52 protein-coding genes (1 of these 52 only partly in view) are annotated in these 56550 nt (G+C 64.6%); 28 read left to right on the top strand and 24 right to left on the bottom strand.

Features of this window, described 5'->3' with window-relative positions; genetic code table 11:
* The 3 genes from F7R19_RS23555 to F7R19_RS23545 form a co-directional block, all read right to left on the bottom strand.
* On the bottom strand, nucleotides 1-358 hold the 5' portion of the coding sequence (locus F7R19_RS23555; protein ID WP_150982196.1) for a methylated-DNA--[protein]-cysteine S-methyltransferase. 128 nt of this gene lie to the left of the window's left edge; only the first 358 of its 486 coding nucleotides appear in the window; it begins with the start codon at nucleotides 356-358; its stop codon lies off the left edge, out of view.
* A gap of 141 nt (nucleotides 359-499) precedes the next feature.
* On the bottom strand, nucleotides 500-1480 hold the full coding sequence (locus tag F7R19_RS23550) for a tripartite tricarboxylate transporter substrate binding protein BugE (RefSeq protein ID WP_061958295.1): 981 nt from the start codon (nucleotides 1478-1480) through the stop codon (nucleotides 500-502).
* A 103-nt stretch (nucleotides 1481-1583) separates the two neighbouring features.
* Nucleotides 1584-2201 carry a chalcone isomerase family protein gene (locus tag F7R19_RS23545; RefSeq protein ID WP_150982191.1) on the bottom strand — a complete coding sequence of 206 codons (618 nt, stop codon included), beginning with the start codon at nucleotides 2199-2201 and terminating at the stop codon, nucleotides 1584-1586.
* Nucleotides 2202-2356: 155 nt separating this feature from the next.
* On the opposite strand from F7R19_RS23545, the gene F7R19_RS23540 reads away from it, so the two are divergent.
* Nucleotides 2357-3250, top strand: a complete 894-nt coding sequence (locus F7R19_RS23540; RefSeq protein ID WP_061958293.1) for an AEC family transporter — start codon at nucleotides 2357-2359, stop codon at nucleotides 3248-3250.
* On the opposite strand, the gene queG is transcribed toward F7R19_RS23540, so the two are convergent.
* A complete protein-coding gene (queG, locus tag F7R19_RS23535; protein WP_223505658.1) occupies nucleotides 3243-4334 on the bottom strand; it encodes a tRNA epoxyqueuosine(34) reductase QueG in 1092 nt (363 codons plus the stop codon). The two genes, F7R19_RS23540 and queG, sit on opposite strands and share 8 nt — an antisense overlap.
* 127 nt (nucleotides 4335-4461) lie before the next feature.
* On the opposite strand from queG, the gene tsaE reads away from it, so the two are divergent.
* Nucleotides 4462-4995 (top strand): tRNA (adenosine(37)-N6)-threonylcarbamoyltransferase complex ATPase subunit type 1 TsaE, encoded by a 534-nt coding sequence (tsaE, locus tag F7R19_RS23530; RefSeq protein ID WP_150982189.1) that lies wholly within the window; start codon nucleotides 4462-4464, stop codon nucleotides 4993-4995.
* Nucleotides 4989-6503, top strand: coding sequence for an N-acetylmuramoyl-L-alanine amidase (locus tag F7R19_RS23525; RefSeq protein WP_061958290.1), 1515 nt, complete (start codon nucleotides 4989-4991; stop codon nucleotides 6501-6503). The genes tsaE and F7R19_RS23525 overlap by 7 nt, the downstream gene beginning before the upstream one ends.
* 84 nt (nucleotides 6504-6587) lie before the next feature.
* On the opposite strand, the gene F7R19_RS23520 is transcribed toward F7R19_RS23525, so the two are convergent.
* Nucleotides 6588-7613 (bottom strand): bile acid:sodium symporter family protein, encoded by a 1026-nt coding sequence (locus tag F7R19_RS23520; RefSeq protein WP_150982188.1) that lies wholly within the window; start codon nucleotides 7611-7613, stop codon nucleotides 6588-6590.
* Between the two features lie 93 nt (nucleotides 7614-7706).
* Here F7R19_RS23520 and F7R19_RS23515 point away from each other — a divergent pair, with 93 nt between their 5' ends.
* Complete coding sequence (locus F7R19_RS23515; RefSeq protein WP_061958288.1) at nucleotides 7707-8612, top strand: LysR family transcriptional regulator; 906 nt, start codon at nucleotides 7707-7709, stop codon at nucleotides 8610-8612.
* Here the strand turns inward: F7R19_RS23515 and F7R19_RS23510 are convergent, their stop codons facing one another.
* Nucleotides 8613-9386, bottom strand: coding sequence for a class I SAM-dependent methyltransferase (locus F7R19_RS23510; protein ID WP_150982187.1), 774 nt, complete (start codon nucleotides 9384-9386; stop codon nucleotides 8613-8615). It abuts the gene before it with no gap.
* A 123-nt stretch (nucleotides 9387-9509) separates the two neighbouring features.
* On the opposite strand from F7R19_RS23510, the gene F7R19_RS23505 reads away from it, so the two are divergent.
* Nucleotides 9510-10319, top strand: a complete 810-nt coding sequence (locus F7R19_RS23505; protein ID WP_150982186.1) for a helix-turn-helix transcriptional regulator — start codon at nucleotides 9510-9512, stop codon at nucleotides 10317-10319.
* 3 nt (nucleotides 10320-10322) lie between these two features.
* On the opposite strand, the gene F7R19_RS23500 is transcribed toward F7R19_RS23505, so the two are convergent.
* Both F7R19_RS23500 and adk read right to left on the bottom strand, forming a co-directional pair.
* Nucleotides 10323-11081, bottom strand: coding sequence for a 3-hydroxyacyl-CoA dehydrogenase (locus F7R19_RS23500; protein ID WP_150982185.1), 759 nt, complete (start codon nucleotides 11079-11081; stop codon nucleotides 10323-10325).
* A gap of 187 nt (nucleotides 11082-11268) precedes the next feature.
* On the bottom strand, nucleotides 11269-11934 hold the full coding sequence (gene adk / locus F7R19_RS23495; RefSeq protein WP_061958284.1) for an adenylate kinase: 666 nt from the start codon (nucleotides 11932-11934) through the stop codon (nucleotides 11269-11271).
* 90 nt (nucleotides 11935-12024) lie between these two features.
* On the opposite strand from adk, the gene F7R19_RS23490 reads away from it, so the two are divergent.
* Entirely contained in the window at nucleotides 12025-12228 is a 204-nt protein-coding gene (locus F7R19_RS23490; RefSeq protein WP_061958283.1) for a hypothetical protein, read from the top strand.
* An 86-nt stretch (nucleotides 12229-12314) separates the two neighbouring features.
* Here F7R19_RS23490 and kdsB read toward each other — a convergent pair whose 3' ends face one another.
* The 5 genes from kdsB to F7R19_RS23465 all read right to left on the bottom strand — a co-directional run bounded on the left by kdsB (nucleotide 12315) and on the right by F7R19_RS23465 (nucleotide 15669).
* Nucleotides 12315-13124, bottom strand: coding sequence for a 3-deoxy-manno-octulosonate cytidylyltransferase (gene kdsB, locus F7R19_RS23485; protein WP_150982184.1), 810 nt, complete (start codon nucleotides 13122-13124; stop codon nucleotides 12315-12317).
* Nucleotides 13125-13150: 26 nt separating this feature from the next.
* Complete coding sequence (locus tag F7R19_RS23480; protein ID WP_061958281.1) at nucleotides 13151-13360, bottom strand: Trm112 family protein; 210 nt, start codon at nucleotides 13358-13360, stop codon at nucleotides 13151-13153.
* A complete protein-coding gene (gene lpxK / locus F7R19_RS23475; RefSeq protein WP_061958280.1) occupies nucleotides 13341-14462 on the bottom strand; it encodes a tetraacyldisaccharide 4'-kinase in 1122 nt (373 codons plus the stop codon). Before lpxK ends, F7R19_RS23480 begins: the two co-directional genes overlap by 20 nt.
* 133 nt (nucleotides 14463-14595) lie before the next feature.
* Nucleotides 14596-15027, bottom strand: coding sequence for an ExbD/TolR family protein (locus F7R19_RS23470; protein ID WP_061958279.1), 432 nt, complete (start codon nucleotides 15025-15027; stop codon nucleotides 14596-14598).
* A gap of 21 nt (nucleotides 15028-15048) precedes the next feature.
* A complete protein-coding gene (locus tag F7R19_RS23465) occupies nucleotides 15049-15669 on the bottom strand; it encodes a MotA/TolQ/ExbB proton channel family protein (RefSeq protein ID WP_150982183.1) in 621 nt (206 codons plus the stop codon).
* A gap of 1031 nt (nucleotides 15670-16700) precedes the next feature.
* Between F7R19_RS23465 and xseA the strand changes: the two genes are divergently transcribed.
* Nucleotides 16701-18086: an exodeoxyribonuclease VII large subunit gene (gene xseA / locus F7R19_RS23460; protein ID WP_150982182.1), complete on the top strand. Its 1386-nt coding sequence runs from the start codon at nucleotides 16701-16703 to the stop codon at nucleotides 18084-18086.
* A 159-nt stretch (nucleotides 18087-18245) separates the two neighbouring features.
* On the top strand, nucleotides 18246-18824 hold the full coding sequence (gene sodB / locus F7R19_RS23455) for a superoxide dismutase [Fe] (protein ID WP_061958276.1): 579 nt from the start codon (nucleotides 18246-18248) through the stop codon (nucleotides 18822-18824).
* A 194-nt stretch (nucleotides 18825-19018) separates the two neighbouring features.
* On the opposite strand, the gene F7R19_RS23450 is transcribed toward sodB, so the two are convergent.
* The 3 genes from F7R19_RS23450 to F7R19_RS23440 form a co-directional block, all read right to left on the bottom strand.
* Nucleotides 19019-19972, bottom strand: coding sequence for a GlxA family transcriptional regulator (locus tag F7R19_RS23450; protein ID WP_150982181.1), 954 nt, complete (start codon nucleotides 19970-19972; stop codon nucleotides 19019-19021).
* A 121-nt stretch (nucleotides 19973-20093) separates the two neighbouring features.
* Entirely contained in the window at nucleotides 20094-21038 is a 945-nt protein-coding gene (locus tag F7R19_RS23445) for a LysR family transcriptional regulator (protein WP_409364605.1), read from the bottom strand.
* A gap of 156 nt (nucleotides 21039-21194) precedes the next feature.
* Complete coding sequence (locus F7R19_RS23440) at nucleotides 21195-21566, bottom strand: response regulator transcription factor (RefSeq protein ID WP_157779544.1); 372 nt, start codon at nucleotides 21564-21566, stop codon at nucleotides 21195-21197.
* Nucleotides 21567-21926: 360 nt separating this feature from the next.
* Here F7R19_RS23440 and F7R19_RS23435 point away from each other — a divergent pair, with 360 nt between their 5' ends.
* Nucleotides 21927-23135 carry a sensor histidine kinase gene (locus F7R19_RS23435; RefSeq protein ID WP_223505660.1) on the top strand — a complete coding sequence of 403 codons (1209 nt, stop codon included), beginning with the start codon at nucleotides 21927-21929 and terminating at the stop codon, nucleotides 23133-23135.
* Here F7R19_RS23435 and F7R19_RS23430 read toward each other — a convergent pair whose 3' ends face one another.
* Both F7R19_RS23430 and F7R19_RS23425 read right to left on the bottom strand, forming a co-directional pair.
* A complete protein-coding gene (locus F7R19_RS23430; RefSeq protein WP_170292644.1) occupies nucleotides 23136-24383 on the bottom strand; it encodes an MFS transporter in 1248 nt (415 codons plus the stop codon). It lies immediately after the preceding gene.
* A 15-nt stretch (nucleotides 24384-24398) separates the two neighbouring features.
* Nucleotides 24399-25040 carry a response regulator transcription factor gene (locus F7R19_RS23425; RefSeq protein WP_061958270.1) on the bottom strand — a complete coding sequence of 214 codons (642 nt, stop codon included), beginning with the start codon at nucleotides 25038-25040 and terminating at the stop codon, nucleotides 24399-24401.
* A 426-nt stretch (nucleotides 25041-25466) separates the two neighbouring features.
* Here F7R19_RS23425 and F7R19_RS23420 point away from each other — a divergent pair, with 426 nt between their 5' ends.
* The 6 genes from F7R19_RS23420 (at nucleotide 25467) to tehA (ending at nucleotide 31123) form a co-directional block, all read left to right on the top strand.
* Nucleotides 25467-26318 carry an alpha/beta fold hydrolase gene (locus F7R19_RS23420; RefSeq protein ID WP_150982195.1) on the top strand — a complete coding sequence of 284 codons (852 nt, stop codon included), beginning with the start codon at nucleotides 25467-25469 and terminating at the stop codon, nucleotides 26316-26318.
* Nucleotides 26319-26430: 112 nt separating this feature from the next.
* Complete coding sequence (locus F7R19_RS23415; protein ID WP_150982178.1) at nucleotides 26431-27150, top strand: hypothetical protein; 720 nt, start codon at nucleotides 26431-26433, stop codon at nucleotides 27148-27150.
* A 10-nt stretch (nucleotides 27151-27160) separates the two neighbouring features.
* Nucleotides 27161-28204, top strand: coding sequence for an alcohol dehydrogenase (locus tag F7R19_RS23410; protein WP_061958268.1), 1044 nt, complete (start codon nucleotides 27161-27163; stop codon nucleotides 28202-28204).
* A 20-nt stretch (nucleotides 28205-28224) separates the two neighbouring features.
* A complete protein-coding gene (locus F7R19_RS23405; RefSeq protein WP_223505661.1) occupies nucleotides 28225-29070 on the top strand; it encodes an alpha/beta fold hydrolase in 846 nt (281 codons plus the stop codon).
* A 35-nt stretch (nucleotides 29071-29105) separates the two neighbouring features.
* Nucleotides 29106-30113, top strand: a complete 1008-nt coding sequence (locus tag F7R19_RS23400) for a zinc-binding alcohol dehydrogenase family protein (RefSeq protein WP_150982176.1) — start codon at nucleotides 29106-29108, stop codon at nucleotides 30111-30113.
* Between the two features lie 20 nt (nucleotides 30114-30133).
* Nucleotides 30134-31123 (top strand): dicarboxylate transporter/tellurite-resistance protein TehA, encoded by a 990-nt coding sequence (gene tehA / locus F7R19_RS23395; RefSeq protein ID WP_150982175.1) that lies wholly within the window; start codon nucleotides 30134-30136, stop codon nucleotides 31121-31123.
* Between the two features lie 137 nt (nucleotides 31124-31260).
* Here tehA and F7R19_RS23390 read toward each other — a convergent pair whose 3' ends face one another.
* Nucleotides 31261-31959, bottom strand: a complete 699-nt coding sequence (locus tag F7R19_RS23390; RefSeq protein WP_061958265.1) for a hydrolase — start codon at nucleotides 31957-31959, stop codon at nucleotides 31261-31263.
* Between the two features lie 263 nt (nucleotides 31960-32222).
* On the opposite strand from F7R19_RS23390, the gene F7R19_RS23385 reads away from it, so the two are divergent.
* A complete protein-coding gene (locus tag F7R19_RS23385) occupies nucleotides 32223-37436 on the top strand; it encodes a trifunctional serine/threonine-protein kinase/ATP-binding protein/sensor histidine kinase (RefSeq protein WP_223505663.1) in 5214 nt (1737 codons plus the stop codon).
* A gap of 63 nt (nucleotides 37437-37499) precedes the next feature.
* Here F7R19_RS23385 and F7R19_RS23380 read toward each other — a convergent pair whose 3' ends face one another.
* Nucleotides 37500-38276 carry a 3-hydroxybutyrate dehydrogenase gene (locus tag F7R19_RS23380; protein ID WP_150982174.1) on the bottom strand — a complete coding sequence of 259 codons (777 nt, stop codon included), beginning with the start codon at nucleotides 38274-38276 and terminating at the stop codon, nucleotides 37500-37502.
* An 18-nt stretch (nucleotides 38277-38294) separates the two neighbouring features.
* Complete coding sequence (locus F7R19_RS23375) at nucleotides 38295-39686, bottom strand: GntP family permease (RefSeq protein WP_150982173.1); 1392 nt, start codon at nucleotides 39684-39686, stop codon at nucleotides 38295-38297.
* A 257-nt stretch (nucleotides 39687-39943) separates the two neighbouring features.
* Between F7R19_RS23375 and F7R19_RS23370 the strand changes: the two genes are divergently transcribed.
* From F7R19_RS23370 to F7R19_RS23355, 4 genes are all read left to right on the top strand, one after another.
* A complete protein-coding gene (locus F7R19_RS23370; protein ID WP_150982172.1) occupies nucleotides 39944-41488 on the top strand; it encodes a sigma-54 interaction domain-containing protein in 1545 nt (514 codons plus the stop codon).
* Nucleotides 41489-41627: 139 nt separating this feature from the next.
* Nucleotides 41628-42671 carry a transporter gene (locus F7R19_RS23365; protein ID WP_061960031.1) on the top strand — a complete coding sequence of 348 codons (1044 nt, stop codon included), beginning with the start codon at nucleotides 41628-41630 and terminating at the stop codon, nucleotides 42669-42671.
* A 111-nt stretch (nucleotides 42672-42782) separates the two neighbouring features.
* On the top strand, nucleotides 42783-43733 hold the full coding sequence (gene ppk2, locus F7R19_RS23360) for a polyphosphate kinase 2 (protein WP_150982171.1): 951 nt from the start codon (nucleotides 42783-42785) through the stop codon (nucleotides 43731-43733).
* Nucleotides 43734-44100: 367 nt separating this feature from the next.
* Complete coding sequence (locus F7R19_RS23355; RefSeq protein ID WP_150982170.1) at nucleotides 44101-45810, top strand: M30 family zinc metallopeptidase; 1710 nt, start codon at nucleotides 44101-44103, stop codon at nucleotides 45808-45810.
* 69 nt (nucleotides 45811-45879) lie between these two features.
* On the opposite strand, the gene F7R19_RS23350 is transcribed toward F7R19_RS23355, so the two are convergent.
* Nucleotides 45880-46971, bottom strand: coding sequence for a substrate-binding domain-containing protein (locus tag F7R19_RS23350; protein ID WP_150982169.1), 1092 nt, complete (start codon nucleotides 46969-46971; stop codon nucleotides 45880-45882).
* 145 nt (nucleotides 46972-47116) lie between these two features.
* Here F7R19_RS23350 and F7R19_RS23345 point away from each other — a divergent pair, with 145 nt between their 5' ends.
* From F7R19_RS23345 to F7R19_RS23325, 5 genes are all read left to right on the top strand, one after another.
* Nucleotides 47117-47629 (top strand): formate dehydrogenase subunit gamma, encoded by a 513-nt coding sequence (locus F7R19_RS23345; RefSeq protein ID WP_061960024.1) that lies wholly within the window; start codon nucleotides 47117-47119, stop codon nucleotides 47627-47629.
* Nucleotides 47626-49182, top strand: a complete 1557-nt coding sequence (locus F7R19_RS23340; RefSeq protein WP_150982168.1) for a formate dehydrogenase beta subunit — start codon at nucleotides 47626-47628, stop codon at nucleotides 49180-49182. The genes F7R19_RS23345 and F7R19_RS23340 overlap by 4 nt, the downstream gene beginning before the upstream one ends.
* Nucleotides 49183-49277: 95 nt before the next feature.
* Nucleotides 49278-52151 (top strand): formate dehydrogenase subunit alpha, encoded by a 2874-nt coding sequence (fdhF, locus tag F7R19_RS23335; protein WP_150982167.1) that lies wholly within the window; start codon nucleotides 49278-49280, stop codon nucleotides 52149-52151.
* 23 nt (nucleotides 52152-52174) lie between these two features.
* Nucleotides 52175-53023 carry a formate dehydrogenase accessory sulfurtransferase FdhD gene (gene fdhD, locus F7R19_RS23330; protein WP_061960027.1) on the top strand — a complete coding sequence of 283 codons (849 nt, stop codon included), beginning with the start codon at nucleotides 52175-52177 and terminating at the stop codon, nucleotides 53021-53023.
* 8 nt (nucleotides 53024-53031) lie between these two features.
* Nucleotides 53032-53277, top strand: coding sequence for a formate dehydrogenase subunit delta (locus F7R19_RS23325; protein WP_150982166.1), 246 nt, complete (start codon nucleotides 53032-53034; stop codon nucleotides 53275-53277).
* A gap of 21 nt (nucleotides 53278-53298) precedes the next feature.
* On the opposite strand, the gene F7R19_RS23320 is transcribed toward F7R19_RS23325, so the two are convergent.
* Nucleotides 53299-53772, bottom strand: coding sequence for an MgtC/SapB family protein (locus F7R19_RS23320; RefSeq protein WP_061960029.1), 474 nt, complete (start codon nucleotides 53770-53772; stop codon nucleotides 53299-53301).
* Nucleotides 53773-53901: 129 nt separating this feature from the next.
* Nucleotides 53902-54597 (bottom strand): transglycosylase domain-containing protein, encoded by a 696-nt coding sequence (locus tag F7R19_RS23315; protein WP_150982165.1) that lies wholly within the window; start codon nucleotides 54595-54597, stop codon nucleotides 53902-53904.
* Between the two features lie 207 nt (nucleotides 54598-54804).
* Here F7R19_RS23315 and F7R19_RS23310 point away from each other — a divergent pair, with 207 nt between their 5' ends.
* The 3 genes from F7R19_RS23310 to F7R19_RS23300 form a co-directional block, all read left to right on the top strand.
* Nucleotides 54805-55455, top strand: coding sequence for a DUF3304 domain-containing protein (locus F7R19_RS23310; RefSeq protein WP_150982164.1), 651 nt, complete (start codon nucleotides 54805-54807; stop codon nucleotides 55453-55455).
* A gap of 64 nt (nucleotides 55456-55519) precedes the next feature.
* Nucleotides 55520-56029 carry a DUF3304 domain-containing protein gene (locus tag F7R19_RS23305; RefSeq protein WP_150982163.1) on the top strand — a complete coding sequence of 170 codons (510 nt, stop codon included), beginning with the start codon at nucleotides 55520-55522 and terminating at the stop codon, nucleotides 56027-56029.
* A 2-nt stretch (nucleotides 56030-56031) separates the two neighbouring features.
* A partial coding sequence (locus F7R19_RS23300) for a phospholipase effector Tle1 domain-containing protein (protein ID WP_211922784.1) occupies nucleotides 56032-56550 on the top strand: 519 nt, incomplete at its 3' end.

The following is a 56550-nucleotide window of genomic DNA, read 5'->3' as shown; positions in this document are numbered from 1 at the left end:
TCGGAAACCAGTTCTGCCCGCAGGCCTGGCCCACGGCGCGCGGCATGCTCTGCAGCGTCTTGGCGATGGTGCCGTAGGTGGTCAGTCCGCCGCGCGGCACGGCGCTGATGGCGTGCCATACCTTGCGCTGGAAATCGGTGCCGCGCGTGGCCAGCGGCAGGTCGAAGCGGTAGTCGGGATCGTCGTAGTAGGCGGCCAGTTGCGCGGCCACGCGCTGCGCCAGGGCGCCGGACGGTGCGATCGCGGCAAAGCTGTCGGGCAGGTAGACGATCTCGTGGACAAGCGCGCCATCGTCATCGACACGAATGCCGACTTTGCCGAACGGTGCGGGCAGGATGGCATCGAAGGGACGTTGCATGGCAAAAGGCAAGGCGGTGGCGCCGGTTGATAGGGCAGGCATGAATTTTATGCCGATTTCGCGCGCCTGCCGCCGCCCACGAAAAAGGGCCACCGAAGTGGCCCTGAATTGGCGGCTGCCGGCTTGCCGGAGCCGTCCGGATTACTGTTCGAGCTTGATGTTCTGAACCTTCACCAGGGTCTTCATCTTGTCGAATTCCTTCTTGATCTCCGCGGCGTGCTGCGCCGGCGTGTTGCCGGACGGCTCGGCGCCGGCGGCGCGCAGCCGGTCGGCAAAGCCCTTGTCCTGCAGCGCCTTGACGACCGCGCCGTTGAGCTTGGCGATGACGTCGTCAGGCGTGCCGGCCGGCGCCACCAGACCATACCAGGCCGGATCGTTCGGCTCCTTCAGGCCCATTTCGCCGAAAGTCGGCACATCGGGCAGGCCGTCCACGCGCTTGTTCCACGCCACCACCAGCGCGCGCAGCTTGCCGGCCTTGATGTACGGCATCGACGACGGCAGGTTGTCGACCATGATCGGCACCTGGCCGGCCAGCACGTCGTTCAGCGCCGGGCCCGCGCCACGATACGGGATGTGGACCATGAAGGTCTTGGTCGATACCTTGAACTGTTCGCCCAGCATGTGGCCGAAGCCGCAGGTGCCCGACGAAGCGTACGAATACTTGCCCGGATTGGCCTTCAGCACGGCCAGGAATTCCTTGTAGTCCTTGGCCGGGAAGTTCGGGTTCACCGCGATCACGTTGGCCACGTTCGCCACGTTGGCGATGGGCTTGAAGTCCTTGATCGGATCGTAGGAGAGCTTCGGGTTGCAGGCCGGGTTCACGGCCATGGTCGACACCGTCGAGATGCCGATGGTGTAGCCGTCCGGGGGGGACTTGGCGATCGCGTCGGCACCGATCGAACCGCCGCCGCCGGCGCGGTTTTCCACCACCACCGGCTGGCCCAGGATGCGGCTCATCTGGTCGGCCACGCCGCGGCCCACGATATCGGTGGTGCCGCCCGGCGCAAACGGAATGATCAGGCGGATCGGCTTGGTGGGATAGTTGCTTTGCGCGTGTGCGATCGAAGCCACCGACGCGGCGGCCGCGATGGCGATGGTCAGTGCGGTTTTGCCAGCTTGCATTTGAAGAGAGTCTCCCGTTCTAAAAGCCGGGCGGATCGCGCCCGGGGAGGTCATGAATCGCCGGCGTGCCGCGGGTTGCGGCGGTGCGCCGGCGTGCTTGAATTCAGCCGCCCAGCAGGCCGCGTTTCAGATCGCGGTCCACCGGGTGTTCACCGAGAAAAATGCGCAGTACGGCCTGGTAGAAATCTTCACCCGGAATGGTCTGCCCGCGCGGAATGCCGTTCAGAGTCACGGCGGTGCCGCCGTCGGGGGTGAAATCGAAATTGATGATGTCGCCGCGGTGCGCCGCGCCCATCTGCGTCATGGTCCGTTCCAACTGCGCCACGCGATCGGACAGCGAGCGCATTTGCAGCGCCGAATGGTTGTCGCGCAGGCCTTCGTTGAGCGCCTTGACGAACGTCGCCGAGTCCACTTCGCGCAGCGGACGGATCTGCAGGCGCTTCGGCCCCGGCGTACCGAGCACCACCGTGGCGTTGCGCGCGCGCTCGGGCAGGTACAGCGCCGCGGCGTAACCCTTGATCACGAAGACTTCGCGCAGGCCCGTGCCATTGAGCGGCAGATGCTTGCCGCCCAGCCGCGCCGCGTCGTCGAAGCGCACGCCTTCGATCTCCTTGGCCGATGCCGTGGGCAACAGCAGGCCGAACGCCAGCGTTGCGCACAGCGAGGCGGCAAGGCGGCGGGGAAATGCGGATCGGCGGGGCGTTGACGGCTCGGACTTCATGGTGCGACGGGCGGCGAGAAGCTGCCGGCAAGACGAAATTCAGCGTGCCATGCTGCAGGAAGTCTGAAAGAATACCCATCCGGATCTGCCCTAGGCTTCACTTTTGACGAAGCCTGCCGTCGGCCACGACGACAACCAGAAAAATATCTCGAGACATGTCTTCCGCCCTGTTGCTGGTGCCGGATTTCAGCCTGATTCTGATCGGCTGGCTGCTGGTGCGATACACCTCCTTTGATCGCGGTTTCTGGGGCGGCGTCGAGCGCCTGGTGTATTTCGTGCTATTCCCGGCGCTGCTGTTGCAATCTACCAACAGTGCCAAATTCGATTTTTCCTCCACGTCGGCAATGCTTGGCCTGGCGCTGGCGACCATGGCCTTCGGCATGGTGACCGGCTATCTGGTCAAGTACGTGCTGCGCCCGGATCCGATCGATTTCGCCTCGGGTTTGCAGACTGCATTCCGCTTCAATTCGTATATCGCGCTCGCGCTGGCGGCGCGGCTGGGCGGCAGCGAAGGGTTGGCGATGATGGCGCTGGTGGTGGGCGTGACCGTGCCGATCTGCAATATCGTCGCGGTGTGGGCGCTGGCCAAGCATGGCGAAGCGAAATTGCTGCGCGAACTGGCGCGCAATCCGCTGATCGTCGCCACGGCCATGGGCCTCGTCACCAACCTGCTCGGCCTCCATCCGCCCGAGGTGATCGCGATGACGTTGAGCCGTCTCGGCTCGGCGTCGACGGCGCTCGGGCTGATGACCGTCGGCGCCGGGCTGCAGCTGAGCGGCGCCACGGGCAGCGTGGGGCCGATGGCGTGGTGGACCGGCGTGAAGCTGCTGGCGATGCCGTGTTTTGCATGGATCGTCGGCCGTCATCTGCCGCTGACCACGCTGCAGTACCAGATCGCGGTGGTCTATGCGGCGTTGCCCACGGCTTCCAGCGCCTACATCCTGGCGGTGCGTATGGGTGGTAATGGGCCGATGGTAGCGGCGACGATTTCGGCGATGACGATCGCTGCCATCGTCACCACGCCGGTGTGGCTGTCGCTGGTCAGCTGACGGCGGCGCTTTCCTGGGCCAGCGCCCAGTCGATATGCTCGCGCACCAGCGGCGTGGCGTCGTTGCGCCGGGCGAGCAGGGCGGCCCGGATGCGCGCGGCCAGCGCCGCATCGTCGTGCGACGCCGCGCGCAGGCTGTTGCCCAGGCCCACCGCCAGGTTGCGCAGCCAGCGTTCATGGCCGATGCGCCGGATCGGGCTGCCTTCCAGCCGCTGATTGAATTCCGCCTCGCTCCAGCCGAACAGCTCGACCATGTCGGGCGAATCGAGGCCGTTGCGCACATCGAAATCGGGCAGCGTGGCGCGATGCGCAAACTTGTTCCACGGACACACCAGCTGGCAGTCGTCGCAGCCATAGACGCGATTGCCCATGGGTACACGCAACGGCTCTGGGATCGCGCCCTTGTGCTCGATCGTCAGGTAAGAAATACAACGGCGCGCGTCCAGCCGATACGGTTCCAGGATCGCGCCGGTGGGGCAGATGTCGATGCAGCGGCGGCAGTTGCCGCAATGCGGCGCTTCCGGGGCATCGGCCGGCAACGGAATATCGACCAGGATTTCGCCGAGGAAGAACATCGATCCGCCATCGCGATCGAGCAGCAACGTGTGCTTGCCGCGCCAGCCCAGGCCGCCCTGGCTGGCCAGCGCCACTTCCATCACCGGCGCGGAGTCCGTGAACACGCGATAGCCGAACGTGCCGATCTCGGCTTCGATGCGCGCGGCCAGTTGCTGCAGCCGATTGCGCAAGACCTTGTGGTAGTCGCGGCCGCGCGCATAGAGCGAGATCGCTGCGGTGGCCGGATCTTCGAGCCGCGCCAGTTCGTGGCGGCGCCAGTCCTGCGGGCCCTGCGCGGGCAGATAGGGCATGCGCGCGACGATCGCGCGCACCGTGCCGGGCACCAGTTCGCCGGGCCGCGCGCGCTTTGTGCCGTGGTTGGCCATATAATCCATGTCGCCGTGGTAGCCCGCCTGCAACCACGCCAACAGGCCCGCCTCGGCGTGCCGCAGGTCGACATCGGCGATGCGTATCGCATCGAATCCCAGCTCGCAGCCCCAGGCGCGAATCGACGCCGTCAGCCGCGCCATGTCCTCCTCGCCTGCCTGCCAGGACGCATCAGGCGCCTGCGCGGCGGACTGCGGGGACGTCGCGGACGCGGAACACAACGGAGAGGGGGCGGGCGCTGCACGGTCGATCATCCCTGAATTGTACGCAATGCCTTTGCTCGAAGAACGCATCCTGCCGCTGCCCGATGAAGCCGCCACGCACCGGCTGGGCGCCGCACTGGCCCAGGCGGTGAGCCAGATGCCGCCGCGCACGGTGCATGTGCAACTGTCCGGCGACCTCGGCGCGGGCAAGACCACGCTGTCGCGCGCTGTGCTGCGCGCGCTCGGCCACGCCGGCAAGGTGCGCAGCCCCACCTACACGCTGTGCGAGCCCTATGCCGTGCAGCGCGCCGATGGCTCGGCGCTGACCGTTTACCACTTCGACCTGTACCGTTTTGCCGATCCCGAGGAGTGGATCGACGCCGGTTTTCGCGACTGCTTTGCCGAGCCCGCCTTCAATCTGGTGGAATGGCCCGAAAAAGCCGGTCGCCTGCTTGGGGAACCCGATTTGCACGTGTTGCTCCAATCGGACATTCGCGGGCCGCGAATCGTCGATAACGAGGCCGAAGCGGGCGCCGATCGCCGCATGGCAACATTGCGCGCCTATACTCCCACTGGAGTTATCCTGCTGAACGCATGCTGATCAAGCGACTCGCCACCGACCGACCCGATGGACCCGACGGACTGCTGCAGGCCCGCCGCAAATGGATGGCGCAGGCCCTGAAGTTTGGCGCCGGGACCGTGGTGCTGTCCCTGGCCGGACCGCAGATCGCGTTCGGCGCCGGCATCGTGGCCGTGCGCGTCTGGCCCGCGGAAGACTACACGCGGGTGACGATCGAATCCGACGAGAAGCTCGTCGCCGTGCATCAGATGATCCGCAATCCGGACCGCCTGGTGGTCGATATCGACGGCCTGGACCTGTCGCCAACGCTGCGCGAACTGGTCGCCAAGATCACGCCGAACGATCCCTATATCCAGTCCGTGCGGGTTGGCCAGAACCGGCCGCGCGTGGTGCGGATGGTGTTCGATCTCAAGGAAGACGTGTCGCCGCAGGTGTTCACGCTGCTGCCGATCGGCGACTACCGCAACCGCCTGGTATTCGACCTGTATCCGGTCAATCCGCCCGACCCGCTCTGGAAGCTGGTGCGCGACACCGAAGACAAGCAGCGCCGTTTCGCTGCGACCACGCCGCCGCCGGGCAACGATGCCGTGGCGGGCGCCGCGGCCGGAGCCGAGGAAGACGCGATCGGCGCTATCGTGCGCAAGTTCGAGGATCGCGGCCAACTGCCGCCGGCCACCACCGCGCCGCCGCCGGCTGTGGCGGCCGTGAAGCCGAAGCCGTCCACGCCGTCCGCGTCCGACAAATCCACCGTTGCACCGCCGCCCATTGCGCCGCCGATCGCCCAGACCAACGTGCCGCCGCCGAGCCAGTTCAAGATGCGCCGGCTGCTGACCGTGGCCATCGACCCGGGCCATGGCGGCGAGGATCCCGGCGCAATCGGCGCGGCGGGCTCGCGCGAAAAGGATGTGGTGCTGCAGATCGCCTCGCGGCTGCGCGCCAAGATCGATGCGCAGCCCAACATGCGCGCGATGATGACGCGCGATTCGGATTTCTTCGTGCCGTTGAACGTGCGCGTGCAGAAGGCGCGCCGCGTGCAGGCCGACCTGTTCGTGTCGATCCACGCCGACGCCTTTGTGTCGCCGGAGGCCAAGGGCGCATCGGTGTTTGCGCTGTCCGAACGCGGCGCCTCCAGTTCGGCCGCGCGCTGGCTGGCCAACAAGGAAAACAACGCCGACCTGATCGGCGGAACCAATATGGGCAACAAGGACGCGCAGGTGTCGCGCGTGCTGCTCGATCTTTCCACCACGGCGCAGATCAACGACAGCATGCAGGTCGGCAAGGCCGTGCTGTCGGAAATCGGCGGCATCAACCGGCTGCACAAGGGCAGCGTCGAACAGGCCGGCTTTGCGGTGCTCAAGGCGCCGGATATTCCGTCGATCCTGATCGAGACCGCGTTCATCAGCAATCCCGAGGAAGAACGCAAGCTCAACGACGACGCGCACCAGGAGCAACTGGCCAACGCCATCCTGCGCGGCATTCGCGCCTATTTCGCGAAGAATCCGCCGCTGTCGAAAAACCCGTCGGTGTGAGCGGGGATACGCCGCAATCCGCGGCAATCCGTGGCAACAAAAAACGGCGCCGAGGCGCCGTTTTTCATGTGCGGGCGGGCGATGTCACGCGCGGACCGCGTTGCGTTCTTCCTTGACGTCGTCGCGATTAGCGTAGCGCGCGGCAATCACCGAGCAGACGATCAACTGCAACTGGTGATAGACCATCAGCGGCAGCACCAGCAGGCCCAGCGCCGGATGTCCGGCAAACAGGATCTTGGCCATCGGGATGCCGTTTGCCAGGCTTTTCTTCGAACCGCAGAACACGGCCGTGATTTCGTCCTCGACCGAAAACCCGAGGCGTCGCGCCGTGAACGTGGTGGTGCCCAGGATCACGAACAGCAGCACGGCGGCGATGCCCATCACTGCGCCAATGGTTTGCCAGTGGTACTGGTGCCACAGTCCGGCGGCGGTGGCATCGCAGAACGACGAGTAGACGATCAGCACGATTACGCCGCGGTCGATCTTGTTGGTGATCTGCTTTTTCTTGGCCAGCCAGTTGCCGATCAGCGGACGCGCGGCCTGCCCGAGCGCGAACGGCAACAGAAGTTGCAGCGCCACGCCCATCAGTGCGCGGCCCAGCGGCATCGATGCGCCGCTGGCGCTGATCACCAGGCCCATCAGCAACGGCGTCAGCGCCATGCCGATCAGGCCAGAGATCGTCGCGTTGAAAATGGCGCCCGGGACATTGCCGCGTGCCATCGACGTCATGGCCACGGAGGACGACACGGTCGACGGCAAAGCGCACAGGTAGAACACACCCAGCAGCAATTCGGGCGGCAGCGTGTTGCGCAGCGACAGCATCAGCAGCGCGCCGACGATCGGAAACACGATATACGTGAAGCTCTGCACGAACACATGCAGGCGCCAGTGCTTTGCGCCGGCCACCAGTTTGTCGCGGGACAATGCCGCGCCGTGCAGGAAGAACACCAGCGCGACACCGAGATTGGTGACGATGCCAAGGTGCAGCGGGCCGTCGCCGGTGCCGATTTGCGGGGCGATCAGCGCGATGCCGATGGCGGTCAACATGATCAGGACGAATCCGTCGATCAGGTCATAGATTTTCTTGAAGGGAGCGAGGATGGCGGACATCGGGATAGTGCGTAAGGGTTTCCGCTTGGTATTGGACGCCTGTCTTGTCTAGAATGCAAATTCATTTATTTCATTCATTCATTTGACCGTTGCATGAATTACACATTGCGGCAGTTGCGGGTGTTTCTGGCGGTGGCGGCGCATGGCAGCTTCAGCCGCGCGGCGGACGCCGTGGGCCTGACTCAGCCCGCCGTCAGCCGCGGCGTGGCGGAGCTTGAGGAAGCACTTGGCGTGCGCCTGCTGGATCGCACCACGCGCGAGGTGGTGCTGACCGATGCGGGAACGGCATTGGTGCCGGCGTTGGAGCGCCTGTTGGGGCAGTTGGACGACACGCTTGAGGAAACGCGCCAGCTTGGCGAGCGTTATCGCGGCCGTGTCGTGATCGCCAGCGCGCCGACGATTTCCGCGCGCCTGATGCCAATGTACGTCGCGGCCTGCGCGAGCCAGTATCCCGAGATCCGACTGTATGTGCGCGACAACGTCCAGGCCGACGGCCTGGAGCAGATCCGCGCTGGCGCCGTGGACTTTGGGGTGCTGATCGACCCGCTGGCGCGAGAAGGGCTGACCATCGCGCCGCTGGCCACCGACCCGTTCTGTTTCGTCTGCCGCCGCGACCATCCGCTGGCGAATGCCGATTCGGTGCCGTGGCGTGCGCTGCACGGCGAACGGCTGGTCCTGCTCGACTTCGCGTCCGGCAGCCGGCCGCTGATCGACCGGATTCTGGCGCGGCACGGCGTGGCGCCCCAGGTCGTGCAGGAACTGGGGCATTCGGCCAGCGTGTTCGGCATGGTGGAAGCGGGCATCGGCGCGTCGGTGCTGCCGTCGTTCTCGCTGCCGTTGCCCGAGGCGTCGCCGCTGGTATCCCGGCCGCTCACGCCGCGCGAAGAGCGCAGCATCGTCATGGTCCGGCGCGAAGACCGGTCGCTGTCGCCAGCCGCCGCTGCGGTCTGGCACATGGTCCAGACCATGCCGATTCCGTCCGAGGCCGTCGCCGTCTGACTACAGCGCGCGTGGCACGGCGGTGATCATCGCCGCTTCGAGCGCAAAGCTGCCATCTGGCTGCACGCGATAGCGGTCACGCACTTCGGCGGGCGCCTTCTGCCACAGGTGCAGGATGGCCGCTTGCGCAACCTCCGGCGTGCGCATGCGCGCTACCCAGCTGTCGAATTCGATGTCGATGCGCCAGACCGGCGACACATCGACACTGAATCCCGCCGTCTCGCACATCTGCGCCCATGCCGTCGGGGTGTAGTCGCGGATGTGCGACGGATCGCGCAAAAGTTCCACCGATTGAAGCCAGGTGTCGCAAAGCGGATCTTCGGCGCCGACGATGTCGATCAGCACGATCTTGCCGTTCGGCTTGAGCACGCGGCGGATCTCGCGCAGCGCGGCCGGAACATCGCGCCAATGATGCGCGCTCATCCGCGACACCACGGCGCAGAAGCTGGCGTCGGCGAACGGCAGCACTTCGGCTGCGCCCTGTTGCGTTTTGATATGGCTCAGGCCGCGATCGCGCGCCGCGTGGGCCACCACATCGAGCATTTCCGCCGACAGGTCGTACGCCACCACTTCGCTGGCCATTGCCGCCGCGGCGAAGCTGGCGTGCCCCGCGCCGCAGCCCAGGTCGAGCACGCGGCTGTGCGGCACCGGTTTGAGGTGCGCCAGTGCCAGCTTGAGTTGATCCAGATCTGCGCCTTGCGCATGCACGGTGCTGGTGAGGTAGGCGTTGGCGGTGGCGCCGAATTGGGCGGCGACGAGTTCTTGTTGTTGCATGAGGGGTGCCTCGTTCTTGTGCAGGTGAAAAAAGGTTGTCCGGCCCCGGGGGTTCACGTACTGTAGACGCCGTGTTTTCCCGGTACAAGTCACACTTTTATCCTGGTATAAGAGTCACCAGCCATGCCTGTAGAACCGGTGGGTCCCTCTTCGCGAGAAGCCGAACTTGGCGCATTTCTACGCAGTCACCGCGAGCGCCTGACGCCGGCCGATGTCGGCCTGCCACCGGGCAGACGTCGCCGCACGCCCGGCCTGCGGCGCGAGGAAGTGGCGCAGTTGTCCGGACTCAGTGCCACCTGGGTGACTTGGCTGGAGCAGGGCAGGCCCGTGGCAATGTCGGCGCGCGCGCTGACAAGCCTGGCGCTGGCGCTGCGCCTGTCGCGCGCCGAGCGCGCCTATCTGTTCGCGCTGGCCGGCAAGCCCGAACCGCGGCAGGACGCCGAGCCGGCGGTCCCGGCGGCGCTGCTGGCCAGCGTGCAGGCGATTGCCGCGCCAGCGTATTTGCTCGATCGGCAATGGACGGCGCTGGCCTGGAATGCCGCCGCGGCGTCGCTGTTCGTGGGCTGGCTCGATCCAGATAGCGAGGAGCGCAATCTGTTGCGTGCGATGTTCCTGTCGCCGCCGCTGCAGGCGCTGGTGGAAGACTGGCCGCATCGCGCCGCGCGGCTGGTGGCCGAATTTCGCGTCCATAGCCTGCGCCACGCCGAGGATCCGCCCACGCGCGCGCTGATCGATCGGCTGCTCGAGGACAGCCCGGCTTTTGCCCAGGCATGGCGCTCGCAGGATGTGGAAGAGCGGCAGGGCGGCCGCCGCGGCTTCCATCACCCGGCGCGCGGGTTGGTCTACTACGAGCAGTTGTCGCTGGTGCCGCCGGCGTCGCCGGGCCTGATGCTGGCGATGCTGTTGCCGGCGGAGACCATTGCGGGGACGTAGCGCTTACTTCGGCTGCATCCGGATCGCGCCGTCAAGGCGGATCACTTCGCCGTTCATCATCGGGTTGCCGATAATGGCCTGCACCAACCTCGCATATTCGGCCGGTCGCCCAAGCCGCGGCGGGAACGGCACCATCTTGCCCAGTGCGTCCTGCACTTCCTGCGGCATCCCCAGCAGCATCGGCGTTTCGAACAGTCCTGGCGCGATCGTCATGCAACGCACGCCATCGCGGGACAAATCGCGTGCAATGGCCAGCGTCATGCTGACCACGCCGCCCTTGGACGCGGCATACGCGGCCTGGCCGATCTGGCCGTCGAACGCTGCCACCGATGCGGTGTTGATGACGACGCCGCGCTCGCCCTCGGCGTCGGGCGTGTTCTGCACCATGGCCGCCGCCGCCAGCCGGATCATATTGAAGGTGCCGATCAGGTTCACGCGGATCGTCTTTTCGAATGCATCGAGCGGATGCGGGCCGTTCTTGCCCACGGTCTTCGACGCCACGGCGATTCCCGCGCAATTGACCAGCCCGGACAGGCGGCCCAGCTTCAGGGCGGCGTCGACCGCGGCCTGGCCGTCGGATTCGGACGCGACATCGCATTTCACGAATTGCCCGCCCAGTTTGCTGGCCAGCGCCGTGCCGGCCGCTTCGTTGAGATCGGCGATCACGACTTTGCCGCCGGCGCCGGCCAGCATTTGGGCGGTGCCCGCCCCCAGACCCGACGCTCCGCCGGTGATGATGAAAACGTTGCCCTGGATGTCCATCCGCTTGTCTCCTTTTTGTGAGTGCCGTTTACGTTAACGTAAATCGATGCGCAAGGAAACGGGAACGATGAAGGTTGGCCTCCGGGCCTGCGGGCGGCAACCGGGCGTTTCCCCCAAACGGCTGTCGCAAACAAAACGGCCTGGGAAAAACCCAGGCCGTTTCGGTGTCGGATGTGGATCGTGCGGCTTACTTCAGCGCGTCGAATACGCTGGCCGTGATCTTGTCGACATCGCCCACGCCCGAAATCTTGCGGTATTTCGGCGGTGCGACGCTGGCCGAGGCGTCGCCCTTGGCGGCCCAGTCGGAGTAGTAGTCGACCAGCGGACGGGTTTGCTGCGAATAGACCTCGAGGCGCTTGCGCACGGTCTCTTCCTTGTCGTCGTCGCGCTGAATCAGGGGTTCGCCAGTCTCGTCGTCGACATCGGGCGTCTTCGGCGGATTGAACTTGACGTGATAGGTGCGGCCGGATGCCACGTGCACGCGGCGTCCGCTCATGCGCTCGATGATCGCGTCGAACGGCACGTCGATTTCCAGCACGTAGTCGATGGCCACGCCGGCTTCCTTCATGGCCTCGGCCTGCGGGATCGTGCGCGGGAAACCGTCGAAAAGATAGCCTTTGGCGCAGTCGGGCTGCTTAAGACGGTCTTTCACGAGGCCGATAATGATGTCATCGGACACCAGACCGCCTGCGTCCATCACCTTCTTGGCTTCGATGCCCAGCGGCGTGCCGGCCTTGACCGCGGCGCGCAGCATGTCGCCCGTGGAAATTTGCGGAATGCCGAACTTCTCGCAGATGAACTTGGCTTGCGTGCCTTTGCCGGCGCCAGGCGCGCCCAACAGGATCAAACGCATTTACGGGTCCTCAAGGTATTTGAATTCGGTCTGGCGGGAGGTATCGACGGAGGGTAACGCCGCAACTTGACGCAGGACTTACGCGTCGTCATGCCGGACGTGAAGGTCAAGGCATATGGCGCGGTCCACGCATGCACGGCGCCCGAAGCGCTGCGGCGACTGGCCGGTCGTGTCGACGACGGCAGCGGCGCGCATCCGGGCTGGCTCGATCTCTATCTCCCCACCGAGCCTTTGCCGACGCGCGCGGCGCGCCAGCGGGCTCTGTATCGGCAGGCATTATGCCATGGCGCATAACGATTCGGCCTGCACTGAAGTTGCAGCAGTATGAACTTCAACGGACAACTGCGGTCTATGCGGCCGCCATCCACGCCCGTGACAGCTCAGGGGCCGTCCTGCGCCATGCCTTGCGCCCACAGTGCGCGCACCCGTTCCAGGTCCGCCGCGGTATCGACGCCCGGTGCCGGCGCGGCATCGGTGACCATCACGCCGATGCGTTCGCCGTGCCACATCGCGCGTAACTGTTCCAGCGCCTCGGTCTGTTCGAGCGGCGCGGCGGCCAGCGTGGGAAAACGGCGCAAAAATCCAGCGCGATACGCATAGATGCCGATATGACGCAGCACCGACATGTCCGGCAGCGGCACCTGCGCCGAAGCGGCAGGTTGCTGCGGCACGGCGGCCCAGGCGTCGCGCGCCCAGGGGATCGGCGCGCGAGAAAAATACAGCGCGCGCCCCGCGTTGTCGCACACCACCTTCACCACGTTCGGATTGAACACGTCGGCCACGTCATGCAGCGGATGGGCGGCCGTGGCCATGGCGCAGTCCGGATGGGCAGCCAGATACAACGCGACTTCGTCGATCAGGGTCGGGTCGATCAGCGGTTCATCGCCCTGCACATTGACCACGATGGCGTCGTCGGCAAGCTGCAGTTGCGCGGCGACTTCGGCCAGGCGGTCGGTGCCGGAGGCGTGGTCGGCGCGCGTGAGCGTAGCCTGCACGCCGTGCGCGGCGCAGGCCGCCGCCACTTCGGGCGCGTCCGTGGCGACCACGGTGCGCTGGGCCGACGACGCATGCGCGCGTTCGGCCACGCGCACGATCATCGGATGGCCGCCGATATCGGCCAGCGGCTTGTTGGGCAAGCGGGACGATGCCAGCCGGGCCGGTATCACCACCGTGAATGCGGGAATGCTCATGGGCGTCGACAGGGAAGGACGGCGGATCAGTTGCCGGCCGGGCCGGCCGGTTCCACGGGCACCACGCGCCCCGGCACGGTCTGGCGCGCTTCATCGGCCAGCATGACGGGGATGCCGTCGCGGATCGGGTATGCGAGTTTGTCCGCGTGGCAGATCAGTTCCTGAGCGGCGCGGTCGTATTCCAGCTTGGCCTTGCACAGCGGGCAGACGAGGATTTCAAGCAGCCGGTTGTCCATCCTGGTGTTCCTTGTCGAGACCGTTCGTCGCGCCCGTGGCGGTGGTATGCCCGGTGGTAACGGGAGTGGCGACGGACGGGTTGCGCGCCATCACGGCGCGGCGGATTTTGTCGATCAAGCCCGCATCGATCACGGGCGTGGTGGGAACGACCCAGATCCTGGGGTCGTCGAAGCGCTCGCATTTTACGGCATCCTTCTCGGTGATCAGGATCACGTCGGCATCGAGCGCGCTGTCGTTGCCCGCAAACGGGTCGTCGGCAAAGTCGTAATGGTCGGGCAACGGCATGGTGGCGGTCGGCGACAGTCCCGCGCGCCGCAGGCTGGCGAAGAAGCGTTCCGGATTGCCGATGCCGGCGGCAGCCAGCACGCGTTTGTCGGCAAACTGCGAGACCGGCCGCGCCATGGTCGGATCGATCAGTTGCCAGGCCTGCTCCAATTCCAGGCGCATGCCGTAGACATCGGGTTTGTCGGGCGTCGCCTTGAAGTTGGGGTCGTTGATCAGCGTGGCGTCGCGCGGACGGCTCAACGGTTCGCGCAGCGGGCCGGCCGGCAGCAGCAGCCCGTTGCCGCCCATGCGCGCATCGAACATCACGATCTCGAAGTCGCGCTGCAACCGGTAGTGCTGCAGGCCGTCGTCGAGCAACAGCACGTTCACGCCGGGGTGCGAGACCAGCATCGTCTGCGCGCATAACGCGCGATCGGGGAACACCCAGACCGGCACATCGGCGGCGCGTGCGATCAGCAGCGGTTCGTCGCCGACATCGCTCGCCTTCGAGGTGGGCTTGACGCGGCGCGGGTGCCGCAGCTTCACGCCATAGCCGCGCGACACCACGCCGGGCCGCAGGCCCGCCTCGCTCAGCGCCTGCGCCAGCGCGATCACGGCCGGCGTCTTGCCGGTGCCGCCCACCGTGACATTGCCCACCACGATCACGGGCATCGGTAGCCGCGTGGACTTGAACCAGCCGCGCTGGTAGGCGATGCGGCGCGTGCGCGCGATGAGCCCGAACAGCAGCGACAGCGGCCACATCAGCCAGGCAAACCAGCCGCGGCGTTGCCACTGGGCGGTGACGAAGTCGGCAATTCCGTGTCGGGGAGCGGGCATGGGCAGCGGTGAAAAGGGGCGGAGCGGACGCCGCCGTCGCCGGGACGTCCGCTGAATGCAGACATTATGGGCATCGCGCGGCGCACGCGGCAAGTTTGCCGTCCATCGCGCGCGGCGCGGCCGGAACGGCACCTCAGCGCTGCTGCGTGCTTTGCGTGGCGAAGGTCAGGCGCGACAGGCCGGCCACACGCGCGGCCTCCATCACATTGATCACGGCCTGGTGCGTGGCCTGGGCGTCGGCGTTGACGATGACCACCGGCGGCGGTCCGTTGCCGGCCGGGCCCGCCGCGCTGCGTAACTGGTCGGCCAGGCTGGTGACGTCCTTCTGTTCGAGGATCTGCTTGTTGACGGAATAGACGCCGCGCGCCGACACCGACACGACGATTTCGCTCGGACGCTGCTGCGCGCGGTCGGCGTCGGCCGTGGGCAGCTGGATCTGCAGTTCGGTAAAGCGCGAGTACGTGGTCGTGATCATCAGGAAGATAAGGATCACGAGCAGCACGTCGATGAGCGGGATCAGGTTGATCTCCGGCTCCTCGCGCCGCTGGCGGGAACGGAAACGCATGTTGGCGTGCTCCGGTGCGCGTCAGCCCCGCCGTTGCGGCAGGATGGCGTCCAGGAAGGCGGTGGCGCGGAATTCCAGCTCCGCCACGTAGTCGTCGACCAGTCGGCGGAAATAGCGCCAGAAGATCAGCGCGGGAATGGCCACGATCAGGCCGAAGGCGGTGTTGTAGAGCGCCACCGAGATACCGTGCGCCAGTTGCTCGGGATTGGCGCCGGTGCCGCCCTGATTGCCGAAGATCTCGATCATGCCGACCACGGTGCCCAGCAGGCCCATCAGCGGCGCCACCGAGGCAATCGTGCCGAGCGCATTGAGGTAACGCTCGAGCTCGTGCGCGACGATGCGGCCGGCTTCCTCGACTACGTCCTTCGCGGCATCGCGCGAGGTCTGCGGCTCCAGCACCACGTGGCGCAGACCGGCGGCCAGCACGCGGCCGAGCGGCGAATTCTTTTCGAGATTGCTGACGACTTCCGGCGTGGCCTTGCGCTGCTGCGCGGCGGACAGCGCCTCGTCATAGAGCTTGGGCGGCAGGATCTTGCTGCGCTTGAGGGAAACGAAACGTTCGACGATCAGTGCAAGCGCAATGACAGACGCGAGCAGCAGCGGCCAGATCGGCCAGCCGGCCGCTTGAATGATGGAAAACACGTGGACCCCCGAATTCTACGAACGAACGACAGACCCGAAACGGAACAAACGGAACAGCTAGCTGGACGAAATGCGTGGCAGCCTTTGATGCACGTCGACTTCGCAACGTGCAGCGGCAATGCTCGAAAAATTGCAGGCGCCACTCTAACCCGCGCCTTGGCGCGCGGCAAGCCACGAGGATCAAGCCCTTGTCTGCGGCTTTCCACACCAAACCGGGATAGTGCTGTGGACGGTTTGTGGAAAGCGCTCGGAAAAGCAGGCTAAGCCTTTGATCGTAAAGGACATCGCATGGTCTGCCTGATTTTTGGGCAAAGCGCCCGAAACAGGCCGCCCATCCGCCGCAGGGGGGTGTCTGCAACTGTTTTCGCACGGTTGGTAACCATTTCGAGGGGCTTTCCACACGTGGCAGGGACAGCATTGTGGACCGGCTGTGGAAAGCAGTCTAAGAACCACCCTAAAATACTGATTTAAAAGCCGAAGTTTTCCGCTGCTCAAAGAATGTGCAAACGACGTCCGGGCAGATAAGGATCCGTCAATCAGACAAGTCGCACAGTTTCCACATGGAAACAGGACAGGACTGTGGACCGGTTGTGGATAAGCGTGGGAGAAGCGACGTAAACCGTTGATCCGTATGGAAAGCCCGCGTTGTGCCTAAAAAACGGGCAACCGATGGTATTAGCCTGTCCGGCTGATTGACATGGGCATCGGCAGACGCGGGCCGTTACCACCGCACAAGCCGGCTGGGAACGTATACGTTGTCCACAGATCCGGCTCTTGACAAATCATTTATCCAAAACTTCTGTGGATAACTTTGTGAACAAGCCCGCACCGATTTCGATAAGTGTTTGACGCGTAAGGTTTTCTCTTACATTGCCTGTTTTTTGGCCCCGGCCGAAAATTCATAAGAATCAATGGCTTGTACGGAAGTATGCGGATCCTGGGGAAATGCATGTGAGGTGTGCGCTGCCTCTTGACAGACCCGTTATGCTGTGGACATGTCCATCCGACGCCGCCTGTGCGGTAGCCGCGCCATGCCAGAGAATGAGAACCCTTCGCGTTTTGCGCCGCCTCAGCCGCTCTCCCGCACCCGTGACGTCATCCCCGTCAGCGAACTCAACCACGCCATCGCCGGTGTGCTCGAACGCAGTTTTCCACTGGCGTGGGTAAGGGGAGAAATCTCAAATTTCACCCGCGCGGCCAGCGGGCATTGGTATTTCTCGCTCAAGGACGCGCGCGCGCAGATCCGCTGCGTGATGTTTCGCGGCCGCAACCAGCATGTCGACTTCGCCCCGCGCGACGGCGAAGCCGTCGAGGTGCGCGCCGTGGTGTCGATGTACGAGGCGCGCGGCGAATTGCAGCTCGGTGTCGAGGCCATGCGCCGCGCGGGCCTTGGCAATCTCTACGAAGCGTTCCTGCGGCTCAAGGAAAAACTTGCACAGGCCGGTCTGTTCGATACCGAACGCAAGCGGCCGATCCCGCCGCATCCGCGCGCAATCGGCGTGGTGACCTCATTGCAGGCGGCCGCGATGCGCGATGTGCTGACGACGCTCCAGCGGCGCGCGCCGCATGTGCAGATCATCGTCTATCCGGTGCCGGTACAGGGCGCCGGCGCCGCCGAAAAGATCGCCGCGATGCTCGATGTGGCCAGCGCGCGGCGCGAGTGCGACGTGCTGATCCTGTGCCGCGGCGGCGGCAGCATCGAGGACCTGTGGTCGTTCAACGAGGAAGTGGTGGCGCATGCGATCGCGCGCAGCGCGATGCCGGTCGTGTCCGGGGTCGGCCATGAAACGGATTTCACGATTGCCGATTTTGTGGCCGACGTCCGCGCGCCGACGCCGACGGGCGCGGCGGAACTGGTCAGCCCCGATCGCGCGCATCTGTTGCAGGCCACGCGCCGCGCCCGCGATGCGCTGGCGCAATGCATGGATCGCCAGCTCGAACGGCGCGCCCAGCACCTGGAATGGCTGGCGCGGCGCCTGCGCAGTCCGCAGTCGCAACTGCAGGAGCGCCGCGCGCGCGTCGACAATCTGGCGCGACACTTGCGTGCGGCATTGCGCGATACCGTGTCGGCGCAGCGGCATCGGCACGATGTTCTGACTATGCGCTGGCGCGCCTGCAAGCCAGATGTGGCGCGCGCGCAGGCGGAACTGACGCGGCTGGCCGCGCGCATGGAAGCGGCGGCCGAGCGGCGCCACGAGCGCGAGTCGCAGCGGCTGGCGCGGGTATCCGGCGCGCTGGAGTTGCTGGCGCCGCAACGCACGCTCGAACGCGGCTATGCGGTGTTGCTCGACAATCGCGGCCGCGCATTGCGATCACCGGCCGAATTGCGCGCGGGCAGCGTGATCGAAGCGCGGCTTGCGCAGGGCAGTGCCGACATCGAAATCGCCGGCGTGCAAGCCAAGCTGGAGACGTTCTAGATGCATTCGGTTGAGACTGATTCTCAATCGATAGAACGGGTTTCCTGACTGGCCGCGCGGGAAACTAACATGACACCAGGGGGCTTTCCGGGGCCGTTTGCGCGGGTCTGGCAAGTCACCTACAATCGGCCACTCTCCCCACCCAACAGAGACAGAACAATGGAACACACGCTCCCTCCTCTTCCGTACGCGCATGACGCCCTGGCTCCGCACATCTCCAAGGAGACCCTGGAGTTCCATCATGACAAGCACCACCAGACCTACGTCACGAACCTGAACAACCTGATCAAGGGCACCGAGTTCGAAAACGCGTCGCTGGAAGAAATCGTCAAGAAGTCGTCGGGCGGCATCTTCAACAACGCTGCCCAGGTCTGGAACCACACCTTCTACTGGGAATCGATGAAGCCGAACGGTGGCGGTCAGCCGACCGGTGCCCTGGCTGACGCGATCAACGCCAAGTGGGGTTCGTTCGACAAGTTCAAGGAAGAATTCACGAAGGTTGCCGTCGGCACGTTCGGTTCGGGCTGGGCCTGGCTGGTCAAGAAGACCGACGGCTCGCTGGACCTGGTGTCCACCTCGAACGCCGCCACGCCGCTGACCACCGACGCCAAGCCGCTGCTGACGTGCGACGTGTGGGAACACGCCTACTACATCGACTACCGCAATGCCCGTCCGAAGTATGTCGAGGCATTCTGGAACGTCGTGAACTGGGATTTCGCCGCGAAGAACTTCGCCTGAGCGAATCTGTAGCGTGACAAGATAGTTTTAAAAGCGGCGCGATAGTCTGGAAAAAATCTAAACGATCGCGCGCTAAAGTTTTGTGAATGACACCCCAAAAGTTGGACACCGACTTTTGGGGTGTTTTCATTTATGGGTACGCCCGCGCTGTTCAGACAGATGGACAGACGGTCGTTCAGTCGCGTCCCAGCGTGCTACGCCGCAATAGGGGTCCGGGCTTCCCGGCGCAATTCCTGAGGGCTTGCGCCATAGGTGCTGACAAAGACCTCGCGGAGGTGGTTGCGGTCACGAAAGCCGGTTTCTCGCGCGATGACTTCCAAGGGGTGGCGGCCGCGCTCAATCATGGTGCGTGCCGTCTCGATGCGTAGCTGTTTTATCGCCTTGGCTGGCGATTGGCCGGTCTCGGCCTGGAAAATGCGCAGAAACTGCCGCGTACTGAGATGGGCGGCGCGTGCCAGTTCCTCTACGCGCAGGGGTCGTGCCAGGTTCTGGCGCGCGTATTCGAGTGCAGTCTGGATGCGGTCCGATTTCGGCGCGAGCTTCAGCATTGCGGACTGCTGGGACTGGCCGCCGGCGCGTCGCTGGTTCATGACCATGACGCGCGCGACTTTGGTTGCCACTTCATGGCCCAGGTCTTGTTCGACCAGACCGAGGGCGAGGTCCATGGCAGCGGTCAAGCCAGCCGATGTCCAGATGCCGCCATCCACAACGAAGATGTGGTCGGATTCGATCTGCGCGTTGGGGCAGCGGGCCTTCAGCGCATCGGCGTAGGCCCAATGGGTGGTGGCGCGCTTGCCGTCGAGCAGGCCGGCGTCTGCCAGAACGAATGCGCCGGTACAAAGTCCGGCGGTCCGGCGCGAACGTTTCGACGCCGCCCGGACAAAATCCAGTTCCGCAGCCGTGCTGGAGCGCTGGGTCGGGTCGACAATGCCGCTGATCATCCAGGTATCGGCATCAGTGCTCTTGTGAATGGGCTCGGTCTTGACGGAGATGCCAAGCGACGCATGGACGTCCCCACCCGATAGCGAGTAATTGGTCACGGCGTACACGCGCTCGCGGGCCACGACGTTGGCGAACTCGAACACGGATTGTGTACCGATGGCCATGACCTGGAATTCGTCCGTCAGAAAATATCCGATTCGATGCATCGCTCCACCCGCACTGCTATCCGAAAAACCGGATTATAGGTGGCCCGCGAAATATATGCCGGTCAGGAAAAATCGGCGCTGGCCCCCGGTGGCGATCGCCGTACTCGATGCTTCGGCGCTCTCAGGCCGGGGTGCAGGCGGCTTCCAACGCGGTGCGCGTTTTGTCTTCGGATGCTGGGCGGCTGCCGGCTGTCTGGCAGCTTTCCAATGCCGAGGACAGCCAGTCCACAAAAACGCGCAGCGTCATCGATTCACGCGTCCGGCATGCATAGATGGCATGGATCGGCCGGGCTAGCGGGCGGCAATGCGCGAGCACCTCCTTGAGCCGTCCGCTGGCAAGATACGGCGTTGCCACGGTATCCCAGACCTGAATGACCCCGCCATTCTGCAAACCATATTGAAGCAGCAGGTCCATGTCGTCGAAGACGATGGATTCGGGCAGTGGGTGCCGGATGCTTCGGCCGTCCAGTGCGAAGCCGAATTCCAACGGTCTGCCGTCGCCCTGATGGGAAGCGTGCGCCGTGCGATGCGATGACAGGCTTTGCACCGTGTCGGGACATCCATGTCGCGAAATGTAGAGCCGGCTCGCCACCGTGATCAACTGGTACGTTCCAACCTGGCGGCTGAAATGGCACGAATCCTCGAGCTCGCCCAGCCGGACCGCGCAATCGATGCCATCGCGGATCAGGTTCGAGGAATGCCGTGGCGTGGAAACCTGCAGGCTGACATCCGGATATTGGAGACGGAAGCGGGCGATGTGTGGCATCAACTGGCGTGCAATGTCGCCGGGCAGTTCGACACGCAACTTGCCGCTCGCTTGTCCTGCACACGATCCGATCTTGGATCTAAGGTCGGTAATGTCGGCGAGAATCTTCAGACAATATTCGTAGAACGTCATGCCGGCGGACGTCGGCCGAACCTGGCGGGTCGTGCGGTGCAGCAGCTTTACTTGCAGATGAACTTCGAGCTGCTGAATCAGCAAGCTGGCGGACGCCTTTGGTATGCCCAGAAGGTTGGATGCGCGCGTGAAATTCTCGCATTCGACGATCCGCGCAAAAACTTCCATCGCTTGCAGCATGCGTTCCATGGACCTTCCCCCGTGTGTCACGCCTTGATGATGGTTCGAGTGTAGGGGCGGCGGCGCCGATGCAACAGTCGCAATTGGCGCATGGTGGACGACACGTTCGTATAGTTTCCCTGCTCTGTGGCCGGGCCGCCGGTATCAGGGGGCTGTGTTCAGCACCCGGGACAGCCAGCCGACCAGGTCGTCCGGGTCCACCGGTTTGTCGAGCATGCACACCGCGCCATGCTTCCGGGCCTGTTCGCGGCAACGCGACGTGGCATTGGCGGTCACGAAGATGCATGGCGTATGCAGGCCTGCGGCGCGCAGTCGGCGCAGCAGTTCGATGCCCGAGATGGCTTCCAGCGCGATATCGCAGATCAGGCAATCGTAGGCAGTGTGGCTCGGATGGGCCATGAAGCCTTCCGCGGAGGAGAAGAAGGCTGCGCCCCAGCCAAGTGAACGAATCAGCGCGCCAGTGGATCTACGAACGGATGGGTCGTCATCGATGACACAAACAATCTTGGCGGGCACGGGCATCAGCGTTGGAACGGGCAAAACATAGGGGAGCGCCTTGCGTGGGTGCGCGCGCTTGATGGGACATTAGCGCAATCACGGTACGGGGACACTTATACGGGAGTATCGCGTTGCATACGCCATCGCACATCGGGTTTGCACCGAAGGGTGTCGCGATGCCGCGCTTGCCAACGGCATGAGCGCCACAGCCGTCGGCGCTTGAGGCTATACATTCGTATAGTTGCCGACACATTCGCCGCATGGCATTGCTACCATGGCGGACGCAGACCCGCCGCAACAATATTCTTTTCTATGCGCCATCCCGATACCGACGTTTCCGCGCGTCGCTGCAAAATTGAACCGGAGGGAAGTGAACGTGTGGAATCCACCAGCCAGATCGTGGACGAGACCTTTCGCTTCGCGCCGATTCCCATCCTTGTGGAAGATTGGTCCGGCATACGGCAGTGGGTCGATGAGCGCAAGGCCGAGGGGGTGCAGGATCTCGACGGCTATCTGGACGAAAATCCCGCGGCGATCCAGCAGTTGCGCGACTGCCATCACCGCTTCGTGGATGCCAACGACGCAGCATTGAAGTTGTTCGATGCCGCATCGCGCGAAACGTTCTTCGCCGCGGCAAAGGCATTGCTGCCGGCCAGCCGCCCCAGCAATTCAAAGGTACTCAAGGCCATGTTCGATGGTGAGACCGCCTGCCAGGGCGAACGTACCCTCACATCGCTGACGGGCCGGACGATTCCAATCGTGTGGCGTTGTTCGTTGCCAACGGACCCCGCCCGCTATACGCGGCTGCACTTCTATGCGTTCGATATCTCCGAGTATCAGGAGAACATCAACCGCCTGCAGGTCATGCGAGCGGAGATGGCGCGCGCGGGACGCATTGCACTGGTGGGGCAACTGGCTGCATCGATCACGCACGAGATCAGCCAGCCGTTGTCTGCCACGCGGACATCGATCGAAGCCGCTGCGCGGTGGCTCGATCGTGATGGACCCGATATCGCGGAAGCCATGGCGTCCGTACGCGACGCGCGGCGCTGGGCGCGGGATGCTACCGACATCTGCCACAGGCTGCGCGGATTCATGACGCACACGCCCGTGCAGGCGCGGTTGCTGTCCGCAGCCGAAGTGGTGGCATCGGCGATCTACCTGATCTCGCCAGAAGCGCGAGCCAGGGCCATCGAGGTCGAGACGTCGGTGGACGAAGGCCTGCGCGTGCTGGTGGATCGTCTGCAACTACAGCAGGTACTGGGCAACCTGCTGCTGAACGGCATACATGCCATCGAGGCCACGTCGGACGCGCGGGCACGCAAGCTGACCGTGCACGTCGAACCGGAGGGTGATGCCAGCCTGCTGTTCAAGGTGGAGGACACCGGCCATGGCATCGATGCCGCGTCGCTCGAAACACTGTTCCAGCCGTTCTCCACATCGAAGTCAGAAGGCATGGGCGTGGGACTCTCCATTTCCAGATCCATCATCGAAGCGCACGGTGGACGCATCTGGGCCGAATCGGTCGAGGGAAAAGGCGCGACGTTGTGCTTCACCCTGCCCGGCGCAAAGGCCTTCGCCGCATAGTCAGTAGCGGACGCGCGTCTGGTGATGCTGTAGCGCCCTCACCGCCGCGATAGCACCCAGGGCCGCAGCCGAAATCGTCCAGGCTGCGGCCATCCGGCTTCCCGCCCATGCATTCCACGTGGCAACCAGTGCCGGGGCCGTGCCGCCGAACACCGCGACACCGACTGCATAGATAAAGGAAAGCGATGTGGCGCGCGACGTGCTGCGCACTGTCGACAGCAGCAGGGCGACAGTCGGCCCGGCGGCCAGACAACTCGCGGCCGTCACCGCGACAATCCCAGCGACAAAGAAGCCGTTGCCGACGCCATGCACTGCAGCGAGATAGGTGGGCACCACGGCGATGATCGAAGCCAGCCGCGCCCAGATGACGACGGTGGCATATCCGAGACGATCGGCAAGCCATCCACCTACGATCGAAGCCGCGGACGTGATCGCGCCCAGGGCGATCGTTACGAGAAACGATTGCCGCAGCGTTGGCATGGTGCCCGCCATTTCGAACGGGGCAGTGAAGGTGGCGACATAGGTTGGCACGGTGCCGCCTGCGATCAGCAGTGTCCCGAGTGCAAGGACTTTCCAGCCTTGCAGGCGCCCGACATCAACCTCCGCAGCAACCGGCCGTGGAATGTCGTGAGTCAACAGGCGCCGACGCAACAGCACCTGGACCGGGATCATCATGACAGCCAGAAGAAAAGGGATTCGCCATCCCCATGCGTCGAGCTGCGCAGCGGTGAGCAGGTCATTCATCAGGAAGCCGCAAGCGCCGATAGCCAGCAACGCGAGCCCCTGCCCGGCGAGCAGCCAGCCGCAGTAGAGGCCGCGGCGCGCCGGCGCACATTGTTCGATCAGGTACGCACCTGCCGCGCCAATTTCCCCGCCAATGGCGAATCCCTGAAGCATCCGGCAAGCCAGCAGCAGAAGCGGTGCTGCAACGCCCAGGACGTCGTAGCCGGGCAATAAAGCCATGCCAAGCGTGCCCGCGGCGACCAGTGTGATGTTGAGCACCAGCGCGGGCTTGCGTCCCACGCGATCGGCATAGGCGCCCAACACCAGCGCACCGATCGGACGCATCAGAAACCCCGTGGCAAAGGTGCCGAACGCGGCCAGCGATGCGACATCCGAGTTGCCATGCGGGAAGAATGCCGCGCCGATGAAGCGGGCAAACGTGGCGTAGGCGAAGTACTCGAAGAACTCCAGTGCATTGGCAAGGACCACCGTCGCCAGCGCGCGGGGATTCAATGTCTTTGTCACGGACAAGGCGCTGTGCTAGCGGGACATCGGCTCGATGCCGAGTACCTGCGCCTTGCGCACCAGATCGGCAACGGAGTTCGATTTCATCTTCTTCATGGCGGTGCCGCGATGGACCTTGACGGTAATCTCGCTGATGCCGATGCCGGCTGCAATCTGCTTGTTCAATGCGCCGCCGACCACGTAGGCCAGCACCTCGCGCTCGCGCGAGGTCAGGGATTCGTACAGATCGATGAGGGTGCTGCGCTGGTAATCGGCCTCAAGCCGCTTCTTGTCCTGCGCCAGAGCGGCCGTGACGGCATCGATGACGTCCTGCTCGGCCAGCGGCTTGAGCAGAAAATCAGCGGCGCCCGCTTTCATCGCCTTGATACAGATGCTCACGTCTGCAAATCCCGTCATGAAGATGATGGGCATTTGCTGGTTGGCCTTCTCCTGCTGCTGGAAGAACAAGCCGCTTTCACCGCGCAGGCGAACATCGAGCAGCATGCAACTGGGTCCGGCGTTCTTCTCCGACGCCTTGAATGCCGCCGTACTGTCGAAGCTACGGACCGTGAATCCCACGGAGCGCAGGAGGTTATGCAATGACGAGCGGGTGGATTCCTCGTCGTCGATGATGTAGACGACTGAAGTCGCATCCTGGCTTTGGGCATTACTGGACATGCTTCAATTCACGGGTTTGGTAAGACTGTCGAATCGCGTTGGCGAAGACGTGATTGCAAGCGTCACGGTCGCGGCGATTGTCGCATAACCGTCCCGCGCAGGTTGGCCGAAAACGGCCGCAAAAACACCTGTCGAAGCGGATCACGCAACGTCTCCCCTGAACGATTGTTCGGCTTGGATGGAAGTACTGTTCAGGCGTCCACGCTTTATCAGCTCTGGCTTTGCGGCTAACTTTCATATCGAAGCAGCGCTCGGAAATGTTGCTGCCGATGGGTGAGCACGACGCTCCTGGGTGGGTTTCGATGTCCGAAAACCTCACGATAAATGTCGTTTCCGATGGATCGGAAAAGGGCAATGATGAGGTCTGGGATACGTGCTCACGTCGCATCGATGGTCAATGCAAGGTTGGACAAAATGAATGCTTCAATGGCCGAAGCCTCGGCAAGCCTTAACGCCAGAACCCGGTTCGTCGATGTGCCGGGGCGGCGTCTCGCCTATCGCACATTCGGCAGCGGCAAGCCGATTGTCCTCTGTGTCCGCTTCCGCGGCACCATGGACGCCTGGGATCCGCTGTTCCTCGATAGCCTGGCGGGCCAGGGCTTCCAGGTAACGGTGTTCGACTACAGCGGCCTGGGGCAATCCACCGGCGACCCTACCTATCAGCCTGCGGCGCTGGCCCGTGATGCGATCGATCTGATCACCGCGCTGGACCTGGGCCGCGTCATCATTGGCGGCTGGTCGGTTGGCGGCATCGCGGCACAGCTCGTGATGACGATGGCGCCGCAACTGGTCAGCCACACCGTGCTGATCGGCACCACCCCGCCGGGCACTCTGGCCAAGCCCGGCGAGGCGCTCTTCTATACGCTGGCAAAGCGCGAGAACGACTTTGATGATTTTGTCAGCCTGTTCTTCGAACCAACTTCGCCCGAGAGCGTGGATGCGGCCAGGCTGTCAGCCGATCGGCTCGCTGCACGCAAGCTCGATGTCAGTCCGGAAGTGCCGTGGCAATGGGCCGCGACGCAGCTTGGCGACGGTCCAAAGAACCCGGTCTTTCCGGTTGACTCGGTGCTGCAAGCGCTCAAGTCCACACGGATCCCTGTCCTGCATATCGGCGCCGATCACGACATCGTGTTCCCGGTGGAGAACTGGTACGCGCTCAACAACCAGTTGCCGACCTTGCACCTGGTGACTTTTCCGCGCGCCGGCCACGGTCCACAACTTCAGTATCCCGAGGCATCCGCGCGACATATCGCCGCGTTTGTCGACGCCCACGCGTAGCGCAATTCCGCCGGTATCCGGCGCGTGAGTGGCGCCGCGCCAGGAACTTCGAGCCCAGCCTCGAAGTGAATGGTCTCGCGCTCAAAAAAGCAAACCAAGCAGAAGGTAAAACATGTCTGACCTGATCAATTTCGCCATCGATGCCGCGGGCGGCCTCGAACGCTTCCAGCAATTCAAGCGTGTCTCGGCGCGCCTGCACCACACCGGAATACTGTGGAATCTGAAACAGCGCGAAGGGGTGCTGATCGATTCGCGCGTGACCGTGGACCTGCATGCGCAGCGGGTCTCGCATGAGCCGTTCGCACCGACTACCAATCATTCCGTCTTCACGCCGGATCGTGTCGAGATCCGGCAAGCGGACGGCACGCTCGTCGAAGCGCTCGATCATCCGCGCGCTTCGTTCGCTGGGTTCGAACTCGAAACCCCGTGGTCAAATCCCCAACTGGCGTATTTCGCGGGCTATACGATGTGGACGTATCTGACGTCGCCATTCGTGCTGCGTCATCCCGGCGTGGTAGCGACCGAGATCGAGCCGTGGGTCGTCGATGGCCTGTCCTGGCGCCGTCTGCGTGTGAGGTTCCCGGATACGGTGGCGACGCATAGCGCGGAGCAAACCTATTACTTCGACGCGGACGGCATGCTGCGCCGTCATGACTACGAAGTGGACATCCAGGGTCGCAATGCGGCCGCCCGCTACCTCAGTGATTATGTCGAGGTGCAAGGCATGCGCATGCCCACGCGCATGCGCATCTATCCGCGTACGCCAGAGAATCTCGCGATGCCCGAGCCGCTGATCGTGGGCGTGGATCTGTCCGACTTCCGCTTCGAGTGAGGCCATCACGATGACCGCAAATCGAACCTACCGCGCTGCGGTAGCCGTGGCGCCCGGCAAGTTGGCGATGATCGATCGGCCGATCGAGGAACCTGGGTTCGGGCAAGTCCGCATTCGCGTCGAAGCCTGTGGTGTCTGCCACTCTGACAGTGCGACGGTGGCGCGGGCACCCGCGGACCCGGAACATCCACTGACGCCCGGCCATGAAGTCGTGGGCCGTATCGAAGCGCTGGGTCACGGCGTCGAGGGCTGGCAAGTGGGCCAGCGCGTAGGGGTGGGCTTTCTGGCCGGCGAAGACCGCACGTGTCCGTCGTGCCGCCAGGGCGATGTCGTGAATTGCCAGAATCCGGTGATCACGGGCATGACGACCAACGGCGGCTATGCCGAAAGCATGCTGGCAGAAGCGCGCGGTCTGGTGCGTGTTCCCGATGCGCTCGATGCCGCCGAAGCGGCGCCGCTGCTGTGCGCCGGCCTGACGACATTCAACGCCCTGCGCAATGCGAATGCGCGGGCAGGCGATGTGGTTGCGGTGCATGGCCTGGGCGGCCTGGGTCACCTCGCCGTGCAGTTCGCTCGCAAGATGGGTTTCCATACGGTGGCGATTGCGCGCGGCGCAGACAAGGCCGAACTGGCGGCCCAACTCGGCGCCCATCGCTATATCGATTCTGAAAGCGAAGATGCCGTGGCGGTGTTGCGCAGCCTGGGCGGTGCGAAGGTGGTGTTGGCGACGGCGCCGACCGGTGCCGGCATGTCCGCGCTCGTTCCGGGCATGGCGGCGCGCGGTCAGTTGATCGTGGTGGCCGTTCCGGGAGATCCCATCACGCTGCCCGCCACGGATCTCGTGTTCGGTGCGCGTGCAGTGGTGGGTGCACTGACCGGAACCGTCTTCGACAACGAGCAGACATTGGCCTTCGCCAATCTGCAGGATGTGCGTCCCATGATCGAAACGTTCCCGCTGGAACAGGCCCAGGCGGCATATGACCGCATGATGCGCGCCGATGTGCGGTTCCGTGCCGTGTTGGTCATGCCGGCCTACGCCGGCCCCTCCGTATGAAGGATGCCACGATGACTCGCATGAATTCCTCGAATGCCCCCACCCAGTACGCCGAGGCGGCTGGCGTGCGCTATGCGTATCGCCGCTTCGGCAACGCCAATGGCGGGCTGCCGCTGCTTTGCCTGCAGCATTTCACGGGCACACTCGACAACTGGGACCCGGCCATCGTCGATGCACTATCGGCGGATCGCGAGATCATCCTGTTCGAGAACGCTGGGGTTGGCAGATCCGGCGGCACCGTGCCGGCATCGATCACAGCGATGGCGGATCACGTTCTGCAATTCGTTGGCGCCATCGCGCTGTCGAAGTTCCACATCCTTGGCTATTCGCTCGGCGGATTCCTGGCGCAGGAGATTGCCATCGCAAAACCTGAGCTGGTTGCACGCATCGTCCTTTCCGGCAGCGCGCCAGAAGGCGGCAAGGGCGCCGGCATGGATCGTCCGGAACTGCTTGCCATTTATACCGATGCCGAGATGCCGATGCACGAGAAGCTCAAGCGGCTTTTCTTCCCGGAGACGCCCGATGGCAAGCAAGCTGCACAAGCCTTCGTGGATCGTCTGGCATCGCGAACCGGCGAAGCGGACCTGCCGGCCAATGCCGAGGTCGCGCCGGCGCAGCTTGGCGCCATGATCGCCTGGGCGAACTGGCCGGGCGACGTGGCGCACAAGCTGGCGTCGATCCCGCATCCGGTGCTGGTTACCAATGGCGACAACGACACCATGATTCCCACGCGAAACAGCTTCGTGCTTGCGGAGGGGCTGCCGAATGCCACGTTGATCATTTATCCCAACGCTGGCCACGGCGCGCTGTTCCAGTATGCGTCTACCTACGTCGCACATGTGCGAGAGTTCCTGCGCGGCGCGTGAGCGCGCGTTTTTGCCCTATCGAGGAGTCATGCAGAATGAAAGCGATTGTTTACGACAAGGCTGGCCTGCCGATCGAAGACCCGCGTGCCCTGTACGAGATGGAGCTGCCGCGACCGGAACCGCAAGCGCGTGACTTGCTGGTCAGGATCGAGGCGATTGCGGTGAACCCGGTGGACAGCAAGCTGCGTCTCAGTGTGCAGCCGGGTGGCCCGCGCGTGCTGGGCTGGGATGCGGTGGGCACCGTGGAAGCCGTTGGCGCAGCGGTGGAACTGTTCAAGGTGGGCGACAAGGTCTGGTACGCCGGCGACATCACGCGACAAGGCAGCTACGCCGAATACGGTCTCGTCGACGAACGGATCGCAGGCCACTGCCCCAAGTCACTGAAGACCGCCGATGCTGCGGCCCTGCCGTTGACGAGCATTACCGCGTGGGAATTGCTGTTCGATCGCTTGCGTATTCCGGAGGGCGGCGGCCAGGGACAAAGCCTGTTGGTGATCGGTGCCAGCGGCGGCGTCGGCTCCATCCTGATCCAGTTGGCACGCAAGCTGACGGCGCTGGTCGTGATTGGCACGGCGTCGCGACCCAAGACCCAGAAGTGGGTCGGGGATCTTGGCGCGCATCACGTGATCGACCACAGCCAGCCGCTGCAGCCGCAACTGGCTGCGGCAGGCATCGACCAGGTGGACCACGTCATCAGCCTCACACATACGGACAGCTATTACGCGCAGATCGTGGAACTGCTCAAGCCGGAAGGCCAGTTGGCATTGATCGACGATCCTGCCACGCTGGACGCGATGCCGTTGAAGCGCAAGTCGATTTCCCTGCATTGGGAGTTCATGTTCACGCGGTCGATGTACCGTGCGGCCGACATGATCGAACAGCACAAGCTGCTGGATCGCGTGGCCGCGCTGCTCGACGAAGGTGTGCTCAAGACGACGGTCGGCGAGCACTCTGGCGACATTACGGCCGACAACCTGCGTCGTGCGCATGCGGCGCTGGAGAGCAACAAGACCGTGGGGAAAATTGTCCTCGCGCGTAGCTGACCTTGCTTCCAGGACACACCATGACTGACAGCGCAGCAACGGTTCCCGTCGCCGAGACGCCGAACGGGTTTTCGATTCCGGCCTCTGCGATGGGCATTGTGCTCGGCATGGCCGGTCTGTCGAACTGCTGGCGAGTCGCACACACATTGTGGGGCGTCGGGACGGACATATCCGACATCCTGTTTGCGGTGACGACGCTCATCTGGGCGGTGCTCGTGCTCGCCTTCGCCGCCAAGTGGCTGACGCATCGTGACGAGGCGCTGGCCGAAGCCCGACATCCGGTTGCGTGCTGTTTCATCGGACTGGTACCGGTGGCCACGCTGCTCGTGGCCGTCTGGCTGCACGGCTTTGCTGAGGCACTGGGCACGACGCTGATCGTAATTGGTGTCGTCGCCCAATTGGCTTTCTCCACGCTTCGCAGTGGCGGCATGATGCGTGGCGGCCGCAAGCTCGGTGACACCACCGCGGTCATGTATCTGCCCACAGTGGCCGGCAATTTTGTCTCTGCGATGGCCGTGAGCTCGCTCGGTTGGATGGATCTGGGCAAACTGTTCTTCGGAGCGGGGCTGTTCTCGTGGTTCGCCCTCGAGTCGATCATCACCTATCGCCTGCATCTGGGCGACGAACTGGCACCTGCGCTGCGGCCGACGCTGGGCATCCAGTTGGCGCCGCCGGTGGTTGGTGCCACTGCATACCTTGCGGTCACAGCAGGCAGCGTGGACTGGCCTTTCTATGCCATGTTCGGCTACGGAGTCTTGCAACTGCTGTTCCTCGCCAGACTTGCACCGTGGTTTCTCAAGTCCGGCGCGACCCCGGGATTCTGGGCCTTCAGCTTCGGCATCACTGCGCTCGGGTTGTCGTGCATGCGCGCGGCGACCCTTGCGCCGGGTTCGTTGTTCGCGAGTCTTGCGTTGCCGCTGTTCATCTTCGTCAATGTTGCAATCGGCGCGCTGATCGTGCTGACGCTTCGGCTGCTGTGGCAAGGTCGCTTGTTCCGTCGACTTGCCTGACCGGCTGAACCCCCGGCGATAGCGGTATTCGGCCGCCGCGACTTCCGAAAGTGGCGGCGGCCGCCTGGCACGCTGGCTGATATCAGGATTTGGCCAGACGGCGCTGGCCGTATGAATCGACGTCCAGTGCGTCGTGCTTAGTACTCGGTCACCGGCGCATGGATCGGCGCGATCGACGGGTGCGGCGTGGCGGTGCGCTGCGCGGCCTTGTGGACCATCGTGTAGGCGTAGTCGATGCCCATGCCGTAGGCGCCCGAATGTTCCTTCGCCAGGCCGGTTACCGCGTCATACGTTTCCTTGTTCTTCCAGTCGCGCTGCCATTCCAGCAGCACTTGCTGCCACGTCACGGGCACCACGCCGGCCTGGATCATGCGCTGCATCGCGTAGTCGTGCGCTTCCTTGGTGGTGCCGCCCGAGGCGTCGGCCACCATGTAGATCTCGTAGTCGCCTTCGAGCATCGCGGACAGCGCGAAGGTCGTGTTGCACACCTCGGTCCACAGCCCGGCCACGACGATCTTCTTGCGACCGTTGGCGGCCAGCGCGTCGCGCACCTTCTGGTCGTCCCAAGAATTCATCGAAGTGCGTTCGAGCGTCTGCTTGCCGGGAAAGACGTCGAGGATTTCGGGATAGGTGTAGCCGGAGAACGATTCGCTTTCCACGGTGGTGATGGTGGTCGGCACGTCGAAGATCTTCGCCGCCTTGGCCAGGCCCACGACATTGTTCTTCATGGTCTGGCGGTCCATCGACTGCACGCCAAAAGCCATCTGGGGCTGGTGGTCGATGATGATCAGCTGGCTGTTGCGCGGGGTCAGGACTTGCAGTTTGGCGTTCGACATGAGATTTCTCCGGTAAAAAATATTCAATTGGTTTGAGGTTTGGTCTGGCAGCGCTGGCTTGGCTTCGTTGCGTTGCTGCGCTGTCCATGTGCAGAACTATAGCGATCGGCTCAGCGGCGAAAGTGATCGATCGTTGCAATAGTTATTCAAATAAATTGAATCGACATTTTGGGCGGAATGTCACCGATGAGAGGTTTCCGCGTAGCATGGCGGCGCCCCAATCGTTCCGAAGCCTGACTCCAGGCACCATTCAGCACCGCAACATGCGATCCATGTCCTTTCCGCTGGCCAACGTCGATCTCAAACTGGAGGCCGACTGGGAAGATGGCGACCGTATATTTGGCCGTTGCCGGCGCTTTCACGCCGACGCGCTGGTGTCGCAGACGCTGGCGGTGTGGCCCGCTGGCGATCACAGCGCGCCTGCAACGCTGACGCGGCTGGCGCATGAGTTCGGACTGCGCGACACGCTGCACGGCAGTTGGGCCGCGCGGCCGCTGGAATTGCTGCGCGAAGGTGGCAATACCGTGCTGCTGCTCGAAGACCCGGGCGGCAGTCCGCTGAGTGGGCTGATCGGGCGTCCGATGGCCATCGGACAGTTCCTGACGATCGCCATGGCGATTGCCGCCGCGGTGGGCGGCCTGCACCAGCGCGGCCTGATCCATAAGGACCTCAAACCCTCGCATATCCTGGTCGCCGATTCGCACCGGCATGCATGGCTGCTAGGCTTTGGCATCGCCTCGCCGATTCCGCGCGAACCGCAGTCCTACAGTAGCCTCACCGAGATCGCCGGCACGCTTGCCTACATGGCGCCCGAGCAGACGGGCCGCATGAACCGGTCGATCGACACGCGCAGCGACCTGTATGCACTGGGCATCGTCTTCTATCAGATGCTTACCGGCGAGCTGCCGCTGCAAGCGTCGGCGACGCTGGACTGGGTGCACAGCCATCTCGCGCGCCAGCCGGTTCCGCCCGCCGATCGGTTGGCCTCGATTCCGCCGGTCGTCTCGGCGCTGGTGATGAAGCTGCTGGCCAAGCCGGCGGAAGAGCGCTACCAGACAGCGGCAGGCCTCGAGGCCGATCTGCGCCGCTGCCTGCACGCATGGGAAGCGCGGCAACACGTCGATACGTTCACGCTCGGCGAACACGACCTGTCTGACACGCTGGTGATTCCGGAACACCTCTACGGCCGCGAGCGGGAGATCCGCAGGCTCGTGGCGGCGTTCGACCGGGTGGCCGCGGGCGGCGGCATGGAAGTGGCGCTGGTATCGGGCTACTCGGGCGTGGGCAAGACCACGATCGTGCATGAATTGCAGCGCGCCACCATGCATCGGCGCGGCATGTTTGCGGCCGCGACGGCCGATCAGCATGGCGAGCGCATCCCGTTCGGCGCGCTGGCGCACGCGGTGCGCGGGCTGGTCCGCTCGCTACTGGGCAAGGACGAAAGCGAACTGGCCGAGTGGCGCAGGGCGCTGGCGATGGGACCGTACACGGCGCTGCTGCTGCCGCTGATTCCTGAACTGCAGCAGTTGCTGGGCCCGTTGCCGGCGCCCGGCGAAACGCCGCAACGGGAAGCCTCGCACCGCATCGCGCTGGCGTTTGGCGGCGTGATCCGCGTGTTCGCGCAACCGGCACATCCGCTGACGCTTTTCCTGGACAACCTGCAATGGCTCGACGCCGCCACGCTCGATCTGCTGCAACGCCTGGTCAGGCAATCCGAGATCCGCCACTTGCTGCTGGTCGGCACCTATCGCAGCAACGAAGTCGCTCCGGGCAGCGCCTGGGAAGCCACCGCCGAGTCGATCCGGCGCAGCGGCGCAGCGGTGGAGAACATCGAACTGGAGGGTCTCGATGCGGCCAGCATGAGCCAGTTGCTTGCCGACGCGCTGCACGTTGCCGCGCCGATCAGCGCGCCGCTGGCGCGTCTGGTGCACGAGAAGACCGCGGGCAATCCGTTCTTCGCGATCAGCTTCATTACCGAACTGGCCGAGGAAGGGCTGCTGCATTTCGATCACGGACGCGCGCGCTGGGCCTGGGACCTGGCGCAGATCCAGGCCAAGGATTACACCGACAACGTGATCGAGCTGATGCTCGGCAAGCTGGGTCGCCTGCCGCCTGCCACGCAGCAGGTGATCATGCACCTGGCATGTCTGGGCAACGACGCATCGTTTGCCAATCTGCAGATGGCGTGGCGCGGCGAAGCCGAAACGCTGCAGTCGGCACTGTGGGATGCGGCGCGCACCGGGCTCGTGATCCGCGGCGAATCCGCCTATCGTTTCCGGCACGACAAGATCCGCGAAGCGGCGTATGCGCTGATTCCCGAGGATGCGCGTCTGCACATGCATCTGGCCATCGGATGGCGCCTGGCCGGAAAAACGCCGCCGTCCCAGCTGGCGCCCAATATCTTCGCCGTGGTCGGGCAGCTCAACCGCGCTGTCGACCTGATCGACGCCGCCGCAGAGCGCGAGCGCCTTGCCGAGCTGAACCTGCTGGCGGGCCAGCAAGCCAAAGGCGTATCGGCCTACGCCATCGCGCTCGATTACCTGGTCGCGGCTGCGGCGCTGCTACCGCCCGTCGCTGCCGAAAGCCAGCAAGCGTTGGCGTTCGCGATCGATTTCGGCCGCGCCGAATGCGAATTCATGACCGGCCAATCGGACCTCGCGCAACAGCGCCTGCGCGCATTGGTGCAGCGTGCCGAGAGTCTGCCGGCGCTGGCGAAGGTCACGCAGTTGCAGCTCGAACTGCTGCTGACGGGCGGCCAGCGGCAGCAGGCCGTGGAAGTGGGGCTTGCATATCTGCGGCGCACCGGCATCGACTGGACCGCCCGGCCCGGCGCGGACGATGTGCGGCGCGAACGCACGCGGATGTGGCAGCAGCTTGGCACCCGACCCATCGAAGCGTTGTGCAGCCTGCCACCGATGTCGGACGCACAGGCGTGCGGCACGATGGGCGTGTTGAGCGCGTTGATGCAGCCCGCCTGGTACACCGACGACAACCTCCGCGCGATGGTGATTCTGCGCATGGTCAACATGAGCCTCGACTACGGCAACGCCGATGCGTCGTGCGTCGGCTATGCGTGGCTGAGCATGATCCTGTCCGCGCAGGGCGGCACGTACGACGAAGGCCTGCGCTTTGGCCGGATGGCCATGGAGCTGGCGGAACAGCGCGGCCTCGATCGCTTCCGGGCGCGCGTCTACCAGATCGTCGGCGGCAACGTTCTGCACTGGACGCAGCCGATTCGCAACGCGCGCAGTGTCTTGCGCCGCGCGCTCGATGTCACAGAGAAGCTGCGCGATTTCACCTACGCGTCGTATATCTACAGCAACGTGGTCACGCAATCGCTGGCCGGAGGCGACCCGCTCGACCAGTTGCAGGGCGAGGTGGAGGCCGGAAACGTGCGGTCTTGGGGCGCGCGGTACGGACTCGTGGCGGACCGCATTGCGCCGCAGTTGCAGTTGATCCGCACGCTGCGCGGGCTCACGCCGAGCTTCGGCAGCTTCGACGGCGACAGCTTCGACGAGGCGGCCTTCGAGCAGCGCGTCGCCGGCGATGTCGGCCTGTCGCTTGCGGCGTGCTGGTACTGGATCAGGAAGCTGCAGGCGCGCTATCTGGCGGGCGACCACGCCGCCGCCTTGCAGGCGGCCGAACGCGCCAACGTGCTGCTATGGACCTCGCCGTCGTATTTCGAACAGGCGGAGTATCAGTTCTTTGCCGCGCTGGCCCGCGCGGCCAGTTGCGAGCAGGCTTGCGAAGGCGATCTGACCTACCATCTGCACGCGCTGGCGGCACATCGTCGCCAACTGGAGGAATGGGCTGGAAATTGTCCGTCGACGTTCGGCAATCGCGCGGCGCTGGTGGCGGCGGAAATCGCGCGGATCGAAGGGCGCGATATCGACGCGATGCGCGAGTACGATCTGGCGATCGCCTCTGCGCGCGACAACGAGCTGCCGCATGTGCAGGCCCTTGCCGCCGAACTGGCCGGACGCTTCTACCTGGGCCGGGGCATGGAGCGCGTGGCGCGCAGCTATCTGCAAGACGCGCGCGCCGGCTACCTGCATTGGGGCGCGCTTGGCAAGGTCTGGCAACTCGATGCGCAGTATGCGGGTTTGCTGCGGGCAGAGCGCGCGGCGTCATCGGCCGGTACCATCGACACGCCGTTGCAGCTGCTCGACCTTGCTACGGTGATTGCGATATCGCAGGCCGTGTCCGGGGAAATTCGTCTCGACAGGCTGATCGAGACCCTGATGCGCACGGCGATGGAGCAGGCCGGGGCATCGCGCGGCGTGCTGATCCTACAGGACAAGACCGATCGTCACGTTGCGGCGGAAGCGACCATCCAGGGCAATGCCATCGCCGTGCAACTGCGCAACTGCGCGCTGTCCGAGCATGATCTGCCGGTCTCGGTGATCCACCATGTGCTGCGCGCGGCCGAACATATCGTGCTGGACGACGCCGTTGCACAGCGTCCTTATTCCACCGATCCCTATCTGCGCCAGCGGCGCGCGCGATCGATCCTGTGCCTGCCGCTTCTGAATCAGGCCAAGCTGATCGGCGCGCTGTACCTGGAGAACGATCTGGCGACGCGGCTGTTCGTGCCGGCCCGCACCGAAGTGCTGAAATTCCTCGCATCGCAAGCCGCCACCGCGCTGGAAAACAGCCGCCTCTATCGCGAAAGCCAGCGCGCCGACGAAGCGTTGCGCCAGGCCGGGGCCGAACTTGCGCACGTGTCGCGCGTGATGACCCTGACCACGCTCACGGCGTCGATCGCGCATGAAGTCAGTCAGCCGCTCGCCGCCATGGCCATCAACGCCAACGCGGCCCTGCGCTGGCTGAAACGACCGGAGCCCGACTTGCGCGAGGTGGAGTCGTCACTGCACGAGATCGTGGCCGCCGGGGAGCGCGCCACGTCCGTGATCGCCGGCATGCGCGCGATGCTGAGGAAAGCCGATGTGGTGATGGCGCCGTTGTCCATCAATGCGGTGATCCGCGATACGGTCACGCTGATTGCCGGCGAGCTGGCGCGCCACGATATCGCGCTTCATCTTGCGCTGCATGACGCGTTGCCCGATGTGGCGGGCGACAAGGTGCAACTGCAACAGGTAATCCTGAACCTGGTGATGAACGGCATCGAGGCCATGAAGGACGTGGTGGCGCAGCCGCGCGAACTGTGGATCGAATCGTCGTCGTCGTCGTCGTCGTCGTCGTCGTCAACGTCGTCCGCGTCCGATGGCGTGACCGTCGCAGTGCGCGATGCGGGGCCCGGATTTTCTCCGGAAGACGCGGAACGGCTTTTTGAAGCGTTCTACACCACCAAAGGCGAGGGGATGGGCATGGGGTTGTCGATCTGCCGCGCGATCATCGAAGCCCACGGCGGAGAGTTGCGCGCCGCGCAGAATCATCCATCGGGCGCGGTGTTCCAGTTCACCCTGCCACGCGCGGCTTCGGCCGCGGCCAGTCACAGCGCATCCGCCGGACCATGACCGGCCGTCGCGCCGCCAGGTCTGTTGTGCTCGATGGCGCGACGATGGCGCCATCGTCGCGCGTTATTGCGCGGTCCAGCCGCCGTCCATGGCCCACGCCGCGCCGCGCACCTGATCGCCAAAGGGCGAGCACAGCATCAGCACCAGATTGCCGAGCTGTTCGGGCGTGACGAACTGGCCCGACGGCTGCTTGTCCGACAGCAGCCGCGCCTGCGCCGCCTCGTGGGTGATGGCGTCGCGCTTGGCGATGGCATCGATCTGCGCGGCTACCAGCGGCGTGAGCACGAAGCCCGGGCAGATGGCGTTGCAGGTCACGCCCGTGGCGGCCGTTTCCAGCGCCGTCACCTTGGTCAGGCCCACCAGCCCGTGCTTGGCGGCCACGTACGCGGCTTTGCCAGCCGAGCCGACCAGCCCGTGCACCGATGCGATGTTGACGATGCGGCCCCAGTTGCTGGCGCGCATGCCCGGCAGCGCGAGGCGCGTGGTGTGAAAGCTCGAGGTGAGATTGATCGCGAGGATGTCGTCCCACTTGTCGACGGGAAAATCCTCCACCGGCGCCACATGCTGGATGCCTGCGTTATTGACCAGGATGTCGACGCCGCCGAAGCGCTCGCGCGCCATCGTCATCATCGCTTCGATCTCGTCGCCATGCCGCATGTCGGCGGCGTGATGCAGCGCCTGCGCGCCGGTGGCGCGGATCGTCACGAGCGCCGCGTCGACATCGCCAAAACCGTTCAGCACGATATTGGCGCCAGCTTGCCCCAGCGCCTGCGCGATGCCGAGGCCGATGCCGCTTGTGGATCCGGTGACCAGTGCGGTCTTGCCTTGCAGATTGACCATGAAAAACTCCGGCAAACGTTAGACGAGACCCGTGGTGTAGAACACCGCGATCACAAAGAACACGGCCAGCGTCTTGATTACCGTGATGGCGAAGATGTCGCGATACGACTCACGGTGCGTCAGGCCCGTGACGGCCAGTAGCGTGATGACCGCGCCGTTATGCGGCAGGGTGTCCATGCCGCCGCTGGCCATCGACACCACGCGGTGCAGCACTTCGAGCGGAATCTGCGCGGCCTGCGCGCCCTGGATGAAGACGTCCGACATTGCGGCCAGCGCGATGCTCATGCCGCCCGACGCCGACCCGGTGATGCCGGCCAGCGTGCTGACGGAAACCGCCGCGTTGACCAGCGGATTCGGAATGCTGCGCAGCGCGTCGCTGACCACCAGGAAGCCGGGCAGCGCGGCGATCACGCCGCCGAAGCCGTATTCGGAAGCGGTATTCATCGATGCCAGCAGCGCGCCGGACACTGCGCTCTTGGTGCCCTCCGCAAAGCGCTGGCGCACGGCGCCGAATGCGGTGACCAGCACGATCACGATGCCCAGCAGCAGCGCGCCCTCCACGGCCCAGATCGCGGTCACGCTGGCGATCTTGGTTTCCACCGGCTTGGGCAGGCCCGGCAGCGACACGCTGTTGGATTGGCCGTACCACAGCGGAATCATGCGCGTGAGCCAGAAGTTGGCCACGCCCACCACGATCAGCGGCAGGATGGCCAGCAGCGGCGGCGGCAGCTTGCCGCCTTCCACGCGTTGCGGCTCGTTGATCAGGTTGGTGCCGTAGCCTTCGCCGCGCGCGGCAGCCGCGCGACGCCGCCATTCCAGATACGACAGCCCCACCACGATGATGAACAGCGATCCCACCACGCCCAGCGCCGGCGCGGCCCACGACGTGGTCTTGAAGAACGTGGTGGGAATGATGTTCTGGATCTGCGGCGTGCCCGGCAGCGAATCCATCGTGAACGAGAACGCGCCCAGCGCGATGGCGCCCGGCATCAGCCGCTTGGGAATATTGCTTTGGCGATAGAGTTCGGCGGCAAACGGATAGACCGCGAACACCACCACGAACAGCGACACGCCGCCGTAGGTCAGCAGCGCGCACACCGCCACGATCACGGCATTGGCGCGAGAGCGGCCGATATAGCGGATCGCCGCGGCCACGATCGATTCCGAAAAGCCCGACAGCTCGATGACCTTGCCGAATACCGCACCAAGCATGAACACCGGGAAATACAGCTTCACGAAGCCAACCATCTTCTCCATGAAGATGCCGGTAAACACCGGGGCCACGGCGGAAGGATCGGTCAGCAATACCGCGCCCAGCGCGGCGAGCGGCGCGAACAGGATCACGCTGTAGCCGCGATAGGCGGCAAACATCAGGAACGCCAACGCGGCGAGCACTACGACAAATGACATGGGGTCTCCATTGCTTGTTCTTGGATTGCAGTCCGCCGGCATTGCCGCGCGGATGCAAAGGGTCCCTGATGCATGTGACAGGGGATCGCTCTGTTAGCAGTCTCCATGCCACACCGGAAAGTTGCGGGTAAGACGCAAAACACCGACTATAAACCATCGTGTCTCGTGTGTGAGACACAGCACCCGCCCACGTCGCCGTCACGTCTCGAATATGAGACACTCCGCATCTACAGAATGAGACAAAACGGAGACACTCGATGCAAAAGATCGCCGAACCAGGCGGGGCATTGCTGTTGGACTACGACGATGTGGCGCGCCGCGCCATGGAAACGCTGTTCCGCACCTTCGAAAATTTCAGTGAAGGCACGTTCGTGGTCGACGAGCACGCGCGCGTGGTGTGGATCAACAAGCGCTACGCCGCGCGCTTCGGCTTTACCGACCCGCAGGCGGCGATCGGGCTCGACTGCGAGCAGGTGATCCCAAACAGCCTGATGCGCGAGGTGGTGACCACGGGCAAGCCGATCCTGCTGGACCTGCTGGAAACCGACCGCGAGCCGATGATCGTCACGCGCCTGCCGATCAAGGATGACGCCGGCCGCACCATCGGCGCGGTGGGGTTTGCGCTGTTCGACGAGCTCAAGGCGCTGACGCCGATCTTCGCCCATTACTCGCGCGTGCAGGCCGAACTGGCCGCGGCGCGCAAATCGCTCGATCAGGTGCGGCGCGCCAAGTACACCTTCGCGAGTTTCGTCGGCACCACGCCGGCCGCGCAGGAGGTGAAGCGCCAGGCGCGGCGGGCGGCGCTGGTCGAATCGCCGGTGCTGCTGCTGGGCGAAACCGGCACCGGCAAGGAACTGCTGGCGCATGGCATTCACGCCGGCTCCGCGCGCGCCGAGCAGGCGCTGGTCACGGTCAACGTGGCGGCGATTCCCGACACCTTGCTTGAAGTCGAGTTCTTCGGCGCTGCGCCGGGCGCCTATACCGGCGTCGACCGCAAAGGGCGCGTGGGCAAGTTCGAACTGGCCGATGGCGGCACGCTGTTCCTCGACGAGATCGGCGAGATGCCGTTGGCCCTGCAGAGCAAGCTGCTGCGTGCGTTGCAGGACCGCGAATTCGAACCGCTGGGATCGAACCGCATCGTGCGCAGCGACGTGCGCATCATCGCCGCCACATCGGCCGACCTGCCCGCGCTGGTGGCGGCCGGGCGTTTCCGCGCGGATCTCTATTACCGGCTCAATGTGCTGACGATTGAATTGCCGCCGCTGCGCGAGCGGCGCGACGATCTGCTGCCGATGGTCTACGCCATCATCGAGGAGTTGAGCATCAAGGCCGAACGGCATCCGCTCGGCCTGCGCGACGACGCGCTGAAGCTGCTGCGCGACTATGACTGGCCGGGCAACGTGCGCGAACTGCGCAACGTGCTGGAGCGCGTGGTCATGCTGTGCGACGAGGACAGCGTCGACGCCGCCGCGCTGGCGCCGCTGCTGGGCGTGCGCCGTGGTGCGGCGCCGGGCCATGCGCCAGCGCCGCCGCCAGCCGTGTCCGAGGTGGCTGCCGATGTGGACGGGGCCGATTCGGCGCACGCCGGCGCCGTCGCCCCGGCCGTCCTGGCGCAAGCCTCCGCAATGCCCGCCGCGGCGACCTGGCCCGCCACGCAAAACTATGCCGAAGCGATGGCCCGCTTTGAGACCGCGTTCCTCACGCAGGCGCTGGAAGCGTGCGGCGGACGCGTCGCCGAGGCCGCCGCACGCGTCGGCATCAGCCGCGCCGCGTTCTACCGCAAGCTGGCCGCCGCGCGGTGATCGCGCGCTGATCGACTCTGCGCCCGGCCCGCGCGCGCCGAAGTGGGACGAAGCGGGCCGGGTATGCCCGCTGGCGCATCGCGCCGATCGTCACGCCGCCGTGATAACGTCGCGCGAGGCACAGGTCACAGGAGTTTTCATGCATTCGGGCATCGTCGACGCCGGCTATGGTTCCGACCCGGTCGGTCTGGTCAGCGGCTATCTGTTCGAACCCGGCAAGCCCGCGCGCGAGATCGACTCTCATGGCGCCGCCGCGTGGCTGGCCGCGCACGCCACGCCGTCGAGCGCCGATGCGCCGGGGCGCGAAGGTCCGTTTATCTGGCTGCACTTCAACCTGTCTCACAGCGCGTGCGAGCGCTGGATGCGCGCGCAGCTCGGGTTGCCCGAGGACTTCTTCGAGGCGCTGCGCCAGGGCTCGCATTCGACGCGCATCGAACGTCAGGACGCGGCGCTGCTGGCGGTGGTCAATGACGTGATTTACAACTTCGGCGTGACATCGACCGATATTTCCACGCTCTGGGCGCATGCCGACCATCGGCTCCTTGTGACGGCGCGTGCCCGCCCGCTGCGCTCGGTCGACCGGCTGCGCGCCGCGGTGCGTCGCAACGAGCCCTTTCGCTCGCCGCTCGACCTCGTGGTGCATCTGCTGCGCGACCAGGCCGACGTGCTGGTGCAGATCGTGCGTGAAACCGGCGTCAATGTGGATCAGATCGAGGATCAACTGCTGTCGCAGCGTCTGCAATCGAACCGGTCCGATCTCGGCGCGATGCGTCGCGGGCTGGTTCGCCTGCAGCGATTGCTGGCGCCGGAGCCGGGCGCGCTGTTCCGGTTGCTGAATCGTCCGCCGACATGGTTACAGGAAAGCGATCTGCAGGAACTGCGCGAATCGACCGAGGAATTCTCGCTCGTGCTCAACGACCTGGCCGCGCTGGTGGAACGGATCAAGTTGCTGCAGGAAGAAATAGCGGCCAAGCTGAACGAACAGACCAACCGCACGCTGTTCACGCTGACGCTGGTCACCGTGCTGGCGCTGCCGATCAACATCGTGGCGGGATTTTTCGGGATGAATGTCGGCGGCATTCCGCTGGCCGATCATCCACATGGATTCTGGGTATTGGTGGTGCTGGTGGCCAGCTTCACCGTGCTCGCGGGGCGCTGGGCGTTCCGCAAGCAGCAGGGGTAAAGCGCGGCGCGCGGTGTGACGCGGCGTGCCTCTATGACAGTTCATCGAACCGTCATGCTGCCTGCGTACGATGGCGTGCCCCGAACGGGACATGGGCGATGGAGGAAAGCGATGGACTACAACGACGAGGCGCTGATCCGGCGCATTCACCGCGAAGTCGCGGACTATTACGACGAAGAGCTGGAACTGGAGCTCGAGGACCGCGATCCCGCGCTGGTCCAGCGCGTGCTGTCGGGCGAGGCGGGCGGCCCGGGCGACAACAGCAATCTCAACGGCGATGAGGCCGAGCGCGCCGAGCGTCATCTCTATTTCCGCGAACTGTTTCGCCTGCAGGGCGAATTGGTGAAGCTGCAGAGCTGGGTGGTGGCCACCGGGCACAAGGTGGTGATCCTGTTCGAAGGCCGCGATGCGGCAGGCAAGGGCGGTGTGATCAAGCGCATCACGCAGCGTCTGAACCCGCGCGTGTGCCGCGTGGCGGCGCTGCCGGCGCCCAATGACCGCGAACGCACCCAGTGGTATTTCCAGCGCTACGTCTCGCATCTGCCTGCGGCCGGCGAAATGGTGCTGTTCGACCGCAGCTGGTACAACCGCGCCGGTGTCGAGCGCGTGATGGGCTTTTGCACCGACGACCAGTACGAGGAATTCTTCCGCTCGGTGCCCGAGTTCGAGCGCATGCTGGTGCGCTCGGGCATCCAGGTCATCAAGTATTGGTTCTCGATCACCGACGAAGAGCAGCATCTGCGCTTCCTGAGCCGCATCCACGATCCGCTCAAGCAATGGAAGCTGAGCCCGATGGATCTGGAGTCGCGCCGCCGCTGGGAAGACTACACGCGCGCCAAGGAAATCATGCTGGAACGCACGCATATTGCCGAGGCGCCATGGTGGGTGGTGCAGGCCGTCGACAAGAAGCGCGCGCGCCTGAACTGCATTCATCATCTGCTGCAGCAGATGCCGTACGTGGAGCCGTCGCAGCCCACCATCGTGCTGCCTGAGCGCGAGCGCCACGCCGACTACACCCGCCAGCCGGTGCCGGAGAGCATGGTGATCCCCGAGATCTACTAGCCGCCTGGCGGACCCGTTCGCCGATCTGTTCGACGGATCGTTCGCCAGACCCGCGGTCTCGCCACCGCTGCGCTGTCGATCCATCGATTCGTCGATCCGCTTGCTCTGGTCGCCCCGCGCACGACACACGGTCGTGGCGGGGCTTTTGCGATTGCTCGCGGCGCAAGCCTACGCCAGCCTGCGTGCGTATCACCACGGATTGAACTCGCGTCAGCGCCCAATATGGCCGGCACCGCACGGGCGGCTGATGAACCGCCACCCTAAATCTGCCCGGTTATGCGTCGTTATTGGAAGACCCCCTCCAGAGCGCTGCAGGCTACGGCTGCGCCGCTGCCGCTGGAGAACGTCCAGATTACGGAGTTCCAAGATGCGTCGCATGAATGCGCGTGCCGAAGCACGCTTTCGCTTCTCCACCCGGTTGTCCGGTCTTGCCGGGCTGACGGTCATTGCCGCACTGGCGTTGGCCGCCTGTGGCGGCGGAGGCGACGGCGGAACGCCCGCGCAGCCGGCGGTCGCCAACACCCCGAACACCAATCCATCGACCGATCCGCTGCTGGTTTCCGGCCTCGATCTGGCCTGCACCGGCTGCGGTGCGGCCACCGGCAGCACCTACGCCGGCAGCCAGGCCGGCGTCTGGGGCAAGGCCAATACGAGCGGCAGCGCCATCGATGTGCAATATTCGATTTCCGGCCTGGCGGGCAAGACGGTTTCGATCATGCTGTCGAATCTCGGTGACGCCGCGGTGACCATGCCGGCGGGCATTTCGTCCAGCGTTGTCGCGGAAATGGTGTCGCCGCAGGCGCTGAGCGTTGCGTCTACCGAAGAGGCCGCGCAACGCGCAATCGGCGAATACAACCGCGCCGGATGGGTCGATGCCACGCGCGCCAGTTCCAATCCGATGCTGACCACGCTCGGCGTGCCGGCGCCGCTGGCGGCAAGTATCGGCACCACGGGCCTTGGTCCCGGCGCCAGCCGCAACTGGTATCACATCGATGGCACGTCGCGGCCGGCCACACTGCGCCAGCAGGTGTCGGCCAGCGATGGCACCGTGATCAACATCTGGGTGGAAACTACCGAAGCGGCCGCTGTCACCGACACCATGGTGTCCGAACTGGCCGCGGCCTTTGCCGGCGGCGGCATGGTCTATGACCGGCTGGTCGGCGTGGGCGGTGCGCTGTGGGGCGCCAACGATTTTGGCGCGTCGATGCTGCCCGCCGGCATGCCGATCGACATCGTGGTGCTCAACTTCAACCGCGATGGCAAGGCGTATGGCACGGTCGGCTATTTCTGGGGCCTGCACAACATGCTGAAGACGCGCGAGCCCAACAGCAACGAATCTATTTCGCTCTATCTGGATAGCGAAACGCTGTCGCTCGGCGGTCCCGACGGCCTGCGCGCGATCAAGACCACGATGGCGCATGAGGGCACGCACATGCAGAACTTCTATCGCCGTCAGGTGAAGATGGGCGCCGAGTATGCGTATGACACGTGGCTCGAAGAAATGACCGCAATGCAGATGGAGGACTTCCTGAGCGGCATTATCGCCACCGGCTACAACCCGATCCGCGATGTCCGCCTGCCCGACTACTACCGCTACAGCGACTACAACTGCAACCTGATGCAGTTCACGGGCTTTGGCGCCACGTGCGAAAGCTATGCGGTGTCCGGCAGCTTCGGCGGCTTCCTCAATCGACAACTCGGCATCGACTTCTATCGCGACCTGCTGACGCGCAAGGTGTCCGGGTCCAGGCAGGTGCTCGATGCAGCGATCACCGGCGCCGGCTGGAAGTTCAACGACGCGCTGGTGAACTGGCGCATCACGACCAACAGCACGATGCCGCTGGCCACGTCACCGGAGCGTTACGGCTACCCGGCATGGACCGACGGCACGTTCACGCTGCCGCTGATCGACCCGTCGGCCACGTCGTTCACCACGCTGCGAAAACTGCCAGCCACCGCGCCGTCCATGCTGCAGGGCTGGGCCAGCTTCATCGCGCCGCGCACGCCCGCCAACGGCGTGTACAGCGACAAGGTGCGCGTGCCTGCCGGGGTAACGCTGTCGGTGGTGGCGTACTGATCGGGATGCCGTTACGTTGGAGGCCCGCTGAGTCGGGCCTTTCCATCCAGCGCGCCAGTCATGGCGCCATCACAGGCTGACGCCCGGAAAGGCCTCTTCGAACGTCATCACGGTGCCGGTTAGTTCGCCGTTGTAGCCCGGTAGCGCGTTGACACGTTCGCGGTAGCGGCTGTCGTTCATCGCGGCGACCGCGCCGACCAGCGCGGGGCTTTGCAGCGCGCGTTTTTCGAGCGCGAAGAAGTAACGCTCCTGCAGCACGGGGACGAATTCCAGGCCGAAGCGCCGCGCGGCGGTTTCCACGCCAAAGCCAACGTCGGCCATGCCGCTGCCGATATATGCGGCCACCGCCGCATGCGTGAATTCGCCGTTGCTGAAACCTTCGATGGTGTTGGCGTCGATGCCGCGTCGCGCCAGCATCAGGTCAAGCAGCAGGCGCGTGCCGGAACCAAGCTGGCGGTTGACGAACCGCACGTCGGCGCGCGCCAGGTCGTCCAGCGTGTTCACGCCCAGCGGATTGCCGGGCCGCACGAACAGACCCTGTTGCCGCGTGGCCAGGTGGATCAGGCAATGGGTGTCGGGACGCAGCCAGCGCGTGAAGCGGCGCAGCGTTTCTTGCTCGAATTCGCCGATCGGCACATGGAATCCCGCCACGTCGCACGCGCCTTCGGCCAGCGCCGCCGCGGCTTCAAGGCTGCCGCAGTACTTCACGTCGTGGCGGATTTTTTGCTCATCGAGAAAATCGCGCAGCGCGGCCACCGCAAAACCATGGCTGGCGTGGATGCGCACGGCCGGGTCGCTGGCCGCCATCAGCTTCTTCAGTTCGATTTCCAGTTCGGACGCCAGACTGTCCAATGTCGGCGACAGCCGGGCTGCAATGCGCTTGCTGGCCCACACCAGTTGCTGCGCCAGCGGCGTCAGCGTCGACCCGCGGCCACGGGTCTTGGCGATCAACGCACCGCCGAACAATGTTTCGGCGTCGCGCAGGATGCCCCATGCGTAGCGATATGACAACGCCATCGCTTCGGCCGACTGCGCGATGTTTCCGGTCGATTCGATATGCGCCAGCAGCGCCACCAGACGCGACACATCCAGCGCTGGCGCGGGTGTCGGCGAGGTGTCGTCGCGGATCTGCAGGTGCGGGAGGATCGAAATGCGAAGCATATGCGGAAAATAGCATATTGAACGGCGTCAATCACGAACCTATAGTCGCACAAAGCGCCCAGAAAGCCCGTTGTGGTGTTCCCGAATATGTACAAAAAAGCCGGTATTGCGGCGGGTGCCGATAAAGAATACGGAGACAAAGCCAATGCCACAATTCGCCACCCCCACGGCGTCGGCCGGCAATGAAGGAGCCGACGCCATTGCGCGCATCGTTGCGGCCAAGCGCGACATGCCTGGCGCCTTGCTGCCGATCTTGCACGAGATCCAGGATCGCCACGGATTCATTCCCGACGATGCGGTACCGACCATCGCCCGTGCGCTGAACCTGTCGCGCGCCGAAGTGCATGGCGTGATCACGTTCTATCACCATTTTCGCCAGCAGCCCGCGGGCCGCCATGTGGTGCAGGTCTGTCGCGCCGAGGCGTGCCAGTCGGTGGGCGCGGAAGCGCTGGCCGCGCACGCCTGCAAGGCGCTGCGCTGCGATTTCCACGAGACCACGCCGGACGGCCAGTTCACGCTGGAACCGGTCTACTGCCTGGGGCAGTGCGCCACCGGGCCGGCCATGACGATTGGCGAGAAACTCTACGCGCGCGTCGATGCGCAACGCTTCGACAAGCTGATCGACGCCCTGCGGGACGACGCGGAGGTGCGCGCATGACCACCACGATTTTCGTACCGCGCGATTCCACGGCGCTGGCCCTGGGCGCCGACGAAGTGGCGCAGGCCATTGCGCGCGAAGCGGCGCGACGTGGCGACGACGTGCGCATCGTCCGCAACGGCTCGCGCGGGATGTTCTGGCTGGAGCCGCTGGTGGAAGTGCGCACCGACGCCGGGCGCGTGGCCTACGGCCCGGTGACCGAGGACGATGTCGCCGCACTGTTCGACGCGGATTTCCTCGCCGGCGGCGCGCATCCGCTGGCGCATGGGCCGACCGACGAGATGCCGTTCCTGAAGAACCAGGAACGCCTGACGTTTGCGCGCGTGGGCATCACCGATCCGTTGTCGCTCGACGACTACATCGCGCACGAGGGCTTTGCCGGCCTGACGCGCGCGCTGTCGATGACGCCCGTGCAGATCGTGCAGGAGGTGCTCGATTCAGGCCTGCGCGGCCGCGGCGGCGCGGCGTTCCCGACCGGCATCAAGTGGAAGACCGTGCTGGCGGCGCAGGCGCCGGTCAAGTACATCGTCTGCAACGCCGACGAAGGCGACTCCGGCACGTTCTCCGATCGCATGGTGATGGAAGACGATCCGTTCATGCTGATCGAAGGCATGACGATCGCGGGTTTGGCCGTCGGCGCCGAGGCCGGCTACATCTACACGCGCTCCGAATATCCGCACGCGATTGCCGCGACCGAAGCGGCCATCGAGATCGCGACGCAGGCCGGCTGGCTTGGCGACAACATTCGCGGCAGCGGCAGGCGCTTCCGGCTTGAGGTGCGCAAGGGCGCCGGCGCCTATGTGTGCGGCGAGGAAACGGCGCTGCTGGAAAGCCTTGAAGGCAAGCGCGGCGTGGTGCGCGCCAAGCCGCCGCTGCCCGCGCTCAAGGGGCTGTTCGGGCAGCCCACGGTGATCAACAACGTGATCTCGCTGGCCACCGTGCCGGTGATCCTGGCGCGCGGCGCGGCGTTCTACCAGAACTACGGCATGGGCAGGTCGCGCGGCACGCTGCCGTTCCAGCTGGCTGGCAATATCCGCCAGGGTGGACTCGTGGAAAAGGCGTTCGGCATCACGCTGCGCCAGTTGATGATCGATTTCGGCGGCGGCACGCGCAGCGGCCGGGCGATTCGTGCGGTCCAGGTGGGCGGGCCGCTCGGCGCGTATCTGCCTGAGGCGCGTTTCGATACGCCGATCGACTACGAAGCGTATGCCGCGTTCGGCGCCGTGGTCGGCCATGGCGGCATCGTGGTGTTCGACGAAACCGTCGACATGGCGAAGATGGCGCGCTACGCGATGCATTTCTGCGCGATCGAATCGTGCGGCAAGTGCACGCCATGCCGGATCGGCTCCACGCGCGGCGTCGAGGTGATCGACCGCATCATCGCCGGCGACGAGCCGGTCAAGCACGTGGCGCTGGTGCGCGACCTGTGCGACACGATGCTGGCAGGGTCGCTCTGCGCGATGGGCGGCATGACGCCTTATCCGGTGCTGTCCGCGCTGAATGAATTCCCCGAAGACTTCGGACTGTCCGCCAAACCGGCCAAGGCAGCCTGAAGCATGGCCCGCCTGTCACGCACGGCGGGCCGTATAGAACCGACGCATCCCTCAGGGGTGCGCATCCTCACAGCAGTGCATGACGGGAGACGTCCGTGAACGCTCGCGACGATTTTGACTACGGCACGCCGGCCAGCGATGCCGATACGCAGGTAACGCTGGAAATTGATGGGGTGTCCGTGACCGTGCCCGCCGGCACGTCCGTGATGCGCGCCGCCGCCGAGGCCGGCATCGGCGTGCCCAAGCTTTGCGCCACCGATTCGCTGGAGCCGTTCGGCTCGTGCCGCTTGTGCCTGGTGGAAATCGAGGGGCGTCGCGGGTATCCGGCGTCGTGCACCACGCCCGTCGAAGCGGGCATGAAGGTGCGCACGCAAAGTGGCAAGCTTGGCGATCTGCGCCGCGGCGTGATGGAGCTGTACATCTCCGATCACCCGCTCGACTGCCTGACGTGCCCGACCAACGGCAACTGCGAGCTGCAGGACATGGCCGGCGTGGTGGGCCTGCGCGAGGTGCGCTATGCGGATGGCGCGGGCGGCGCCGCGCCGATCGCCACGCACACGCAGATGAAGAAGGACGAATCGAATCCGTACTTCACCTACGATCCGTCCAAGTGCATCGTCTGTAACCGCTGCGTGCGCGCCTGCGAGGAAACCCAGGGCACATTCGCGCTGACCATCAGCGGCCGCGGCTTCGATTCGCGCGTGGCGGCGGGCACCAGCCAGCCGTTCATGGAATCGGATTGCGTCTCGTGCGGCGCATGCGTGCAGGCGTGCCCGACCGCCACGCTGACCGAGACCTCGGTGATCCAGCTCGGCCAGGCCACGCACAGCACGGTGACGACCTGCGCCTATTGCGGCGTGGGCTGTTCGTTCAAGGCCGAGATGAAGGGCAACGAAGTGGTGCGCATGGTGCCCTACAAGGACGGCGCCGCCAACGAGGGCCACGCCTGCGTGAAAGGGCGCTTTGCCTGGGGCTATGCGACCCACAAGGACCGCATCCTGAAGCCGATGATCCGCGCCCGGATCACCGACCCGTGGCGCGAGGTGTCGTGGGAAGAGGCGATCGGCTATGCGGCGTCGCAGTTCAAGCGCATTCAGGCCGAGCACGGCAAGGATTCGATCGGCGGCATCGTGTCGTCGCGCTGCACCAACGAGGAAGGATATCTGGTGCAGAAGCTGGTGCGCGCGGCGTTCGGCAACAATAACGTCGACACCTGCGCGCGCGTCTGCCATTCGCCGACCGGCTACGGCCTGAAGACCACGCTGGGCGAATCGGCTGGCACGCAGACCTTCCGCTCGGTGGCCAAGGCCGACGTGATCATGGTCATTGGCGCCAACCCGACCGACGGGCACCCGGTGTTTGCATCGCGCATGAAGCGCCGCCTGCGCGCCGGGGCAAAGCTGATCGTGGTCGATCCGCGCCAGATCGATCTGGTCGACTCGCCGCATATCCGCGCCGACTATCACCTGCAGTTGCGTCCGGGCACCAATGTCGCGCTGGTCAGCGCCATGGCGCATGTGATCGTTACCGAAGGGCTGCTCGACGAAGCGTTTATCGCACAGCGCTGCGAGGACCGCGCCTTCCAGCAGTGGCGCGATTTTGTCTCGCTGCCAGAGAATTCGCCCGAGGCAATGGAAGCCGTGACGGGTGTGCCGGCCGATGCGCTGCGCGGCGCCGCGCGGCTTTACGCCACGGGCGGCAATGCGGCGATCTACTACGGGCTGGGCGTGACCGAGCACGCGCAGGGATCGACCACCGTGATGGGCATCGCCAACCTGGCGATGGCCACCGGCAATATCGGCCGCGAAGGGGTGGGCGTGAATCCGCTGCGCGGCCAGAACAACGTGCAGGGCTCGTGCGATATCGGCTCGTTCCCGCACGAGCTGCCAGGCTACCGGCACGTGTCCGATTCCACCGTGCGCGGCAGCTTCGAGGCGGCATGGGGCGTCGACATCAATCCCGAGCCGGGCCTGCGCATCCCGAACATGTTCGATGCGGCCATCAGCGGCACGTTCAAGGGGCTGTATTGCCAGGGCGAGGATATCGTCCAGTCCGATCCGAACACGCAGCACGTGGCGGCGGCGCTGTCGTCGATGGAATGCATCGTCGTGCAGGACATCTTCCTGAACGAGACTGCCAAGTATGCGCACGTGTTCCTGCCGGGTTCGTCGTTCCTGGAAAAGGACGGCACGTTCACCAATGCGGAGCGCCGCATTTCGCGCGTGCGCAAGGTGATGCCGCCGAAGGCCGGCTATTCGGACTGGGAAGCGACGATCCTGTTGTCCAATGCGCTCGGCTATCCGATGTCGTATCGGCATCCGTCCGAGATCATGGACGAGATCGCGCGCCTGACGCCGACGTTCGCGGGCGTCAGCTACGAAAAGCTCGACGCGCTGGGCAGCATCCAGTGGCCTTGCAACGCCGAGGCGCCGCAAGGCACGCCGACCATGCACGTCGACGCCTTCGTGCGCGGCAAGGGCAAGTTCATCATCACCAAGTACGTGGCCACCGACGAAAAGGTCAATCGCAAGTATCCGCTGATCCTGACCACCGGGCGTATCCTGTCGCAGTACAACGTTGGCGCGCAGACGCGGCGCACGCACAATGTGCACTGGCATGACGAGGACCGTCTGGAAATCCATCCGCACGACGCCGAGGAGCGTGGCATCAAGGATGGCGACTGGGTCGGCGTGCAAAGCCGCGCCGGCGAAACGGTGCTGCGCGCGATCGTGAGCCAGCGCATGCAGCCGGGCGTGGTGTACACGACATTCCACTTTCCGGAGTCCGGCGCCAACGTGATTACCACCGATAATTCGGACTGGGCCACCAACTGTCCCGAATACAAGGTGACGGCGGTGCAGGTGATGCCCGTTGCCCAGCCATCGACCTGGCAGCGCAACTATCAGGCATTCAACGAGGAGCAGCTTGCGCTGCTGCGCGCGGCCGGCGAAACCGCGTCGGCGGGCTAGCCGCAAAGACCGAGGATCAACTCATGAAGCGTGATGTGCCATCTCCAGACAGCGCGGCCGGCACCGGCGAGGTGCCGGCGCAGCGCACCTTCGCCGTCAAGCGCTGGCGACACGGCGCGGTGGCCAGCGAGGTGGACCATCTGGCCGAGGAAGTGCCGGTGGCGCTCGAATTCAACGGCATCTCGCATGCGGTGATGCTGGCCACGCCGGCAGACCTGGAAGACTTCGCCATCGGCTTCAGCCTCAGCGAGGGCATTGTCGGGCGCGTGAGTGACATTTACGGCATCGACGTCGAGCCGGGCGCGCAGGGCATTACGGTCAAGGTGGAAATCGCAACGGAATCATTCGTGGGGCTCAAGGGACGCCGCCGCGCGCTGGCCGGGCGCACCGGCTGCGGCTTGTGCGGCACCGAATCGCTCGATGAGGTCATGCGCACGCCTGCGCCGGTGCACAGCGCGGTGGCGTTCGATCCGAGCCTGTTCGAACAGGCATTCGCCACGCTGCACAGGCGGCAGGCGTTGCTGCGCGACACGGGCGCCACGCACGCGGCGGCCTGGATGCGCGCCGACGGCGAGATAGCCCTGGTGCGCGAAGATGTCGGCCGCCACAACGCGCTGGACAAGCTGGCCGGCGCACTGGCGCGCGGCGCGCACGAAGATATCGGTCAAGGCGCGGTGATCGTCACCAGCCGCGCGAGCTATGAAATGGTGCAGAAGACCGCGGCAATTGGCGCGGGCGTGCTGGCGGCCGTGTCCGGACCGACCGCCATGGCCGTGCGCCTGGCGGATGCAGCCGGCGTGACGCTGGCCGGCTTTGTGCGCGGCGGCACGCTGGTGGTCTACACCCATTCCCAACGACTTCACATCGCATAGGGTCCGCCATGCATATCGAAAACCTGGTCAAGATGGCCAACCAGATTGGCGGCTTCTTCGAGGCGATGCCCGACCGAGACGAAGCGCTGGCCGACATCGCCGGCCACATCAAGAAGTTCTGGGAACCGCGCATGCGGCGCGCGTTTCTGGCTCACATCGACCAAACGGGTGGCGAAGGGCTCGACGCCATCGTGCTGGACGCCGTGGCGCGGCACCGCGAGAAGCTCGAGGTGGCGCAGCCTGCCGCCGCTTGATTGCTGGCTTGATCGCGGACATCACCGTTTTTTCACGCGATAGAGCAGCTGCAGGATCGCCAGGCCGAACAGTGTGGCGATCACCGCGGTGCTTTCGCGGCCCATCCCGCAGGCCACGCCGATGGCTGCTACTGTCCAGATGCTGGCGGCTGTGGTCAGTCCGCGCACATCCTTTTCGCTGTCGAGCTTGATAATGGCGCCCGCGCCCAGAAAGCCGATGCCCGATATCAGTCCCTGCAGGACGCGGCTCATGTCGACCAGCGGCACGCCGGCCTGCAGCGGCACCAGCACGAACAGCGCCGTGCCCATTGCCACCAGCATGTGCGTGCGCAGGCCAGCCGGCTTGCCGGCGGCCTCGCGCTCGTAGCCAATCAATCCCCCAAGCACGATCGCCAGGGAAAGGCGCAGCAGCAGGCGCGTCAGTTCCTTGACGTCGGGCACGTCCGCAAATTCGGCACGCAGCGTGCCGTAGATATCGCCCCAGAGTCCTTCCATGGCTTGTCTCCCCGGCTGTCCTGTGCCGATGGCTGGCAGGCTAGCACGCCATATCGGGACCGCGCAGTCGGGCGTCCGCTGACACGCCGTCATGCCGCGGCGCGGCAAAACGCGAGCGGACGTAGTCGCTCAGCGCAGACGTAATGGTTCCAGCAACGCGCTGTCGTACTGCGCGCGCGTGATGCGGCCGAGTTCCATCATCCGCAGCAGGATGTACGTCTGCCGCTGCCGCGCGCGGCGCGGATTGACCACGGGGTTATTGGCCGACGGTGCCTTGGGCAACCCGGCCAGCATCGCGCATTCGGCCAGCGTGAGCTGGTCGACCGGCTTGCCGAAATAGGTGTCGGCCGCCTCGGCAAATCCGTAGGCGCCCTGGCCCAGGTAAATCTTGTTCAGATAAAGCTCGAGGATCTGGTCCTTGCTCAGGGCCTTCTCGATGCGGTACGCCAGCAGGATTTCGTAGAGCTTGCGCGTGTAGGTCTTCTGCCGGGACAAGAAGAAGTTGCGCGCCACCTGCATGGTGATGGTCGACGCGCCCTGCGAGAGGTCGTCCGACAAATTGGCGATGCCGGCGCGCATCACGCCCACGTAGTCGACGCCATCGTGCAGATAGAAGCGATCGTCCTCGATGGCGACCACGGCTTCGGGCAGCGTGTGCGGAAATTTGTCGAGCTGCACGTAGCCCGGCGATTGCCGGAACGCCATCAGCGCATCGAGCGACGGCAACTGCCGGCTGGCCATCAGCACGGCAAACGAAATCAGCAGCGCGCCGCCCACCACTGCGAGCAGCACGACCTTGACGAAGGCGGACCAGAGACGTTGCATGGCGCGTATTGTGCCATCGTCGTCGGACGTCGCCCATCGACGGGGATGAAAACCACAAGCACCTCTTCCCCCGCGAATGCCTCTTTCCGGTACCCGTGCGACGTACCTGGCTTGCGCCCCCCACCGCAAGCCATCACGGACACGCCTCGCGCAGCATTGCCCCACGCTGCATCCGCTGGCGCAGGCGGTTGTTTTTGACCGAAGCCAATGACGGCCAGAAACGAAACGCAAGAAGATCCCGAATCCCCACTGCTCCGCCTGCTTCGCTATGTCAGGCGTTCGATGTGCGCGCAACGAAAAGCATTCTTGGTTTCTGAAATGAACTTACGCAAAGGGAGACGCATGACGAGATTCATCAAGACGATCGCAGTGGCGGTTTGGCTGGTGATGTTGGGCGGGTGTGCCATCGGGCAAGCCCGCGGTTGGGTGGAGGCAGCAGCGTGGGCTGCGAACTACACCGAGGACTATATCTATGACTTCTCGATTTTGACCGCTGACGGGAAACGTACAGGGGTTAGCGGCACTCAGGTTAGTGAATTTTCGAGAAGGGGAACCTCCGGAGGCCACATCTGCTGCAGTTTGATGCCGGGCGTGGGGCAGACGGTGAAGGTGGTCTGGCGTGTGGGCGGGCGTCGAGACGAAGAGTCGCAGTGGAGAACGTATGAACGGGTCGTCGTTGTCACGGGACAAGTCTCGAGGAACGCAAGCCGGCACAGCTATCTGATCGTGAGATTTTTCCCAGATCATGAGGTGGAGGCCGAATTTATTCCGGGAGACGATCCCCGCGGCGCGAGATATCCACGTGTCGACAAGCTGTTCTTTACAGGCCCGCGCGTGATGCGCCAAAAAGGAGAATAAAGATGCAGGACTGGTTCACAGACTCCCACGACTCTGGAGTCAATTACACAAGAAAAGGAGATGCATGAGGAGATTCATCAAGACGATCGCAGTGGCGGTTTGGCTGGTGCTGTTGGGCGGGTGTGCAAGCGGGCAACCTCGCGGCTGGGTAGAGGCAGCAGGGTGGGCCGCGAACTACACCGAGGACTTTATCTATGACTTCTCGATTTTGACTGCAGACGGGAAACGTACAGGGGTGAGTGGCACTCAGGTTAGTGAATTTTCGAGAAGGGGAACCTCGGGAGGCCACATCTGCTGCGGCTTGATGCCGGGCGTGGGCCAGACCGTCAAGGTGGTCTGGCGTGTGGGAGGGCGTCGGGAAGACGAGTCGCAGTGGAGGACGTATAGCAGAGATGTCTTGGTGAGCGGGACCATGCCAAAAGAGACGAAGACACATAACTATGTATTGGTGCGATTCTTTCCCCGCCATGAAGTGGAAGTTGAGCTTGTGCCATCAGTCGATCTGGACCCCAGAAACCCACGCGTCGACAAGCTGTTTTCAGGCCAACGTGTGATGCGTAAAAAAGGAGAATAAAGATGCAGGACTGGTTCACAGACTCCCACGAGTCGTTTGCGAGGACGGTTGGAACCATGATCGGACTGTACGGCGGAGACTTCGAGGCATGCGCGACCTGCGAGGAGCAGCCTTGGTTGAGCTTCTTTTTTGACGGCACCGGAAATAATCGTAATGTCGATAGGCCGTTGAATAAATTGTCCAACGTAGCGCGATTGTATGAAGGGCATATTGCAGACGACCAGCCTCTTGTTTATCGATTTTACTATCCCGGTGTCGGCACGCCGCTCAATGCGAGCGATCCAACGTGGTGGGAAAAGCTGCGCGATAGCGAAGTACTTGGCGGTGGCTTGGGACTGGGCTGGGATGTGCGACTGACCAACGCCGAGGAAGATCTTAAGAATACGTTGAGATTCAACCACCGAGTCACCCGCATCGACATCGCCGTATTCGGTTTCTCGCGCGGCGCGACGTTGGCGCGCGCGTTCGTCAACCGGCTGCTTGCCAAATGCACGATGAAGGATGGCGTGCCGCACTGGCCG

Source organism: Cupriavidus pauculus (genome assembly GCF_008801835.1).
Taxonomy (GTDB): Bacteria; Pseudomonadota; Gammaproteobacteria; order Burkholderiales; family Burkholderiaceae; genus Cupriavidus; species Cupriavidus pauculus.
This window is presented reverse-complemented; position numbering and strand designations above follow the sequence as displayed.

What these genes read in the sequence shown, in the direction of transcription:
- F7R19_RS23550 (WP_061958295.1), bottom strand. Translation starts at nt 1,480, where the DNA reads ATGCAAGCTGGCAAAACCGCACTGACCATCGCCATCGCGGCCGCCGCG.
- F7R19_RS23545 (WP_150982191.1), bottom strand. Translation starts at nt 2,201, where the DNA reads ATGAAGTCCGAGCCGTCAACGCCCCGCCGATCCGCATTTCCCCGCCGC.
- F7R19_RS23540 (WP_061958293.1), top strand. Translation starts at nt 2,357, where the DNA reads ATGTCTTCCGCCCTGTTGCTGGTGCCGGATTTCAGCCTGATTCTGATC.
- queG (WP_223505658.1), bottom strand. Translation starts at nt 4,334, where the DNA reads ATGGCGCGGCTGACGGCGTCGATTCGCGCCTGGGGCTGCGAGCTGGGA.
- tsaE (WP_150982189.1), top strand. Translation starts at nt 4,462, where the DNA reads ATGCCTTTGCTCGAAGAACGCATCCTGCCGCTGCCCGATGAAGCCGCC.
- F7R19_RS23525 (WP_061958290.1), top strand. Translation starts at nt 4,989, where the DNA reads ATGCTGATCAAGCGACTCGCCACCGACCGACCCGATGGACCCGACGGA.
- F7R19_RS23520 (WP_150982188.1), bottom strand. Translation starts at nt 7,613, where the DNA reads ATGTCCGCCATCCTCGCTCCCTTCAAGAAAATCTATGACCTGATCGAC.
- F7R19_RS23515 (WP_061958288.1), top strand. Translation starts at nt 7,707, where the DNA reads ATGAATTACACATTGCGGCAGTTGCGGGTGTTTCTGGCGGTGGCGGCG.
- F7R19_RS23510 (WP_150982187.1), bottom strand. Translation starts at nt 9,386, where the DNA reads ATGCAACAACAAGAACTCGTCGCCGCCCAATTCGGCGCCACCGCCAAC.
- F7R19_RS23505 (WP_150982186.1), top strand. Translation starts at nt 9,510, where the DNA reads ATGCCTGTAGAACCGGTGGGTCCCTCTTCGCGAGAAGCCGAACTTGGC.
- F7R19_RS23500 (WP_150982185.1), bottom strand. Translation starts at nt 11,081, where the DNA reads ATGGACATCCAGGGCAACGTTTTCATCATCACCGGCGGAGCGTCGGGT.
- adk (WP_061958284.1), bottom strand. Translation starts at nt 11,934, where the DNA reads ATGCGTTTGATCCTGTTGGGCGCGCCTGGCGCCGGCAAAGGCACGCAA.
- F7R19_RS23490 (WP_061958283.1), top strand. Translation starts at nt 12,025, where the DNA reads ATGCCGGACGTGAAGGTCAAGGCATATGGCGCGGTCCACGCATGCACG.
- kdsB (WP_150982184.1), bottom strand. Translation starts at nt 13,124, where the DNA reads ATGAGCATTCCCGCATTCACGGTGGTGATACCGGCCCGGCTGGCATCG.
- F7R19_RS23480 (WP_061958281.1), bottom strand. Translation starts at nt 13,360, where the DNA reads ATGGACAACCGGCTGCTTGAAATCCTCGTCTGCCCGCTGTGCAAGGCC.
- lpxK (WP_061958280.1), bottom strand. Translation starts at nt 14,462, where the DNA reads ATGCCCGCTCCCCGACACGGAATTGCCGACTTCGTCACCGCCCAGTGG.
- F7R19_RS23470 (WP_061958279.1), bottom strand. Translation starts at nt 15,027, where the DNA reads ATGCGTTTCCGTTCCCGCCAGCGGCGCGAGGAGCCGGAGATCAACCTG.
- xseA (WP_150982182.1), top strand. Translation starts at nt 16,701, where the DNA reads ATGCCAGAGAATGAGAACCCTTCGCGTTTTGCGCCGCCTCAGCCGCTC.
- sodB (WP_061958276.1), top strand. Translation starts at nt 18,246, where the DNA reads ATGGAACACACGCTCCCTCCTCTTCCGTACGCGCATGACGCCCTGGCT.
- F7R19_RS23450 (WP_150982181.1), bottom strand. Translation starts at nt 19,972, where the DNA reads ATGCATCGAATCGGATATTTTCTGACGGACGAATTCCAGGTCATGGCC.
- F7R19_RS23445 (WP_409364605.1), bottom strand. Translation starts at nt 21,038, where the DNA reads ATGGAAGTTTTTGCGCGGATCGTCGAATGCGAGAATTTCACGCGCGCA.
- F7R19_RS23425 (WP_061958270.1), bottom strand. Translation starts at nt 25,040, where the DNA reads ATGTCCAGTAATGCCCAAAGCCAGGATGCGACTTCAGTCGTCTACATC.
- F7R19_RS23420 (WP_150982195.1), top strand. Translation starts at nt 25,467, where the DNA reads ATGGCCGAAGCCTCGGCAAGCCTTAACGCCAGAACCCGGTTCGTCGAT.
- F7R19_RS23415 (WP_150982178.1), top strand. Translation starts at nt 26,431, where the DNA reads ATGTCTGACCTGATCAATTTCGCCATCGATGCCGCGGGCGGCCTCGAA.
- F7R19_RS23410 (WP_061958268.1), top strand. Translation starts at nt 27,161, where the DNA reads ATGACCGCAAATCGAACCTACCGCGCTGCGGTAGCCGTGGCGCCCGGC.
- F7R19_RS23405 (WP_223505661.1), top strand. Translation starts at nt 28,225, where the DNA reads ATGAATTCCTCGAATGCCCCCACCCAGTACGCCGAGGCGGCTGGCGTG.
- F7R19_RS23400 (WP_150982176.1), top strand. Translation starts at nt 29,106, where the DNA reads ATGAAAGCGATTGTTTACGACAAGGCTGGCCTGCCGATCGAAGACCCG.
- tehA (WP_150982175.1), top strand. Translation starts at nt 30,134, where the DNA reads ATGACTGACAGCGCAGCAACGGTTCCCGTCGCCGAGACGCCGAACGGG.
- F7R19_RS23390 (WP_061958265.1), bottom strand. Translation starts at nt 31,959, where the DNA reads ATGTCGAACGCCAAACTGCAAGTCCTGACCCCGCGCAACAGCCAGCTG.
- F7R19_RS23385 (WP_223505663.1), top strand. Translation starts at nt 32,223, where the DNA reads ATGCGATCCATGTCCTTTCCGCTGGCCAACGTCGATCTCAAACTGGAG.
- F7R19_RS23380 (WP_150982174.1), bottom strand. Translation starts at nt 38,276, where the DNA reads ATGGTCAATCTGCAAGGCAAGACCGCACTGGTCACCGGATCCACAAGC.
- F7R19_RS23375 (WP_150982173.1), bottom strand. Translation starts at nt 39,686, where the DNA reads ATGTCATTTGTCGTAGTGCTCGCCGCGTTGGCGTTCCTGATGTTTGCC.
- F7R19_RS23370 (WP_150982172.1), top strand. Translation starts at nt 39,944, where the DNA reads ATGCAAAAGATCGCCGAACCAGGCGGGGCATTGCTGTTGGACTACGAC.
- F7R19_RS23365 (WP_061960031.1), top strand. Translation starts at nt 41,628, where the DNA reads ATGCATTCGGGCATCGTCGACGCCGGCTATGGTTCCGACCCGGTCGGT.
- ppk2 (WP_150982171.1), top strand. Translation starts at nt 42,783, where the DNA reads ATGGACTACAACGACGAGGCGCTGATCCGGCGCATTCACCGCGAAGTC.
- F7R19_RS23355 (WP_150982170.1), top strand. Translation starts at nt 44,101, where the DNA reads ATGCGTCGCATGAATGCGCGTGCCGAAGCACGCTTTCGCTTCTCCACC.
- F7R19_RS23350 (WP_150982169.1), bottom strand. Translation starts at nt 46,971, where the DNA reads ATGCTTCGCATTTCGATCCTCCCGCACCTGCAGATCCGCGACGACACC.
- F7R19_RS23345 (WP_061960024.1), top strand. Translation starts at nt 47,117, where the DNA reads ATGCCACAATTCGCCACCCCCACGGCGTCGGCCGGCAATGAAGGAGCC.
- F7R19_RS23340 (WP_150982168.1), top strand. Translation starts at nt 47,626, where the DNA reads ATGACCACCACGATTTTCGTACCGCGCGATTCCACGGCGCTGGCCCTG.
- fdhD (WP_061960027.1), top strand. Translation starts at nt 52,175, where the DNA reads ATGAAGCGTGATGTGCCATCTCCAGACAGCGCGGCCGGCACCGGCGAG.
- F7R19_RS23325 (WP_150982166.1), top strand. Translation starts at nt 53,032, where the DNA reads ATGCATATCGAAAACCTGGTCAAGATGGCCAACCAGATTGGCGGCTTC.
- F7R19_RS23320 (WP_061960029.1), bottom strand. Translation starts at nt 53,772, where the DNA reads ATGGAAGGACTCTGGGGCGATATCTACGGCACGCTGCGTGCCGAATTT.
- F7R19_RS23315 (WP_150982165.1), bottom strand. Translation starts at nt 54,597, where the DNA reads ATGCAACGTCTCTGGTCCGCCTTCGTCAAGGTCGTGCTGCTCGCAGTG.
- F7R19_RS23310 (WP_150982164.1), top strand. Translation starts at nt 54,805, where the DNA reads ATGACGGCCAGAAACGAAACGCAAGAAGATCCCGAATCCCCACTGCTC.
- F7R19_RS23305 (WP_150982163.1), top strand. Translation starts at nt 55,520, where the DNA reads ATGAGGAGATTCATCAAGACGATCGCAGTGGCGGTTTGGCTGGTGCTG.